This is a genomic window from Pseudomonas sp. rhizo66 (assembly GCF_031931925.1).
In the GTDB taxonomy this organism is placed as follows: domain Bacteria; phylum Pseudomonadota; class Gammaproteobacteria; order Pseudomonadales; family Pseudomonadaceae; genus Aquipseudomonas.
In genome coordinates, this window is sequence record NZ_JAUJWZ010000002.1 from 340,331 (window position 1) to 395,978 (window position 55,648).

Consider the following 55,648-nt stretch of genomic DNA (forward strand, 5'->3'; position numbering starts at 1 on the left):
CAAGGGTTACTCGCTGACTGTGCCGATCACCAACCCGGCAATGGCCCCGACCTCGACCATTCTCGACGAGACCTACAAGGTCGCGATCACCCGTTTCGACAACCGCATCCGCGTTGGCGGCATGGCCGAAATCGCCGGTTTTGACCTGTCGTTGAACCCGCGCCGCCGCGAAACCCTGGAGATGATCGTCAACGACCTTTATCCTCAGGGCGGTAATCTGGCCGAGGCGAGTTTCTGGACCGGTCTGCGTCCGACCACCCCGGACGGCACGCCGATCGTGGGTGCCACACCGTTCAAGAACCTGTTTCTCAACACCGGTCACGGCACGCTCGGTTGGACCATGGCGTGCGGTTCCGGTCGTTTGCTGGCCGATCTGATGGCGAAGAAAAAACCGCAGATCAGCGCCGAAGGCCTCGATATTTCCCGTTATGGCAACAAGACCCAGGAGTCCGCAAAACATGGCAATCCAGCGCCAGCTCACCAATGAGCGCATGAGTCAGATCGTCAGCCACAACGGCACCGTGTATCTGGCCGGGCAGGTCGGCGACGACTTCGACGCCGGGATTGAACAGCAGACCCGCGACGTCCTCGCCAATATCGAGCGTTTGCTTGATCTGGCCGGCACTGACAAACAGCATCTGTTGTCGGCAACGATCTACCTGAACGACATCGAAGCGCACTTCGCCGGAATGAACTCGGTGTGGGACCAGTGGTTGCCCAAAGGCGCCGCCCCGGCCCGTGCCACCGTCGAAGCGAAAATGGCCAAGCCGAGCATTCTGGTGGAGATTTCCATCGTCGCCGCGCTGCCATAACAGTTTCAAAGATCCCTCTCCCGGCGCTGTTGGCGGTTCACGTCGTCAGCCGGCGCCGGTTTTTCTTCCCATGACCGCCTAGAAGTCTGCCGCCATGCGTCCTGCCCGTGCCCTGATCGACCTTCAAGCCCTGCGCCACAACTACCGAATTGCCCGCGAAGTCACCGGCGCCAAGGCGCTTGCGGTGATCAAGGCCGATGCCTACGGCCACGGCGCGGTGCGCTGCGCCCAGGCGCTTGAAGCCGAAGCCGACGGTTTTGCCGTCGCCTGCATCGAAGAAGCGCTGGAGTTACGCGCGGCCGGCATCAAGGCGCCGGTACTGTTGCTTGAAGGGATATTCGAGGCTGATGAGCTGGCGCTGATCGTCGAGCATGATTTCTGGACCGTGGTGCACTCGCTGTGGCAGCTCGAAGCGATCGAGCAGGCAACACTGAGCAAGCCGATTACCGTGTGGCTGAAGCTTGATTCGGGCATGCACCGCGTCGGTCTGCATCCCAAGGATTACCCGGCAGCCTACCAACGGCTGCTGGCCAGCGGCAAAGTGGCGAAGATCGTCTTGATGAGCCACTTCGCCCGCGCCGATGAACTGCACGCGCAGAGCAGCACCGAGCAGGTTGCGGTGTTTGAAGCGGCGCGTCAGGGTTTGGCGGCAGAAGTCAGTCTGCGCAATTCGCCGGCCGTACTCGGCTGGCCGCAGATTCACAGCGATTGGGTGCGCCCGGGCATCATGCTTTACGGCGCGACCCCGTTCGAAGAGGCCAACGCCGTGGCTGACCGTCTGCAGCCGGTGATGACCCTGGAGTCGAAAGTCATCTGCGTCCGTGAACTGCCGACCGGCGAGCCGATCGGCTACGGCGCCAAATTCATCACCGACAAGCCGATGCGCGTCGGCGTGGTTGCCATGGGCTACGCCGACGGCTATCCGCGTCAGGCGCCGACCGGCACGCCGGTGCTGGTGGCTGGTAAACGCAGCCGCATTCTCGGTCGCGTGTCGATGGACATGCTTTGCATTGACCTCACCGACGTGCCGGAAGCCGACCTCGGTTCGACTGTCGAGTTGTGGGGCAAAAACATCCTCGCCAGCGAAGTGGCGCAGTGGGCCGACACCATTCCGTACCAGATCTTCTGCAACCTGCGTCGAGTGCCAAGGCTCTATTCCGAGGCTTGACGCCGCTGCGGGGGCCAAGTGTTGTAAATACTGAACGCTGTCGCCATGATAACGCTCAATATTCTTACAACATCTGGAGGCTCCCGCCTTGGACGTCGGTGAACGACTGCAATCGATCCGCAAGCTCAAAGGGCTTTCCCAGCGTGAACTCGCCAAACGCGCGGGCGTCACCAACAGCACCATTTCGATGATCGAAAAGAACAGCGTCAGCCCTTCGATCAGTTCGCTGAGAAAGGTACTGGGCGGCATTCCCATGTCCATGGTCGAGTTCTTTTCCGAAGAAATCCTGCAGGAAGTCCCGACCCAGATCGTCTATAAGGCCAACGAGCTGATCGACATCTCCGACGGCGCCGTGACCATGAAACTGGTCGGCCGCGCGCACCCCAGCCGCGCCATCGCCTTCCTCAACGAAATCTACCCACCGGGCGCCGACACCGGCGAAGAAATGCTCACCCATGAAGGCGAAGAAACCGGGATTCTGGTGGAAGGTCGTCTGGAACTGGTGGTGGGTCTGGAAACTTTTATTCTCGAAGCCGGCGACAGCTACTATTTTGAAAGTACCAAACCGCACCGTTTTCGTAATCCGTTCGACGCGCCTGCGCGACTAATCAGCGCAGCCACGCCGGCGAATTTTTAACAAAGAGGTGCCAAGCCATGATGGCAAAGGCATCCAGACCGTTTATCTACCGTGCGGTATAACCCCTTCGACTATGGGGTTGTTTCAGTGTGGCGGGCTACCCGCTATACTTCCGCCCGCCTGCGAACCGTGGCCGCAGGCGTGAATAGCCACCATTGAGGGTGAACGCGTGAACCTAATTATGAAAATGCTGGCCGCACCAGCAACCGTACTGGCCCTCTGGGCTGTCAGCGCTCAAGCTGCGACGAATGACGACATTGCCAAACGCCTCGAGCCGGTCGGTCAGGTGTGTGTGCAAGGTCAGGAATGCAAGGGGATGGAAGTTGCCGCTTCCGCAGGCGGCGGTGGCGGGGCGAAAACCCCGGACGAAGTGATTGCCAAGCATTGCAATGCTTGCCACGGTACCGGCCTGTTGGGCGCGCCGAAAATTGGTGACACCGCTGCGTGGAAAGAACGTGCCGATCATCAGGGTGGCCTCGACGGCATCCTGGCCAAAGCCATCACCGGCATCAACGCCATGCCGCCAAAAGGCACCTGCGCCGATTGCTCGGATGACGAGTTGAAAGGCGCAATCCAGAAGATGTCCGGCCTGAAGTAAGGCGCGCTTCTGATGAAAAAAACCGTCTTCGGACGGTTTTTTTGTGTCTGCAGCATCACTGCATGCTTTTCGCGATAAAGGCACCGGAAGAATTAAGTACGGCTTTGTACACAGCATAAGCATCAGTATCTGCCGGAGTTATTGGTTCGGAGCGCCCTTCCGATATCTGTCTCAGATCGCATCCCGGGATCGACATAATGAGAGGTGAGTGAGTGGCGATGATGAACTGTGCGCCCTTGCGTGCCAACTCCATCATTCGGTTGATAAACACTAATTGCCTCAATGGGGATAACGACGCTTCCGGTTCATCGAGAACGTACAGTCCCTGGGCTTTGAATCGGTTTTGAAACAGCGCCTCCATTGCTTCACCGTGCGACATGCAATGCATATCCACGCCGCCGTAATAGGTCTTTATTTCGGGATCAAAGCTCCCCTCTGCATCAAGCTTGCGGATCGCAGTGTTCAAGTTATAGAAGGTTTCTGCTCTGTAGAAAAAAACGTCCTTCTCCCTTCGGTAGCCTTTTGAAAGCGTCAGGGTTTCGTGCAGTTTCGAGTGGGTGTTCTCAGTCGAGAAATTGAAGTTTTTCCCACCGCCTTCTGGATTGCATCCCAATTTAATGGCAAGTGCTTCAAGCAGGGTGGATTTTCCAGAACCGTTTTCTCCGATAAATACGGTAATTCTGTTATTGAATTGAAGCGGAAAAAGGCTGCGTAGAAAATGAGCCGCAACTCTGTCTGACTTAAGGCGTATCTGCTGGATGAATAAATCATTCATATTGGTGCCCCCTGAATACTCTACCGACGGATACCTTTACTCCAATCATTGTTATACCAAGTCTTATCGAACTCGTGCTGGCCATGGTAAAAATTCCGACGTAACCGAGATAAGCAATAAGACGCTCGCCGAATAACTCCGGCGTCGCAGTGGCGCTAAAAATGATGACTGATACTGTCCCGGCCGAGATAGCCATTTCCGGCCAGAAGCACAGAATGGCGTTGGCTTTTTGATATTTGTAACGTGCTTGTATTGTGTTGCTCAAACATCCATTACTATTGCTGATAAGTGATTGAAAACTTTGCTCATCAATTGTGGGTGAGCTGAAAGTGCTGATTAACGATTCCTTGTACAGGTCTTCATTGCTCATTTCGTCTTTATACAGACTCTGGATTTGTAATTTTGCAAATTTGAACTGCACACAAGTCAATGTCGTAATAAATATCAAGGGGATGAGAAAGTAAGCGTTTTCACGAAGTAAGATATAGGCTGTGGCAAATGTCAAAATACAAGATCCTGCCAGATGAATTAAGTCATGAAGGACTGAAGCAATTTTCTCGGCATCTTCTTTGATCATCGTCACGCGAGAGCTTAACGGGAGAGGTCTTTCATCATGCACAATGAAATTGATGAGTGAGAAGCGAGATTTCGCTTCCATGAGCGCCGCCATGGAGCTGCCCAGAGTTTGAGTCGCGAGTTTGGATAAAAAAATAGCGGTGAAAAGGAAATACAGATTAGTGCTGACAGCACCACTACCGAGAGCTGTAAGTCCCTCTGCCACGATCGAAGGTATTAGCAACTGACATGCAGCTGCTAAACTCAGGCATACTGTTGAAAACAAAAATAATGCCCCGTTTTTTCGCAAGCACATAAGCATCATTCAACGCCCCCCGTGCTGTAGTTTATAGCTCAGAATTCGATTACGGCGATAAGAGGCCTCTCTGCTTGAGTAGTAAATGGATATAAGTGACATTGTTGGGCTGAGCACACGCTCAAGGTAGATGGCTGAGGCAAAGATAGCGCCTGTTGTCAGAGCGCTTTCACTTATTAAATGAGCGGATATCAAGAACAAGACAACTATCGCTACCAAGTAACATGTGCCTGAAATTGATTCGAAAAAAGATGCCTTCAGGTTTGAACGAAAAGCGAGGCGCTCAATTTTTTTGATGTCCAGCTTGACTCTGTCGTTGTACGGTTTGGCATCGCATACATGCGCACAGATTGCCCCGATTATAACGGTGTTTTCTTGGACGTATTCTTCAAAGAGGGTGTCGCTCTTTCTCCGGGTTATAAAATATGCAGCTGAGGCATATAGCAGGCCGCTAAGGGGGGCGAGCGCCAGAAGAGGATGATACTGAGCCGTTATAATCAGCGCGAAGATTATGATGCTGAAGTTGAGTGAAGTGTCAAAGAATACCGAATGGTATAGATATATCGAGCCGTCAACATCACCGTCGATAAGTTCGATCTGCTCACCAGGGTTTCCCCTATATGTGGTTGCCTTGCTTCGCAGGTGCGTTAGAATTGTCTTTTTCAGGATATATCTTGTCTTGGCAGCAGTCCTTTGTAGATAAATGTTGGCTGCTAGTTTCAAGGGAGGCGTCGCGATGATAAGAAGCGAAGCGCCTGCGAGTGCATATAAATATAAGCGGTCTTGGGATAGGTAAAAATTAATTGAATTGCCGATTAGATAGGGCGATGCGCTTGTTAGAACTGAGATGCCCAGGCCAAAGCAGCAAAGTATTAGGTTGCTTTTCATGGTTTGATAAATTCCATTTGGTGCGGAAGAAATGGAAACTCGTAGTTACGGTCAATCAAACCAATAGAGCCAAGTAGTGATCCCACGCGTCCGATCCATAATCCTAATGGATCGGCAGTTTTTGTTCTCAAGGTTCTCGAATTTTGTTCACTTAAGTTAACGATATTCGACCATAGAAAAACTTGTGGGTCGAGCAACGATTCCGGTGAGATCTTTTTCATGATATTCAGAATCCCATAAGCGCCATGACATAAAGAGTCATTGACGGGTCTCTTTCGTTTTTCGAGATTTGAATATGAGAATGCGGCTTTTGGTGGGTGCTTTTCCAAGAAATCTAGCGCAGGCTGTACTCCATTGTTTGCGAAATAACTGATCGCCAAATAATTACCAGGTAAACCGTGGCTCCACGCAAACTCACCGGCGCTTGATTCCGAGCGTTTTCTGTAGTCGCGCCAATTTTCAATTGACTCATCATATTCGTTAAGCTCCCAAGACAAAAAGCCTAGGAATAATTCGTGGATTGAATCTTTTTTTGCGATAAGTTTATTAAAATAAAATAATGAGTATGCGCACCCCATTATTCCGTGAGACAGGCCACTCAATAAAGCGTCGCTTCTCGTTGTGATTGCATTGTCGAATGTGGGTAGTTTGCTTCCAGATACAAAGGTGAGTTCGGTCTCTATTTTTTTGTATAAGGAGTTGGCTAAATCGGAAAACGATAAATCTTTAGTAAGATCGAATAACAGCGTGAGTACATTTAGAGTGCCGAACATTCCAGAAAGAAAGTCAGAGCCCCAAAAATATTTTTGCCACCATGGTTCTCCCAGTACGTCTTCAACATATTTTTTATACAGCTGTAGTAGTTGGCTTTGCCTTTCATCGTCGAAATAATTTAAGCCTGTCAGGAGCGGAACGATTGCGGACGATAGACCGAAGTGAAAGCCCCCTAAGTGCGTGCCCTTATTTGTCAGTTTTTTAACTATTCTACTGTGGCAATGATTTAGTAGTTCAGTTACCAGAGCTTTATCTATGGCGCTGCTATGACTGGCCGCCACTACGCAGCCATAAAGAATACCAGACAATCCGTAGTAGAAGTCATCTCCTAACTCCGAGAACTCCATATAGCCACCTGGTGATGAGTGAAATCCTAGCCAGAGCCCATTACTCGAAATTTCGGTGCGTAACAGTTCATTGATCAAGCATGCGTTGATTTCCGATGATGTCCTGATTTTGTTAATGATCTCGTCTGTATTTGAATAACGGGGGTCTCTCAAGTCGTCGTGTTGTTTGAAGGAGTGGTCCGTGAGTTTATTTCCGTGTTCATACATATTTTTCATTGCTAGAAGGGTGTTTGAAGTTAGTTTCTCTTCAAATGCAATTCTGTTTTTGTCCAAGGTTTTGATGTATTGGATACTGTTGTCTATTCCGTTTATATAATCTTTACTATCGAGGTGCCCTGAACCGCTGTAACCGGGTTCGTAGAACTCAAGAGCACCGGCTTGTCCTCGAGCAAAAGGTATGTCCAGATCCAAGCAAGCTGAGACCTCCGCGTTGAGAAAGCCTATCGCGGGAGCTGTGTCGTTATTAAGGATATTTTCCAGGAAGGCCGTTCGTTTGTCAGTGCAACGCATTAAGGTTGCATGCAGGGAACATTGAATGGCGTAGTGATATGTCGCGGTCGGTCTGGGGATATACCTGTTTTGTCGGCCTCTAAAAGATTTAATTGTTTCGATAATTGACGGTTGCGCATTGTTCAATATAGAAAATAGAGTGGTTAGGCCATCAATGATTTGATTTTCGTAGTCCCACGGCTGCGCCGGTTTCCCGTTAAGATATAAAACATTCTGATTTGGAAATATTTTAACTCCGTCCATGCCAAATTGACTGTGACCAGTTTCGTCTTCTAAGTGTTGATACAGGTTTAGACTGACATATTGCTCTGATAATCCACCCAGCGCACTCAAGTCTACACCGATACCATCGGTGCCTTTCCAAGTCCAATTCGGAAGAATACTTGTTTGGGTAACGTTCCACCGAACTTCTTTCGGGATCGTCTCAATATTTAAGGTGCTGTAAAAAATTGTCTCCAGATCAATGGGTATAGGGCTTGATCCATGCGCAATCAGATTGTCAGAGGTAATGTCCGCAGCCATAAAGGCCGTGCAATAACCTAATAAAAATCCTGCTCTTTTAAAGTATTGATGTACCTCTTCTTCAGTTTCTGCGTGCTTTTGAGGTGTATGCTCTGACCATCCATGTTCTTTTTTTACCAAATAAATTGGTATTTTCCATTTGCAAAAGTCAGTGCCTGCGGCACTGCTCAAAGACAGTAGAGAACCGGAGGCTTCCGCTTCAAGTTTAAGATTTCTTGGTTTGTAAACTATTTTTATGGAGTTAAAGGAAAGCGTGCAAACGGTCCTGGATCCATAATGCGTTTCGCTAGCCGAGACATCAATTGCGGAGAGGTTGACGTCAGACCCAATATTGAATACTTCGTTAATCTCCTGTCTGTCTTCTATCAAATGAGTAAAAAACTGTAATGTAAATTCGACAAAATTTTGTGATATTTTGGTGAGGACTCGATCTAGCTCTGGATAAGCTTTAATGATGTCGGTGAGATAGCTTTTATTTTCGCTAACTAACTTGTAGTAAGAGGAGGTTTCCATCTCTCTGCCGATGATGGATTTTTCAAATATTTGTTTTTCGGTGATTAAAACGTTACTAGCTGCGTTGGTAATTCTCGCTGCCAGGTTTGTTGCGAAACCGCTGATAATAACTGGTTGAGTTTTCAGGGCGCTTCCGGATGCTTTTGGAAGTTTATTTTCGATATGGTAAATATAGTAAGACAGGTATGGCCATAGCGGGCAGTCTGTGGTCAGGCTTCGGTGGGAGTTCAGGGGTTCAGTTAAAAACTCAATCGGCGTTTTCAATGTAAAAAATCCTAAAGTAAGTGAAAGGGGCGGCACGTATTGACCGCCCTTGGCTCATAACTACATGTAAGTCGCGTAGCAGCACCCTTGCCAACATTGTGAGCAACAACTAGTGCATGGTCGCGAACCGCTGCTGGCTGCGCTTAAGTTGCTGAATGCTTGAATTGCCAGCGTTGAAATAGGTGCGCTTGAATTTAGAATGTGTGCCCTCGCACTACGGATTACTAAGAAGTCGATTTTCATGATTTTTCCTTATAAGTTTATGTTTGGCCTAAATGTATTGATTGCTAATGAAGTGTTACGTTTTTAATGCTAGCTGTGACTCAAATAACTTCAATTCAGAAGTGTCCTGAAGTTCTGCGTGATTAAATTCGAGCCAATGTAGGAAAGAAGTCACGGGCTTGTGCGATGATTCTTTTGGTGTTGTTAATTCATTGTTATTGTTGAAAGTTCTCTGGGTGTGGTTGCGCCAAGCACTGCACTCGCCTACTTCACGTTTTTTTCGCATTAATTGCCTTCCCTCGGAAGTAAATCCCCGGCAAGCTCGGTCTACCCCTATTCACGGAACGGGCAGGAGGCTTCAGATGGTGCAGTTGTGTTCGATCGAACAAGCAGTGGACGACGTGCTGGCGCGGTTGCCGGCGCATATCCACATGGGCATGCCGCTGGGCCTGGGCAAACCCAATCACTTCGTCAACGCGCTGTACCGGCGGATCAAAGGCCTGCCCGAGCGGCAACTGACGATCTACACTGCCCTGTGCCTTGGCCGTCCGAATCTGGGCGATGGTTTGCAGAAGCGCTTTATCGAACCCTTCGTCGAGCGCGTCTTCGGTGATTACCCGGAATTTGATTTCCTCGCCGACCTGCACCGTGACAGCCTGCCCGCCAACATCCGTATCGAGCAGTTTTTCATGCAGCCCGGCAGCTTGCTCAACAGCGCGCCGGCCCAGCAGGATTACGTCAGCAGCAATTACAGCCATGCCGCCCGTGACATCAACGCCGCCGGGCTGAACCTGGTGGCGCAACTGCTGGCCAGCAGCAGCGAACACCCGGATCGCCTGAGCCTGAGCTGCAACCCGGACATTACCCTCGACCTGTTGCCGATGATCGCCAAGCGCCGCGACGCCGGGGAAACCATTTTGCTGGTCGGCCAGGTGCACACCGATCTGCCGTACATGCCCGGCGACGCTGAAGTCGACATCGACACCTTCGACCTGCTGATCGACGCGAAGGACAGCAGCACGCTGTTTTCCACGCCGAACATGCCGGTGGGGTTCCAAGATCATTTCATTGGCCTGCACGCGAGTACGCTGGTTCGCGACGGCGGTACGTTGCAGATCGGCATCGGCTCGATGGGCGATGCGCTGACCGCCGCACTGCTTGCACGTCAGGCAGATAACGCCGGATACACAGCGTTACTTGATGACATCAACCTCAGTCAGTGGGCGCAGTTGATCGAACGCGAAGGCGGGACCGCGCCGTTTGCCAAAGGCCTGTACGGCTGCAGCGAAATGTTCGTCAACGGTCTGCTTGTGCTGGCGGATGCCGGCATCATCCGGCGCAAGGTCTATCCCGACGTGCAGACGCAGGAACAGGCCAACGCAGGCACTCTCGATGAGGCCGCGCAGACTGACGGTATCTCGGTGCATGGCGGTTTTTTCCTTGGCCCGCGCAGTTTTTACGAGCGCCTGCGCGAGTTACCGCAGAGTAAACGCCTCGAATTCAACATGACCCGCATCAGCTACATCAATGAGCTTTACGGACAGGAAGAATTGAAGCGCTTGCAGCGCCTTGATGCACGGTTCATCAACACCGTGTTCACCATGACGTTGCTGGGTGCGGGCGTCGCGGATCAACTGGAAGACGGGCGGGTGCTCAGTGGCGTCGGTGGGCAGTACAACTTCGTGGCCCAGGGGCATGCGCTGCACGATGCGAGGTCGATTCTGATTCTGCGCAGTTGGCGTGAGTCCGGCGGGGATGTCAGTTCCAACATCGTTTGGGAATACGGCCACTGCACGATCCCACGGCATTTGCGTGACATTGTGGTCACCGAGTACGGCATCGCCGATTTGCGTGGCAAGTCCGATGCGGTGGTGATCGAGTCGCTGCTGAACATTAGTGACTCGCGCTTCCAGCAGGGCCTGATCGAACAAGCGCAAAAAGTCGGCAAACTGCCCAAGGATTTCCGCCTCGACCCACGCTTTGCCGACAACACACCGCAGCGTTTGCAAGCGATCGCCGCCCGGCATCCGAACCTGTTTCCGGAATATCCGCTGGGCTGTGATTTCACCGCGATCGAACGGGATTTGCTGCGCGCGCTGAACTGGCTGAAGAGTAAGTTCAAGCTGACCGAGATTCTGGAACTGGGCAAGGCTGCGCTGGATGCACCGGAGGCATCGCTGTATCCCGAGCATCTGGAGCGGATGCAACTGACCAACCCGGAAGGCCTGAAGGAAGATTTGTTCCAGCGCCTGCTGCTCACTGGCCTGAAGGCCACTGCGCAATAAAAAACGACAAAAAAACCTGTGGGAGCGGGCTTGCCCGCGATGGCGGTGTATCAGTCAACTTGGATGTTGAAGGATAGTGCCCCATCGCTGGCAAGCCAGCTCCCACAGGTATTGCAATGTGCTTGCGGCTTTCAGCTGTTATTCGATGAAGGTAACGACGCCATCCTTCAGCGATTTCACGCGAGCCAGCGACTCAACGCGGTAGCCCTGCGAATCCAGTTCGGCACGGCCGCCCTGGAACGACTTCTCGATGACGATGCCCAGACCGGCAACGGTCGCGCCGGCCTGCTTGATGATCGAGATCAGCGCTTGCGAGGCCTTACCGTTGGCCAGGAAGTCGTCGATGATCAGCACGCGGTCGCTGCTGGTCAGGTGACGCGGGGAGATGGCCACGGTGCTCTCGGTCTTCTTGGTGAACGAGTAAACGGTCGCCGACAGCAGGTTTTCGGTCAGGGTCAGGGACTGTTGCTTGCGGGCGAAGATCACCGGCACGCCGAGGTTCAGACCGGTCATGATCGCCGGGGCGATGCCCGAGGCTTCGATGGTGACGATCTTGGTAATGCCCGAGTCCTTGAACAGCGTGGCGAATTCGTCGCCGATCAGCTTCATCAGGGCCGGGTCGATCTGGTGGTTCAGGAAGGCGTCGACCTTCAGGACCTGGTCGGAAAGCACAATGCCTTGTTCGCGGATTTTCTGCTGCAATGCTTCCATGAAGCTGTCCTCATTTGGCGCTTTGTGCGCCGAAGGTCTAGTAAAAAGGGGTCAATTCTAGCGCTTTAACATCGCGCGTATATCGGCCAATGCGTTGTTGCCGCGCACGGCTTTGACTTCGGTCGGTGTGTCGTCGTTGCCTTCCCAGGCCAGATCGTCCGGCGGCAGCTCATCGAGGAAGCGGCTCGGCGCGCAGTCGATGATCTCGCCGTACTGCTTGCGCTTGGCGGCGAAGGTGAAGGCCAGGGTCTGGCGCGCGCGGGTGATGCCCACGTAGGCCAGGCGGCGTTCTTCTTCGATGGTGTCGGCTTCGATGCTGGAGCGGTGCGGGAGGATTTCCTCTTCCATGCCCATGATGAACACGTAGGGGAATTCCAGACCCTTGGAGGCGTGCAAGGTCATCATCTGCACGCCTTCGGCGCCGTCCTCTTCTTCCTGCTGACGCTCAAGCATGTCGCGCAGGACCAGTTTGCCGATCGCGTCCTCGACGGTCATCTCGCCTTCTTCGTCCTTCTCGAGGGTGTTTTTCAACGCCTCAATGAGGAACCAGACGTTGCCCATCCGGTAGTCGGCAGCCTTGTCGCTGGAGCTGTTGGTGCGCAGCCAGTTCTCGTAGTCGATGTCCATGACCATGCTGCGCAGCGCCGAGATCGGATCCTCGCCGGCGCATTGCTCGCGGACCTTGTCCATGAAGCGCTTGAAGCGCGACAGACGATCGGTGAAGCGGCTGTCCAGGTGTTCGCCGAGACCGATTTCGTCGGTGGCGGCGTACATCGAGATCTTGCGTTCGGTGGCGTAGTTGCCGAGTTTTTCCAGGGTGGTCGAGCCGATTTCCCGGCGCGGCACGTTAATTACCCGCAGGAAAGCGTTGTCGTCATCCGGGTTCACGATCAGGCGGAAGTAGGCCATCAGGTCTTTCACTTCCTGGCGGCCGAAGAAGCTGTTGCCGCCGCTCAGACGGTACGGCACCTGGTGGTGCTGCAGTTTCAACTCGATCAGCTTGGCCTGGTAGTTGCCGCGATAGAGGATCGCGAAATCGCTGTACGGACGGTCGGTGCGCAAGTGCAGGCTGAGGATTTCCATGGCCACGCGCTCGGCTTCGGCGTCCTCGTTGCGGCAGCGGATCACACGGATCTCGTCACCGTGGCCCATCTCACTCCACAGCTGCTTTTCGAATTCGTGCGGGTTGTTCGAGATCAGCACGTTGGCGCAGCGCAGGATGCGGCTGGTGGAGCGGTAGTTTTGCTCGAGCATTACCACTTTCAGGGACGGGTAGTCGTCCTTGAGCAGCATCAGGTTTTCTGGCCGCGCGCCGCGCCAGGCGTAGATCGACTGGTCGTCGTCGCCGACCACGGTGAACTGGTTGCGCTTGCCGATGAGCATTTTCACCAGCAGGTACTGACTGGCGTTGGTGTCCTGGTATTCGTCGACGAGCAGGTAACGCACCTTGTTCTGCCACTTTTCGAGGATGTCGGCGTGCTCTTCGAAGAGTTTTACCGGCAGCAGGATCAGGTCGTCGAAGTCCACCGCGTTGAACGCCTTGAGCGTGCGCTGATAGTGGGTGTAGACGATGGCAGCGGTCTGTTCTTTGGGATTGCGCGCGTTTTCCAGGGCCTGGGCCGGCAGGATCAGGTCGTTTTTCCAGGCGCCGATCATGTTCTTGATCTCGTCGACGCCGTCGTCGCCTGCGTATTCCTTCTGCATGATGTCGGTCATCAGGGCTTTGACGTCGGTCTCGTCGAAGATCGAGAAACCGGGTTTGTAGCCCAACCGCACGTGTTCCTTGCGGATGATGTTCAGACCGAGGTTGTGGAACGTGCAGACGGTCAGGCCGCGACCTTCGCCGGCGCGCAGCAGGGTGCCGACCCGCTCTTTCATCTCGCGCGCGGCCTTGTTGGTAAAGGTCATGGCGACGATGTACTGGGCACGGATGCCGCAGTTCTGGATCAAGTGCGCGATTTTGCGGGTGATCACGCTGGTCTTGCCGGAGCCAGCACCGGCGAGCACCAATAGAGGGCCGCCGACGTAGTTCACGGCTTCTTGCTGCCGGGGATTGAGTCGGGACATACGAAAATTCGGGAGTCGTTGACGAAATGGGCCGGCATTTTAACAGGCTCAGAGATTTGTGCTGCTCTCTCCGACTTGTGACGTACCACGCGATTCAAATTTGCCGCTTTTGTTACTTTCGCGGAGGATGCGCGGTGATTTTGCGGCTAATGTACTCATTCGTGACACAAAATAACGTTTTGATAACCGTTGTCATTTGGTCATTGAACGGCGCAACGGCATAATGCCCCGCCCACATCATTGCAGAGTCTAGGGAGCTAGCTTGTCTACGCCTGTCGAACCCTTGCGTTTGCTGCTACTGGCCGAAGAGCCGGCGTGGACAGCGTTATTGCGCGAGTGTCTGGCTCCGATGGGGAGCGCGGCGGTGCTGATCAGCGCGCCGAGCTGGGAGTCGGTCAGCAGTTTGTTCGAAGACAACCGCCACGCGGTGTTGTTGACCATTCCGGCATTGCAACCGGCACCGGGCCGTTGCAGCCTGCCGACGGTCTTGCTGCTGGAACATGAACCGGACACCGCGCCGGTTGGCGTCAGTGACTGGCTGGTGTTCGACGCCCTCGACGCCGGCATGCTCCGGCGTTGCCTGCGCCATGTGCGCGAACGCGGCGTTCTCGAAAACACCCTGCAACGCCTCGCCGAACAGGATCCGCTGACCGGCATCGCCAATCGCCAGGGTTTTCAGACCTTGCTCGCTGCGCGCCTCGTGGAAAACGACGGTCGCGGCCTGGCCCTCGGGCATCTCGATCTCGACAACTTCCGCCACGCCAACGACGCGCTTGGCCATCAGGCGGGCGATCGCTTGATCCTGCAGGTTGTCGCGCGGCTGAAAAGTCAGCTGGAGGCAGGTGATCAACTGGCGCGGCTGGGCAGCGACGAGTTTGCCCTGCTGATCGACACCCGCCGTGCACCGCAGCGCGCCGAGTGGATGGCCGAACGCATCACCGAAGCACTCGCCGAACCGTATTGGGTCGATGGCGAAAGCCTGCTGATCGGCTCCAGTCTCGGCATCGCCCATGCCCGCGCGCAGGGCGGCGCCGATCCGCTGATGTGGCACGCCCACATCGCCATGCAGCAGGCCAAGAGCACCCAGGGCTGCACCTTCCATATCTTCAACGAACGCATCAATCGCAATGCTCGAAGCATGGCCGACCTCGAAAGCGAGCTGCGTCGGGCGTTGCGTCGCGATGAGCTCGAGCTGCATTACCAGCCACGCCTGAATCTTGCGGACGGCCAGATTGTCGGCCTCGAAGCCTTGGTGCGCTGGCGCCATGGCGAGCGCGGTCTGCTGCCGCCGAGTGAATTTGTGCCTTTGGCCGAGCAGAGCGGTTTGATCGTGCCGCTGGGTTACTGGGTGATTTCCCGAGCCTTGCGCGACATGCAGGCGTTGCGCGAGCGCGGGCTGCCGGCGCTGCACATGGCGATCAACCTCTCGTTCCGCCAGTTTCAGGACAGTCAGTTGTTGCCGACGCTGAGCCGCTTGATCGCCGAACGTGGCGTTGAAGCGCAATGGCTGGAGTTCGAACTGACCGAAACTGCGGTGATGCGCCGCAGCGATCTGGTCAAACAGACCATGGATGCTCTGGGGCGTCTCGGTGTGCGCTTTTCGCTGGATGACTTTGGCACCGGGTTCTCGTCGTTCGTGCACCTCAACAGCCTGCCGATCACCTTGCTGAAGATCGACAAGAGCTTTGTCGGCGGCATGGAGCAGCGCGAAGAGAACCGCAAACTGGTGCACGCGATGATCAATCTTGCGCACAACCTGCATCTGGAAGTGGTAGCGGAAGGGGTGGAAACCCCGGAGCAACTGGAGCTGCTGCGCGGGTTTGGCTGCGATCAGGTGCAGGGCTATCTGATCAGCCGGCCACTGCCGTTGGCGGAGCTGGTTGAATATCTCACCTTCGGCTCAAGCCAACAGCCAGCCCTCGAAATCGTCAGCTGAACACAATCTCCGGGTTAGGCTTAAACCCCTGTGGGAGTGAGCCTGCTCGCGAAAGCGGTGTGTCAGGCAAAGATGATTTGACTGATCGATCTCATTCGTCGGAACGCCGCCCGGAGCAGACTCGCTCCCACAAGGGCAATCTCATTCAGGCTGAGGGATGTTGAAGCCCCGAGATTGCGGCTCCAGCCGAATCATCCGCTTCATCTTCCACTCGAATGCCAGCGTCAAACTCACCGCCGCACACGCCAGGCCCAGCGCCAATCCCCACCAGACGCCTGTCGGCCCCCAGTTCAAATGGAACGCCATCCACCATGCCGCCGGCGCGCCGATCAGCCAGTAACAGCCGAGCCCGACCAGAAACGTGGTTTTCGCATCCTTGAGCCCACGAATGCAGCCCATGGCAATCGTCTGCGTGCCGTCGAACAGCTCGAACCAGGCCGCCACCGCCAGCAGGCTCACCGCCAGACGAATCACCTCGGCAAACGCCGGATCATTGTGATCGAGGAACAACCCGACCAACTGATTCGGCAGCAACCAGAACACCATGGCGAAACCCAGCATCACCACCGCGCCAAAGACGATCCCGACCCGCCCGGACATCCGCGCATCGCTCAATTGCCCGGCGCCGTAATGCTGGCCGACGCGCATGGTGATCGCGTATGACATCCCCGCCGGCACCATGAACGCCACCGAGACGATTTGCAGAGCAATCTGGTGCGCGCCCAACTGCGTGCTGCCCATGGTGCCCATGCACAGCGCCGCAAAGGCGAACAAACCGACTTCTACCGCGTAGGTGCCACCGATCGGCAGGCCGAGCCGCCACAACTCTTTCAGATATTGCCGATTCGGCCGCGATAAACCTGCGCGCAATGGATAAGCGTCATAAGCCGGATGCCGACGGATGTGCCAGGCCAGCGCCAACGCCATACAGTTGGCGACAATCGCCGTGACCAGGCCGATGCCCGTCAGGCCCATTTTCGGCAGACCGAACATGCCAGTGATCAGCGCGTAATTGAGCAGGAAATTGGCCACCGTGCCGGCGAGGCTGATGACCATCACCGGCGTCGCCCGGCCGATTGCACTGGTGAAACCGCGCAGGGCCATGAAACTGAGGTAGCCGGGTAGGGCGAAGGGCAGGGCAATCAGGAATTGCCCGGCCGCGTTGACGTTGGTTTCGGTCTGACCGAACAGGAGCAACACCGGTTTCAGGTTCCACAACAGCAACCCGGCGCCCAGCGCCATCAGCCACGCCAGCCACAACCCGGCCTGGGTCAGGCGCGCAGCACCGATGATGTCGCCGGCGCCCTTGCGAATCGCCACCAGCGTGCCGACCGCCGCAATCACGCCGATGCAGAAAATCGATACGAACGAATAGGTTGCTGCTCCCAGTCCGCCACCTGCGAGCGCTTCGGGACTCAGGCGCGCCATCATCAGGGTGTCGGTCAGCACCATCAACATGTGCGCCAACTGTGAAGCAATCAACGGCCCTGCCAGCCGCAGGATGGCCCAGAGTTCGGTACGCACAGGATGCTGCATGGTCATCACCACTCAATTTAAGAGGGAACAGAAGAGCGTCGATTCTCGGCGCTTGGCAGGCTTTGCACAAAGGGATAAAAAGGATGGGTGGCATGACTAAAACTCATCTTGAGTAAAATCTTTGGGGCCGGCTGCATCCCGCTACAGGAGCTTTCTGCATGTCTCGTCGTCTTCCTCCCTTGTATGCCCTGCGCGCATTTGAAGCGGCGGCGCGACACAGTTCGTTCACCCGTGCTGCCGAGGAACTGTCGATCACTCAGAGTGCGGTGAGTCGGCATATTCGTACCCTCGAAGATCACTTCGCCTGTCGGCTGTTTCATCGCAGCGGGCGCAATCTGCAACTGACTGAGGCCGCGCGGTTACTGCTGCCCGGCATCCGCGAAGGTTTCAGTGCGCTGGAGCGGGCCTGCAATACCTTGCGTGCCGAGGACGACATCTTGCGCATGAAGGCCCCATCGACCTTGACCATGCGCTGGCTGTTGGCGCGGCTTAGCCGCTTCCGTCATTTGCAGCCGGGCAACGAAGTGCAACTGACCAGCGCCTGGATGGACGTCGATTCGGTGGACTTCAACGATGAGCCGTTCGACTGCGCGGTGCTGTTGAGTGACGGGCATTTTCCGCCGGACTGGGAGGCCAGCCTGCTCTTTCCTGAAGAGTTGATTCCGGTGGGGGCGCCCAACCTGCTGAATGATCAGCCGTGGGATGTGGCTCGACTGGCCTGCACCGAATTACTCCACCCGACCCCCGATCGTCGCGATTGGCGCAGTTGGCTGGAACACATGGGGTTGTCTGATCAGGTGTCACTCAAGGGTGGGCAGGTGTTCGATACCCTCGAACTGGGCATGATCGCGGCGGCGCGCGGTTACGGTGTGTCGATGGGCGATCTGTTGATGGTCGCCGAAGATGTGGCGCAAGGAAGGCTGAGCCTGCCGTGGCCAACCGCGGTCGCCAGCGGCTTGAATTACTACCTCGTGTGGCCAAAGACCCGGCCGGGAGGCGAACGTTTGCGCCGTCTCAGCGACTTTCTGCAAAGCGAGGTCCGCGCCATGGAACTGCCGGCGGTTGCGCGCTTGAGCTGAAACGTTCGAGCCGCCACAATGCCGGCCTTGTGCCATAACCTTGTTTTCCGCTCAAGTATTTGGATCCACCGCCGAATACGTGCTTGTGGAACCGTCGTGCCGGTACCCACGATTCACCCCCACAACCAGAAAAATTTCCGAGTCGAGATCAAGGAGGATCCCGTGGCTCGGCCAGGAGCTGTCCATGTCTCAACCTCGCGCTCGGATCGCCTCGCAGCTGGGCCTCGCGCTCGCTGTAATACTGGCGATAGTTATCAGTGGCAGTACGGTGTTCGCCTTGCGTTCGCTGGACTCCGCCAACCTCGCCACCCGTGAAGAGCATCTGGCCAGTGAGGCGCGGCTGCTGGCCGACCAACTGAGCACGTTTCACGGCACGTTGCGTGAAAGCACCCAGCGCCTGAGCGGGTTGTTCGAGAAGCGCTTCAGCGCGGGCCTGAGCATTTATCCGGATGAGCCGGTGACAGTCGCCGGCACCCAGACTCCAGGCCTGCACCTGGGCAGCGAAGTGCTGAACAACAACTTTAAGGAAGTCGACGAGTTCAAGCAGATGACTGCGGGCGTCGCCACGTTGTTTGTGCGCAGCGGCGAAGACTTTGTCCGGGTCAGTACCTCGCTGACCAAGCAGGATGGCACGCGCGCCATCGGCACCTTGCTCGATCATGCGCACCCGGCCTACGCGAAGTTGATGGCGGGGCAGGGCTACGTCGGTCGCGCCTTGCTGTTCGATCGCTCCTACATGACCCAATACACCCCGGTGCGCGATGGCAGCGGCAAGGTGATTGCGGTGCTGTTCGTCGGTTTCGATTACACCGACGCGCAGAACATCCAGTTCGACAACCTCAAGCGCTTCCGCATCGGCCAGAGCGGTTCGCTGGCGTTGCTCGACGAGCAAAACAAATGGTTGGTTGCGCCGGCGGGGGTGCAGGCGCTGGATCAAGCCGTTCCGGTGATCAAAGGTTTGGCGGCGAAACCGGGCAAGGGTGAGTTCTGGAGCGACACCTCGGAAGATTTCTACAGCATTGCCGTGCCGTTCGATGGCGGGCCATGGTCGGTGGTGGCGAGCATGCCGAAAGCCGAGATCCGTGCGGTGACCTGGAGCGTCGGTACGCAACTGGCCATTGGCAGTCTGTTGGCGATGCTGCTGGCGGTCGGATCGGTGGTCTGGCTGCTGCGCAGCAAACTGGCGCCTCTGGGCGATCTGGTGCGTCAGGCCGAGGCCTTGGGCGCCGGTGATCTGAGCGTTCGGTTGAATGTGTCGAGCAACGACGAAATCGGTCAGCTGTCCCGTGCGTTCAACCAGATGAGCCAGGCGCTGTCGACCATGGTCGAGCACATCCGCCGCTCCTCGGCAGAGGTCAACAGCCGTGCCCAGGCCCTGTCCGGTTTGTCCGGCGGTGCCTACGAAGGCATGGAGCAACAGTCCGGTGAAATCACCAGCATGGCCGGAGCGGTGGAAGAGTTCAGCGCGACCTCGCTGAACATTGCCGACAACATGGGCGCAACCCAGCGTCTGGCGCAGGAAAATGCCCAGCAAACCCAGATTGGCCGCAGCTCGATGGAAGAAGCGTCGTCCTCGCTGGAGCAAATCGCTGGTGCCTTGAACAGCACCGCCACCGTGATCAACACCCTCGGTCAGCGCTCGCAGGAAATTGGCGGCATCGTCGGTGTGATTACCTCGATTGCCGAGCAGACCAACCTTCTGGCACTTAACGCTGCGATCGAAGCCGCCCGTGCCGGTGAGCAGGGGCGTGGCTTTGCCGTAGTGGCCGATGAGGTGCGCAGCCTGGCCTCGCGTACCCGCCAGGCGACCGACGAAATTTCCAGCATGATCCACAGCATCCAGCAGGAGACCGGCAACGCGATCAGCACCATGGAACAGGGCAATGTGCTGATGCAGGAAGGCTTGTCGCGCAACGCCAATGTCGCTTCGGCACTCGCGCGCATTGATGAGCAGAGCCGTTCGGCGGGGCAGCAGTTTGCTGCGATTACCACGGCGACTCAGGAGCAGAGCAGCACCGCGACGTTGTTGAGCAGCAATTTGCAGAGCATTGCGTTGGCCAACAGTGAGCAGCGTGAGGTTGTGTCGAACCTGGCTGTTACGGCTAAAGAACTGGAGAAGCTGGCGGCGGATCTGCGTTCCGAGGTTGATCGCTTCCGTTGATACAGCCTTGATATAGCTTTCGCGAGCAGGCGCGCTCCTACAGATTCCGGTGCAAATCACAGATTTTGTGAAGACCCGGATTCGCTGTGTGAGCGAGCCTGCTCGCGAATGCATCAATGAAGATCTCCGGCAGGACATGCCATCGATCAATCTAATACACTTGCTGAAACGTTTCCGCAGCGCTATAAAAATGGCACAACTCCAATAAAGGCTGCTGCCATGACCCCGCTCAAACTCGCCGTCGCCCTCGGCGCATTCTCTGCTGCTTCCCACGCCATGGCTTGGGATTACGTGCTGCTCGATGCCAACAAGCCCGCGCAAAACTGGACCATCACCAGTGCGCAGCTCGGTGTGAAAACCGACAAACCCTTCTCTGTGAGCCTGCGTACCTTGCACGGTGGGCGGCAGGAAGGTGTCAGCATCGTGGATATCGATAACGGCACGATGAAACTCTCGGTGGTGCCGACCCGAGGCATGAATGTCTTGCAAGCTTCTGTTGGCAATGTACGCATGGGTTGGGATTCGCCGGTCAAGGAAGTGGTCAACCCGGCGTTCATTGAACTTAACGGACGCGGTGGGCTGGGCTGGCTGGAAGGTTTCAACGAGCTGGTGACCCGCTGCGGTTACGAGTGGGTCGGCCATCCCGGTATGGACAATGGTGAGTTGCTGACCTTGCACGGACGCGCCGCCAACATCCCGGCTAGTACGGTCACGCTGCACATCGACGAAAAGCCGCCCTACGCCATCAGCCTGCGCGGCGAGCTGAAAGAGCAAGCGTTCAAGAAAGTCGACTTCTCGGTCGTCACTGAGCTGGTCACCGAGCCCGGCAGCGTGCGCTTTGCACTCAACGATACGCTGACCAACAACGGCGATTATCCGAAGGAATACCAGGCGCTGTATCACAGCAACTTCAGTACGCCGTTCCTCGAGCAAGGCGCACGATTTGCTGCGCCGGTAAAACAGGTGTCGCCGTTCAACGACAAGGCCAAGGGTGATCTGGCTGACTGGCAGACTTACCGCGCGCCGACCAAGGACTACGACGAAACCGTCTACAACGTCGTGCCCTATGCCGACGCCAAAGGCGAAACCCTGACTGTTTTGCACAATAAGGCCGGCAGCCTCGGTGTTTCTGTTGGCTTCAATACCCAGCAGTTGCCGGTGTTCTCCCTGTGGAAAAATACCGACACTCAAGGCCAGGGCTACGTCACCGGGCTGGAGCCGGGCACCAGTTTTTCCTACAACCGCCGCTATCAGCGCCCGTTGAATCTGGTACCGACCATTGCACCAAAGGCCAGCCAACAGTTCCAGATCAGCTACAGCCTGCTGGCAGACAAAGGCGCTGTGGATAACGCCTTGAAGCGCGTGACCGAGATTCAGGCCGGACGCGAAACTGAAGTGCGGCAGACGCCGCTGGTTGATCTGACCGAACATTAAGGTGTCGCCGGCCGGTATTGCAGCGCTTCGGCCAAATGCTCACGCTTGATTGCATCGACTTGCTCAAGATCTGCCAGCGTCCGGGCGACTTTGAGCAGGCGATGCGCTGAGCGCAGCGACAAGGTCAACCGCTCACACGCCGATTCCAGCCATGCCTCATCGGCTGTGGATAATTTGCAGTGCCGCTTCAACCCCGGCAGATCAAGAAACGCATTGGCGCAGCCTTGGCGCTTTTGCTGGCGCTCGCGTGCCTCGGCCACCAAGGCTGCGGCGCTGGCGCTGTCCTCTCCCGGCTTGACCTGCGGGTTCAACGCTGTCGCTTCTCGCGCCACTGTCAGGTGCAAATCGATCCGATCCAGCAGCGGCCCTGACAACTTGTTGCGATAGCGCTGCACCATGTCCGGCGTGCACGAACACTTGCCGCTCGGTTCGCCAAGATATCCACAGGGGCAGGGGTTCATTGCTGCCACTAACTGGAACCGTGCGGGAAAACGTACGCGATCCTTGGCTCGCGCGATGACGATATGTCCGGACTCCAAAGGCTCGCGTAAAACTTCCAATACCTTGCGATCAAACTCCGGCAGTTCGTCGAGAAACAGCACGCCGTGATGGGCGAGGGTGATCTCTCCGGGTTGCGGTTTCGAGCTGCCGCCGACCAACGCCGGCCCGGATGCGGAGTGGTGCGGTTGACGGAAGGGGCGCTGGGGCCAATGGGTCAGCGGCGCGCCACTGGCAACTGACTGAATCGCCGCCACCTCCAGTGCTTCGCTCTCGGCCAAGGGTGGCAGCAGCCCTGGCAACCGACTGGCCAGCAATGTCTTACCCGTTCCCGGCGGCCCACTGAGCAGCAGGTTATGGGCACCCGCAGCGGCAATCAGCAGCGCGCGTTTCGCCGCCAGTTGTCCTTGCACTTCATTCAAGTCGGGATAAGGCTTGCTGGCATGCATCAAGCCGTCGGAGACATAGGGCTCAACCGGCGTATGCCCATTGAAATGCGCCACAGCCTCAAGCAAATGATCCACCGCAAACACCTTCAACCCCGAAGCCAGACACGCCTCCTCGGCATTCGCTCGCGGCACCACCAACGCACGACCCGCCTTGCGCGCCGCCAATGCTGCCGGCAACACCCCGCGCACCGCTCGTACCGCGCCGGACAACGCCAACTCACCCAGACATTCCACATCATCCAGCGTCAGACACGGCACCTGCACACTCGCCGACAAAATCCCCAAGGCAATCGCCAGATCAAACCGCCCGCCATCCTTGGGCAGATCCGCCGGTGCCAGATTCAAGGTGATCCGCCGCGCCGGAAACTGCAGCCCGGAATTGATGATCGCGCTGCGCACCCGATCCTTGCTCTCCTTCACCGCCGCCTCGGGCAGCCCGACCATGGTCAGCGACGGCAGACCGTTGGCCAGATGAACTTCGACGGTGACAGCGGGGGCTTCCACGCCAATCTGGGCGCGACTGTGGACGATGGAGAGGGACATGGTCGTTCCTTGAGCTAAATCGGGAGCCGCTTCCTGCGGGTTTTTGAAGGGTAGTTGAGCCGGGTTTCAGTGCTGAAATAGAGGTTTACAAGACGTATCAAGACCCGATGGGCTGTCACTGCTTGCCTGAATTGGAGCGTTGACTCTCGCCCGGCATTGACGGATCCTCCCGCTCGAGGACTGCAACTGCGCATTCGTCGGGACTGGGCACCAGTAAAAGCTCCCCCGCATTTTTGGCAGCAGAGAAAGCTGGTTTCTCTGAAGTAGTGACGACGGGCCAGCTCGTCGGATTCTGAACCCATGGTTGCAAAGCCAGGAGCTAAAGAATCGCTGCGACTACTCCTCCAAACACAAAAAAGGCGTCCTACTGGACGCCTTTTTATTTTTGACTCAGGATCTTTTACCGGCCAGCGGGCCGCTTGGCTCAAGCTCTGGCCCACACGTAACAGCAACTTCAATAAATCGCCGTTGGTTGGCTGACATATCCCCAGCCAACCGGAGTGCTTCGAGATGTAGTTCAACAATCTGAAGAAGCTTTGCCTTTCGCTTTTTTGGGCTCATACGCACCTCGTGCGATTGGGTTGTTGATTTCGATGTTATTGGCCGTTCACAGAAATGACAAGCCGGTTGGTGTGGTCGAATTCGAACCCCAGTTTCCGGTAGTAAAAAACAACATTCGGATCAGGATCCTGAATCTCGATTTCTTTGCATCCTAGCGCTCGCGCATAGTGATCTGCGACAAGCAGAGCAATCGGCGCGATCCTGCCGCGAAGCGGGTGCGCCCTGTCCGGATGCCCTTCCAACAGAACAATCTTTAAGCAGATAGAGCTTGCGCGCGGGGTCGCATAGCACATGCCGCAAAGAGTCTGTTTGTACCATATCGCCAAATCCAGACCTTTCGCATCTTTACTTTTCCAGTCTGCAACGTCATCCCAAGGGAAAATTGTTGGCCCCTCCCAGAGAAAGTATTGCTTTATCGCTGCTGGGGTAATTGGCTCAAACTTGACCGCTGCTGCATCAATATTTGGGATTCTCGGGGCAATGTCCTTGAGAAAGAATTTGTAGGCGATCTTTCGCGAGTTTGATCTGAATGTCTGGTTACGAAGATCCGTTGCTTTGCCTTTTCTTCTCATTGTTTTCATCTGTTTGGATCTGGTCGCAGAAGATAGCCAGCAGAGACGGGGCAGCGAAATCAGACGTGGCGGACGCGTTTTGTAGGACGTTACTTCTGTGAGTGGAGGATTTCGGAGTAGGAGGGGTGGAGATAACGAAGACACAAAAAAGGTCATTTCAGTGGTATCGCTGAAATGACCTTTGGTGAGGTTGCAGCGCAAAAATTCAGATCAATTGCAGAGCCTTTCTCCACCATGAGTTCACAACCGTGCGGTTTGCCTGTTCTCGCTCCGTCACCATGTGTGGCACATCTTGCAACCGTATCCACGGCTGGTTATTCCAGTGCAGCAAACTCAATGTCATGTCCGGCCAGTTGAGCAGGCTCAGTTGTGGGCGTTCGCTTGTGGTGGGGTGTTGGGTGTCGCGCAGGGTCGGGATGACTTGGTGAGTAAGCCATTCGCGCAGGGCTCGGTATTCGGGGCAGTAGTGGTAGACCAGGAGGGCGTAGACGCCGGATTCGCTGATTAGCAGGGTGTTTTCGATTTGATTGTGGATCAGGGTTTTGCGGGATTGGTATTGGTCGGGGTCGAGTTTTCGCAGCATGCGTTCGTTGAGGTAGATGTGCAGCAGGCGACTCAGGTCTCGGGCGCAGAACCAGGGTTGGTTCTGGATGAGAAGGGCGTGGAGGGGGAGTTTGTGGCGGGTGAAGATGCTAGGTGTCAGGTAGTTTTCGTCCATGGTTCAGTTCTCGAATTCAAGTGAAGAAAACTGCTTCTGTTCGTCGCCAAACGAAAAGGGTGGCAGCTATGCGCGGGTTGGCGAACCGGTGAATTCGAAACCGGCAGACCCTGAGGTCTCCCACGCAAAGCCGCCATAACTCGTTGAGAGAAAAAACCTCTCTGTGAGTTTAGTTGCATTGCGTCAAATTCGATCCAGGTCGCCAAACCCGGTGCTGAACATTCAGTATCGGGTGAGCTTAGAAACCTGGGCTTTTCGGCGCAATCGGACGGCGGTGGTGCAGGTTGTAGGACGTTGCCGGGATGGTTGAAGGGCTGGAGATCAAAAGATCGCAGCCTTCGGCAGCTCCTACAGGGGGCGCGGATTATTCCGCGGGCGGTGTCAGCTTGGCTTCCATCTCGGCGACTTTGGCTTCGAGGCTTTCGAGGCGAGCGCGAGTGCGGGCCAGCACGACCATCTGACTATCAAATTCTTCGCGGCTGACCAGATCGAGTTTGCTGAAGGCACTCTGTAGCAGCATCTTGAACTGGCTTTCGATTTCGGCTTTCGGCAGCGGGGTGTCGCCGCTGAACAGGCGGGAGGCGGTGCCGCTCAGGGCGTCGAGGAAGTCTTTGGGCGCGAGCATGGTGGATGTCCTGGAAACAATGGCCGGCAGTGTATCACGCAGTGTCTATAGTCAATCTCGTGGTCAGGGATGCACGCTTTTCGCGCAGGCGGACGGACGGCGACGCACCGTTGTTGTGCGTATCCGGATGGCGTTTTGCACGGGATGGCTTGCGGCAGCGGCCAAGGGATTGAAATCAGGGGATTTTGGCGAGATGGCAAGGTTTCTGCTTAGTCACCTTCGACCCATGCACTGATGCAGTCGCTGTGACGAATGCAGTGCGGCAGACGGAGCGGGGAGTTTCGTCAGCAGCGGTTAGCTGGCGTCAGTCGGGCAGGTAAGGCCGACGATGCGTTACAAAGCCAGGCACTGCGCTTAGACTTGAGTCGGGTTTGTTTTCCTGGGGCAAGTCCACCAATTCGGGAGAGAGTTTCATGAAGCTAGTCACTGCCATCATCAAGCCGTTCAAGTTGGACGACGTGCGCGAGTCGCTGTCCGAAATCGGCGTGCAGGGCATTACCGTTACTGAAGTCAAAGGCTTCGGCCGGCAGAAGGGTCACACCGAGCTGTATCGCGGCGCGGAATATGTGGTCGATTTTCTGCCCAAGGTGAAAATCGACGTGGCCATCGACGACAAGGATCTGGATCGGGTGATCGAGGCGATCACCAAGGCGGCCAACACCGGCAAGATCGGTGACGGCAAGATCTTCGTGGTCAATCTGGAACAGGCGATCCGCATCCGTACCGGCGAAACCGATACCGACGCGATTTAAAAGCCGCCACAAACCCCAACGCCCCAGGAGAAAACAATATGACTCTGCGTAAATTCGCAGGGCTAGGAGCCCTGTTGTCCATCGTAATGCCCAGCCTCGCTATGGCGGCAGACGAAGTGGCGGCCCCAGTCCTCAATTCCGGCGATACTGCCTGGATGCTCACCTCGACAGCCCTCGTGCTGTTCATGACCATCCCCGGCCTGGCGCTGTTCTACGGCGGCATGGTTCGCTCCAAAAACATTCTTTCCGTGATGATGCAGTGCTTCGCCATTACCGGTCTGATCAGCATCCTGTGGGTCATTTATGGCTACAGCATTGCGTTCGACACCACCGGCATGGAGCAGGGCGTCGTCAATTTCAACTCGTTCTTCGGCGGCATGGGCAAGGCGTTCCTCGCCGGTGTCACGCCTTCAAGCCTGACCGGCCCTGCGGCGCTGTTCCCTGAAGCGGTGTTCATCACCTTCCAGATGACCTTCGCGATCATCACCCCGGCGCTGATCGTCGGTGCGTTCGCTGAGCGGATGAAGTTCTCCGCGATGCTGATCTTCATGGGCATCTGGTTCACCCTGGTTTATGCACCGATCGCGCACATGGTCTGGTCCGGCAACGGCGGCCTGATGTGGGACTGGGGCGTGCTCGACTTCGCGGGCGGCACCGTGGTGCACATCAATGCCGGTGTGGCCGGTCTGATTGCCTGCCTGGTACTGGGCAAGCGCAAAGGCTTCCCGACCACCCCGATGGCCCCGCACAATCTCGGTTACACCCTGATGGGCGCGGCCATGCTGTGGGTCGGCTGGTTCGGCTTCAACGCCGGTTCCGCTGCTGCGGCCAACGGCACCGCTGGCATGGCGATGCTGGTCACTCAGATCGCTACCGCTGCCGCCGCACTGGGCTGGATGTTTGCCGAGTGGATCACCCACGGCAAGCCAAGTGCACTGGGCATCGCCTCGGGTGTGGTTGCCGGTCTGGTGGCAATTACTCCGGCTGCTGGCACCGTGGGCCCGATGGGCGCCCTGGTGATCGGTCTGGCGGCGGGCGTGGTGTGCTTCTTCTGCGCCACCACCCTGAAACGCAAACTCGGTTATGACGATTCCCTGGACGCGTTCGGCGTACACGGTATCGGCGGTATCCTCGGCGCGATCCTTACCGGCGTATTCGCTGCGCCGGCTCTGGGTGGCTTCGGCACCGTCACCGACATCGGCGCGCAGGTCTGGATTCAGGTCAAAGGCGTTGGTTTCACGGTGATCTACACCGCGATCGTCACCTTCATCATCCTCAAGGTCCTGGACGCTGTGATGGGTCTGCGTGTGACCGAGGAAGAAGAATCGGTAGGCCTCGATCTGGCACAACACAACGAACGCGGCTACAACCTGTAAGTACGCGCAGCAAAAAACTTGCCCGGTTCGCCGGGCATTTTTTTGTCTGGAGTTTGTCGCAGAGAGAGCAGCTGAAAGGATTTTTCGTACGTCTTTGGTCGTGTTTACGACGGGCGTTTTTCTGCGGGCAATGGCTTACATCATTGCAGGATTATTAGGGCCTTTGTTTTTTCCCAGAGCGCGCTAGAATGCGCCCCGAACGTGCGGAGAACTGTATGTGGCAACAGACTCTGATAACCCTGCGGGCACGGCCCCGGGGCTTTCATCTGGTAACGGACGAGTTGCTCGCCGGGCTGCCTGAACTCAAGGCATGCCGGGTCGGTCTGTTGCATTTGTGGCTGCAGCATACCTCGGCGTCGTTGACCATCAACGAGAACGCCGATCCGGCGGTACGTCGCGACTTCGAACGATTTTTCAATCGTCTGATCCCACAAGGAACAGACGGCTATGAGCATAACGACGAAGGCCTGGACGACCTCCCGGCGCACTTCAAGGCCAGCGTGCTTGGCTGCCAGATCAGTCTGCCGGTTTCGGCAGGCCGCCTGGCACTGGGGACCTGGCAAGGCGTTTATCTGGGCGAGCACCGTGATCATGGCGGTGCCCGAAAAGTCCTCGCCACCTTGCACGGTGACGGGGCATAAACCGTTGGTCACCAATGGTTACTGATTTTTTAACGGCGACTTTCGACAGTCGCCAAAGCTGGTCTATAACTAATCTGCTTTTCGCAAGTCATGAGGTAGAACATGAGCGACGATGATCTGGAAAACGACGACCTCGAAGTAGGCGACGAAGACGAGGCCGAGGAAGGCCTGGAAGCAGCAGCGGAAGACGTTGCTGACGACGATGGCGGTGACGATACGCCGGCCCCGGCTGCCAAAGGCAAAGCCAAGGCTGCGGTGTCGGTAGACGAATTGCCGAGCATCGAAGCCAAGAACAAGGAGCGCGACGCCCTGGCCAAGGCCATGGAAGAGTTCCTGTCGCGTGGCGGAAAAGTGCAGGAAGTGGAGGCCAATGTGGTCGCCGATCCGCCGAAGAAGCCGGACAACAAGTACGGCAGCCGCCCTATCTGAGGCGTGCCGCTGGCTTGCTGAAAAAGCCCGCCGTCGCTGCGGGCTTTTTCATGGGTGAAATAAAATACCTGAAGTGAAACATAAACCCTGTGGGAGCGGGCTTGCCCGCGATGGGGTCGGATCAGTCACATTGACGTTGAATGTGCCGGCCTCATCGCTGGCAAGCCAGCTCCCACAGGTTTTCAGGTGTCAGGTGGAAGTGGCATTCCAGCGGGCAAGCACCGCTGGCAAATCGCTCAGGCTACGAATCTCGGCATCCGGCAGGCGATCCGCTTCCCAGGCTTTCCCCGTCGGGTTGAACCAGATCGCCCGCAACCCGGCCTGCTGTGCGCCGGCAATGTCATCGCCCGGATGATCACCGATATGTACGGCGCTTTCGGCGGTGGCACCACCACGCTGCAACGCCTCATGAAACAGTCGCGCATCCGGTTTGGCGATGCCGATGTCTTCCGCGCACAAGGCAAACTTGAAGTAGTCCGCCAAGCCCAATCGTCGCACATCGGCATTGCCATTGGTGACCACGCCAAGCGCATAGTGATTGGCGAGGATCTCCAGCACCGGCTCGACTTCAGGAAAAACTTCGATCTGATGCCGCGCATGCAGAAATACTTCAAAACCCTTGTCTGCCAGGTCGGTTGCTTCGCCATGGGCATAGCCGGCGTCCTCCATCGCATGGAACAACACCCGCCGACGTAGTGCGCTGATGCGGTGTTTCAGCCCCGGCTCATTAGCCAGCACGCGCTCACGAATCGCCCACAAATGCTCCACCGGCACCGCGCCCAGATTCGGCGCGTGTTCGCTCAGCCATTCGCGCAATACCGCTTCGGCGCTGACGATCACCGGCGCGGTGTCCCACAAGGTGTCGTCGAGGTCGAAGGTGATCAACTGGATGCTCATGAATCGTCGCCTTTCATGCGTTTGGCCCGTGGGTGGGCGCTGTCGTAGACCGCCGCCAGGTGCTGGAAGTCCAGATGGGTATAGATCTGCGTGGTCTTGATGTCGGAGTGACCGAGCAATTCCTGCACCGCGCGCAGATCCTGCGAGGATTCCAGCAAGTGGCTGGCAAAGGAGTGCCGCAGCATGTGCGGGTGCAGGTTCTGCCCCAGTTCGCGTTCGCCGGCCAGTTTCACTCGTACCTGAATCGCTCGTGGGCCGAGGCGCCGGCCTTGCTGGCTGACGAACACGGCGTCATCCGCCGGATTGGTCATCGCCCGTAACGGCAGCCACTGTTCCAGTGCTTCGCGGGCCTTTTTACCCACCGGTAGCAGGCGGGTTTTACTGCCCTTGCCGAGCACTTGGACCATGCCGTCGGCGAGGTCGAGTTGATCAAGATTGAGCCCGGTCAGCTCGGAAAGGCGCAGGCCGGAGGAGTAGAACAACTCCAGAATCGCCTGATCGCGCCGCGCAAGAAAATCATCCTCGACTGCCCCTTCAAGCAGCTGCAGTGCGCGGTCGGTATCGAGGGTTTTCGGCAGGCGCCGTTCGCCCTTCGGCGGTGCCAGACCGGTCGCCGGATCGTGGTCGCAAAGGCCTTCGCGATTGAGATAGTGGTAAAGCCCGCGTACTGCCGAGAGTAGGCGGGCGAGGCTGCGCGAGGATTGGCCTTGCGCATGCAGGCGGGCGATCAGGCTGCGCAGGCGCTGAATGTCCAGCGCCGCCCAACTGCCGATGTTCTGCTTCACACACCAGCCAAGGACTTTATCGAGGTCGCGGCGGTAAGCCGACAGCGTGTGCGGCGACACCTGTCGCTCACTGCGCAGGTGTTCGCAGTAAGCGTCCAGTTGCCGTTCCATGTTCAGCGTACCGAGCGCAGGGAGCTGTTGACCCGTGGCAGCACGCGGCCCATGACTTCGGCGATGTAGCTGAGGAACAGCGTGCCGACCGAACTTTTGTAGTGCTGCGGATCACGGCTGGCGATCGCCAGAATGCCGTGAATGCCTTGATGGCTGACCGCAACCACGGCGGTGGAACCGATCTGCTTGCGCTGCTCTTCACCGAAAAGGAAGTCCAGCTCATGCTCGCGCAGGCTGCCGCTGACGCTTTTGCCTTCGGTGAGCAAGCCGCCGATGGCGACTTGTGCGTCGGCGTGGCTGACCCAGCGACCGACCGGCGCCGGGTTGTCACCGAGCAGGATCAGGCTGACGAAGGGCACCTGAAAATCCTGACGCAGACTGTCTTCGACGCTGATCACCACGTCCTCGAGGCTGGCGGCGTCCATCAGGGACAGAATGAGCCGGCGAGTCTTGTCGAACAGGCGATCGTTGTCGCGGGCGACATCCATCAACTGCGAGAGGCGATGGCGCATCTCGATGTTGCGGTCGCGCAGGATGGTCATTTGCCGCTCGACCAAGGACACGGTGTCACCGCGTCGGTGGGGAATACGCAGGGCGGGCAGCAGTTCTTCGTGCTCGACGAAGAAGTCCGGATGAGCCTCCAGGTACGCGGCAACCGCTGCCGCCTCCAGGCTCTCGGACGCTGATTCGTCGGACTGTCGGGCGGGTACCTGAGGCTTATCGGTCATGGTTTCTGCTCACTCAAAGACGTACTTGTCCTTCGTATACACGCACTGCCGGACCGGTCATCAGCACCGGTTGGCCAGGGCCAGCCCATTCAATGGACAGACGCCCGCCGGGCAGGTCGATCAATAGCGGCGAATCCATCCACCCCTGGCTGATTGCAGCGACAGCCGCTGCACACGCGCCGGTGCCGCAGGCCTGGGTTTCCCCGGCGCCGCGCTCCCACACGCGCAGCTGCGCGCGGTTGCGGTCGATGACCTGGAGAAAACCGACATTGACCCGCGCCGGGAAGCGCGGATGGTGTTCGATTTTCGGCCCCAGCTCATGCACCGGTGCACTGTTGATGTCCTGTACGCGCAACACCGCGTGGGGGTTGCCCATCGACACGGCGGCGAGTTCGACCGTGGTGCCGTCGACTTCCAGCTGATAGCTGCTGGCCTGCGCCGGCGCTTCGAACGGAATGTCCGCCGGCACCAGACGCGGGGCGCCCATGTTCACGCCGATCTGGCCGTCGTTACGCACGTCCAGCTCGATGATGCCGCCCTTGGTTTCGACGCGGATCTGCCGTTTGGCGGTCAGACGCTTGTCGAGCACGAAGCGCGCGAAGCAGCGTGCACCGTTGCCGCACTGCTCGACTTCCGAACCATCGGAATTGAAGATCCGGTAACGGAAGTCCACGTCCGGATTGCTCGGCGCTTCAACAATCAGCAACTGGTCGAAACCGATGCCGGTGTGCCGGTCGCCCCATTGCTTGGCGTGCTTGGGCTGAATATGCGCGTGCTGGCTGACCAGGTCGAGAACCATGAAGTCATTGCCCAGGCCGTGCATTTTGGTAAAACGCAGCAGCATGGGTTACTCCGGCAGCAGGCTTTCGCCGGCAAACAGCTCGGCCACGGTTTCGCGGCGGCGCACTTCAAAAACCTGATCACCGTCTACCAGCACCTCGGCAGCACGGCCGCGGGTGTTGTAGTTGGAACTCATCACAAAACCGTAGGCCCCGGCCGAGTGCACGGCCAGCAAGTCGCCTTCTTCCAGCGCCAGTTCACGGTCCTTGGCGAGGAAATCACCGGTTTCGCAGATCGGCCCGACGATGTCGTATTTGCGCGCAGCGGTGCCACGCGGTTTGACCGCCGTGACGTCCATCCATGCCTGATACAGCGCCGGGCGGATCAGGTCGTTCATCGCCGCATCGACGATGGCGAAGTCTTTGTGTTCGGTGTGCTTGAGGTATTCGACCTGGGTCAGCAGTACGCCGCCGTTGGCGACGATGAAGCGGCCCGGCTCGAACACCAGCGCCAGATCACGCCCGTTCAAGCGCTCGCGCACAGCCTTGATGTAATCGGCAGCCAATGGCGGCTCTTCATCGCGATAACGCACGCCCAAGCCACCACCGAGATCGATGTGGCGCAGGTGAATGCCGCAATCGCCGAGGCGATCGACCAGATCGAGCAGGCGATCCAGCGCGTCAATGAACGGCGGCAGGGTGGTGAGTTGCGAACCGATGTGGCAGTCAACGCCGACCACTTCCAGGTTCGGCAGATGCGCGGCGCGCACATACACGTCTTCGGCGTCGGCAATGGCGATGCCGAACTTGTTCTCTTTGAGACCGGTGGAAATGTACGGGTGGGTGCCGGCATCGACGTCCGGGTTCACGCGCAGCGAAACCGGGGCGCGGACACCCAGCTCGGCGGCAACTACTTGCAGGCGTTCGAGCTCGTCGGTGGATTCGACGTTGAAGCAGTGCACGCCGACTTCGAGGGCGCGACGCATGTCGTCACGGGTCTTGCCGACACCGGAGAAGACGATCTTGTCAGCGCTGCCGCCAGCGGCCAGCACACGCTCCAGTTCACCACGGGAGACGATGTCGAAACCGGCGCCGAGACGGGCCAGGACATTCAGTACGCCGAGGTTGGAGTTTGCTTTGACGGCAAAGCAGACCAAGTGCGGCATGCCGGCCAGCGCATCGGCGTAGGCCAGATATTGGGCTTCGATATGCGCGCGGGAGTAAACATAGGTGGGCGTGCCGAAACGGTCGGCGATGGCGGACAGCGCCACACCTTCCGCGAACAGCTCCCCGCCACGGTAGTTAAAAGCGTCCATGGCGATCCCTTATTGGTAAACGTCGTGCTTGTGTGCTTTGGACGGCTGCTTCTGCGAAGACTGGGCTTGCTCGGCCGGGTCCTGATCGTCATCCGGCAGGTACAGCGGGCCTTTTTGACCACAGGCCGAAACGAGGCAGGCAACCGCGACGAGCGCAGCAAGGGAAGAGATCAGGCGCTTCATGGCGAAATCCTTGAAAATGCGTTAATTGCGCCGGAGTATACCGGCCACCCGGCAGCTTGCCTATGCGAGGGGGTTCCCGTCCGGCGGGGCTTGCCTAAAGCTGCCCGAATCGCCGCTATCTCGAGCAGGCTCACTCCTACAAGGGTTCGGTGTCAGGAGTGGGGCAGGGTGCTTGGTCGTTAATCTTTGCAATCGGCCGGAAGCGTCCGTATCTTTCGGCGCTTGAGCCTGATCAGACATTTTTTGAGGTTGCCGCAATGAGTTTGTCCGAAGCCCGTTTCCACGATCTGGTCGATGCTACCCAGCAGACGCTGGAAGATATCTTTGATGACAGCGACCTGGATATCGACCTGGAGAGCTCGGCAGGTGTCTTGACCGTCAAGTTCGAAAACGGCTCGCAACTGATCTTCAGCCGCCAGGAGCCGCTGCGTCAGTTGTGGCTGGCGGCGGTGTCCGGTGGTTTCCACTTCGATTACGACGAAGAGAGCGAGCGCTGGATGTGCGACAAGAGCGAAGAGCAACTGGGCGAAATGCTCGAGCGCATCGTCAAGCAACAGGCTGGCGCTGAATTCGACTTCGAAGGTCTGTGATTCCGTGACTGACACCGCTCCTGTTCGTCCGCCCAAACCGCTCTACAGCAACATCAGTCCGGCCGTGCCTTCGCCGTGCAGCGGCGTGTGCCGGCTTGATGAACAGAAGGTTTGTCTCGGCTGCTTCCGCCATGTCGAGGACATTCGCGAATGGCGTTCGGCGGACGACGAGCGGCGGCGCGTGATTTGCGCGCAGGCGTCGCAGCGCAAACAGTGCACCGGGGCGTGACTTGTATATTTTTTGAGCTGTGATAGTGTCCGAACACGCCTCAACCCATCGAGGCTTGGTGAAAACCCCGTCTTTTTTGGCGGGGTTTTGCTTTTTTTGTGTGCAGAAGAAAGGAGTCTGCCCGGATCATGACCGCACCTTCCATCACCCTTACCCGTCTGGACGTGCAACGTCTGGAGCGCCTGATCGACAGCCTGGATGACACGCTGCCGGGCGTGATTGCGCTGCAAACCGAGCTGGATCGCGCCGACACCGTGGTTGGCCACGATGAAGTGCCCGCCGATGTCGTGACGATGAATTCCCGTGTGCATTGCCGCGAAGAAGGCAGTGGCAAGGACTATCACCTGACGCTGGTCTATCCCAAGGATGCCAATGCCGACGAAGGCAAGATTTCCATTCTGGCGCCAGTCGGCAGTGCGTTGCTGGGCCTGAAAGTCGGTCAGCATATCGACTGGCCGGCCCCGGGTGGCAAGACCCTGAAACTGACTTTGCTGGAAGTTGAATCGCAGCCGGCCAACGGCGGTGATTTCCGCGAGTAAACCCGTCTCAGACCTGTTCGAGCGCCTCGTTCAGGGCGCGCTCCAGGTCAGCCTTGTAGCGCAGATACAGATTGCTTGAACTCTGCCCGTCACCGAGCAGGCCCGAGAGGTCGAGGTCGGTGATGTAGCAGCGATAGCGTTCGCTCTCGCGGCGTTGCTCAACGATCTCCCGGGCGACCACGCTGAACAGCTGGTCGCCATGTTCCAGCTCGCTGAATTCCCGTTGATTGCAATACAGGGTGACCTGCACTTCGCCTGGTGCGGCTTTGCCGACGATCGCCTGCACGTCGTAGAACGGCTTGTTCACTGGCGTCTGCGGTGCCGGCCGCGCTTCGACCCGTCGTGCGCGCCCCGGGCCCGACGGCAATAACTGGTAATACAAAGTTTCGAGGCGGGCATCCGGGCCGGCGTCCATCGGCAGCACGGCTTCGCGGCGGAACAGTATCGATTGCAGGAAACGCTGCAATGGCACCAACAGACTTTGCTCATCGTGATAGGGCAAATGTTGCTGCCACAGCGCGTTGAACTCATCCAGCACGTACAGCTCTGCCTGCTGCTCGGTGATCCGGTAGAAGACCTGAATGCACTCCGGCTGGCCCATCGGCAGGATCAGCGCGAGGTCGTGATCTTCCAACGCCATCGGGTCCAGGTGCAGCGGGCTGTAGCGCGGCTGTTCCTCACCGAGATAATCGAGCAGGGCCGGAAGGGTGGCGAGGGCGACGTGGTTGACTTGGCCCGGCACCAATTCCAGCACGTGATAGTGCTGCTGCACCTGAATCAGGTAGCGATGGTTCAGTTCGCTGAGCAACAGATTCTGCGCGGTGTCGACGATTTCCTCGACGCGGCGGGCAATGAACTGCGCGCGGTTGTGGCAGAAGCAACGCACCTTCAGCGACGGCTGCAATGGCCCGCGCGGCAGGTTGTTGAGGTAATCGCGCAGGCAATCGAGCAGGGCATGCGGGCCGTCGAAGCGGTTGACCAGCACTTCGTTCCAGCTATTGAGCGTGACCTGATCCAGGGTCAGCACGAGGTTTTCACGCACCCCGGCGTAACTCAGCGAGTCGGTGCGCTCGGTGGTCATCAGGATGTTCAGGTCGCGGTGATGCTTGAGTGGATCAATGCCGACGTTGACCAGCATCAGCACTTCGCTCGGCACGGCGGCGCGCAGCAGCGGCTCTTCGGCCACCGTAGGCAAGGGCAGGGCGATGCACTGTTGCAGGCTGCCAAGCAGGTTGAACAGCTCGAACTCGCTCAAGTCGCTGGTGCCGGGATGCAGGGCGAGACGAGTACTGCTGTCGATCACGCCGTTGCGGTGGCACCAGGTCAGCAATTCAAGCAATTCGCGGCTGCGCTTGATCGGCGCGAAGTGCTCCCATTCCAGTGCTGTGAGGCTGCCGTTATACAGGCCCCACTGGGTTTGGCCCGGTTCCTTTTTGTTGCGCGACTGCACCAGTGTCAGGGTGTCCTCGGCCAGATCCGGGGCGATGCCGGGGTTGATGAACTCGACCTTGTCGGCCTTGCGTTCGAAGGCGGCATAGAGCCGGCGCCCCAGCACATTGAGGTCGCGCTTGTTGATCAGGCTGACGGTCTGCTCGGTGCGGGCGAACTGGGTCAGGAAGCGATAGCTGTAGTTCAGCTCATTGACCAGCGCGCGGCGTTCGGCGCTGACCTGGCGGACTTTCCACTGGCTGCGGCTGTCGAGCAGCGTCAGTTGCCGCTGATCCCAATGCCATTCACTGGCCAGCCGTTCCAGCAACGAGCGTTGCCAGCTCTGGGTGCGGCTGTTGCCGGTGAGCTTGCGGTTGACCTTCAGGTACAGCGCACGACGCACCAGCTCCAGCCGTTCCGGCTCGTTGCGCGCGGTGAGGTATTCCTCGATGCGCCGGTACACGACCATGTACGGATCCAGTTCATCCAGATCCAGCTGGTTGGCGAACACGGCTTTTTTGAAGCGCAGGCTCAGACACTGCACTTGCGGGTGTTCGCTGGCGTAGACCTCGGTCAGCAGCAGTTTGAGCACCGATTTGTAGGGTGACTCGATGCCCTTGAACAACTGCCACAATCCGGCGCCGATGAACTCGCCCGGCGGAATCCGCGCCAGATGACCAAGGTCGAGGGTTTCGTCGGCGCGGATGAAGCGCTTGGACAGCAGGGTATGGGTGTAAAGGTCGTAGGCGGTTTCTTCGTAAACCGGCACCAGCCACCAGATCGGCGTGCGGCCGGCCAGCCAGATTGCGGTGCGATAAAACTCGTCGAGCAGCAGATAGTGCTGGGTGGTGCCGCAGTTTTCCGAACTGAGCTGGGAGTCGCGTTCGCCTTTGACGAAGCGCTCCGGGTCGATCAGGAAGAAGTGCGCTTCAGCGCCCTGGCTCGCCGCCCAGGCTTCCAGTAACTGGCACTTTTTGCTCAGCTCGGCGAGTTCGCTTTCGCTCAGATCCGGCGCGTGGCAGACCCACACGTCCATGTCGCTCTGGTCGGCCTGCGCCAGGGTGCCGAGGCTGCCCATCAGGAACAGGCCGTGAATCGGTCGTGGCGGATTGCTGCCGTGGCGCGGCTTGTACGAGAACGAACGCGTCAGGCGTTGCGCCTCGGCGAGGGTGTTGGCGTCTGGCTCGTAATTCGACAGGCCGGCCGGCGTACTGCCCGAGACATAGCCCGGCAGCAGTGGATGATTGACGTGGAAGAACAGTGGCAACAGCGTCAACACGCTCTGCTGGCGGGTCGACAGGCCTTCGAGGGCGCGGCCGAGGCGGCCTTCATTGAGTTTGAGAAAACGCGCGCGCAGCTGGCTGAGTACCTTGCGGTCGATGCCTTCGTCCAGGTCGGGGCGGATTTCGTGGGTGCGCGTCATGTCAGCTCAAACCGGCTCGCAGGCTCGGACGTAGAGGGTCTCGGAATGGGAGGCAGTTTAGCCTTAGCGCAGCGGGACTTTTAGCTGAATTTGTTTTTTGACGTCAGATTTATATCGCGGGCGACCAGGCAGGCCCGCGGAAATCCCGTGGCAGGAGTTCCCGTGGGCAAAGTCAGGGGGGATCAGGCGGTTTCTTGCTCTCTCAGAATCGTCAGCACGGTTTGCACATTTTGTGCAGCGTCGCGACCGAGGCTGGTCAGATACCCGCCATCGGGCTGGTCGGTCAGCTCTTTTTCAAAGAGGCGTTGGGCAGCGGCAATGTGTTTCGGGGCAGCGGTCTGATGAATTTTCAGACCTTCCTGGGAACTGTCCAGGTTGAAGAGTGCGAGGACTTCCAGTTCGGCAACCAACTCAGGGGTAAGCGACATAAGGACTCCAGACTTTCTAGGAATTGGACGACAGCGTCCCTAAGGTGAACCCGCTTTTGCGGCATGTCCAGTGCTCAGATCAGGGATTTTGTCTTGAGGCGGATTCCAGTGTAGTCGGGGCCCGGGAGTTGGCTGGATGGATGGGTGACAAATTGTGTGGGAGCGAGCCTGCTCGCGAAAGCGGTGTGTCATTTAGCGTTGTTTTTGCTGATACACGGCATTCGCGAACAGGCTCGCTCCCACAGGGGATTGTGTTTGGCCTACTGCTTTTCTGGCGGTAATTCCGGCAGTGCGCGCAGCGCCGCTTCGTACCATTCGGTATTGAACGCGCGGTCTTCATCAAGCATCGCGTCAATCTCGTAGGCCAGCACGTGCGCCATCAGATTGAGGATCTCTTCGCGCTCAACGCCCACCAAGGTCAGCTTGTTGAAGGTCGCTTTGGCCGCTGGCGGGTTGTCGCTTTCGATCTGGTTCTCGATGGCTTCGATCAACGTAGCCTCGGTGAACTCTTCTTCGTCGTTGTCGATGTCTGTCGGCTCGCTCATGGCAGGCTCCTCAAGGAAAGGCGCCAGTTTACCCGCATTCAGCGGGGTGATGCTGCTGGCGTGATTCGCCTTGGCGATCTATAAACAGGCACTGCCCACCCCGCACGGCCTGGAGGCTATGTGATGCTCAAGCTCTACGGATTCTCAGTCAGCAACTACTACAACATGGTCAAACTGGCGCTGCTGGAAAAAGGCCTGCCGTTCGAAGAGGTCACGTTCTATCCGGCGCAAACCGCGGAATCGCTGGCCATCAGCCCGCGCGGCAAAGTGCCGGTGCTCGGTGTTGACGCCGGTTTTATCAACGAAACCGCGATCATTCTCGAATACCTGGAACAGATCCAGAAGGGCACGCCACTGCTGCCGAGCGATCCGTTCGAGCGCGCGCAGGTGCTGGCGATTGCCAAGGAAATCGAGCTGTACATCGAACTGCCGGGGCGTGCCTGTTACGGTGAAGCGTTTTTCGGCATGACCCTGCCGGAGGCGATCAAGGAAAAAACCAGGACTGAGTTGCTGCTGGGTTTTGCGGCGCTGGGTCGGCACGGCAAATTTGCCCCGTATGTGGCGGGCGACCGTCTGAGCATTGCCGATTTGTATTTCCTCTACAGCGTGCCGCTGGCCTGTGCGGTCGGGCAGAAACTGTTCGGGATCGATTTGCTGGCTGAGATGTCGCAGGCCAAGGCGCTGCTGGAGCGATTTGAGCAGAATCCGCATGTGCAGAAGATTGCGGCGGACAAGGAGGCGGCGATGCCGGCGTTTTTGGCGATGATCGCTGCCAAGAAATAGGGTTTTGCAGCGTTTTGAAGTCAGTCATCGCTGGCAAGCCAGCTCCCACAAGGTTTTGTTGTGACACAAACATGTGTGTTCGACGCAGAACCTGTGGGAGCTGGCTTGCCAGCGATGCTTTTAGCGGTTGGCGATCAGGGCCTGACCGCGAACGACGGCAGCCTTGACCTGCGCCGGCGCAGTGCCGCCGATATGGTCACGGGCGTTCACCGAGCCTTCCAGGGTCAGCACGGCAAACACGTCCTGCTCGATCTGATCGCTGAACTGACGCAGTTCTTCCAGGCTCATCTCGGCAAGATCCTTGCCGGTGTCGACGCCGTACTTCACGGCGTGGCCAACGATTTCGTGGCAGTCACGGAACGGCAGGCCACGGCGTACCAGGTAGTCGGCCAGGTCGGTCGCGGTGGAGAAACCGCGCAGCGCCGCTTCACGCATGATCGCGTGCTTGGGCTTGATCGCCGGGATCATGTCGGCAAACGCACGCAGCGAATCGCGCAGGGTGTCGGCGGCGTCGAACAGCGGCTCTTTGTCTTCCTGGTTGTCCTTGTTGTAGGCCAGCGGCTGGCCCTTCATCAGGGTCAGCAGGCCCATCAGCGCACCGAACACACGGCCGGTCTTGCCGCGTACCAGCTCCGGCACGTCGGGGTTTTTCTTTTGCGGCATGATCGAACTGCCGGTGCAGAAGCGGTCTGGCAGATCGATGAACTGGAACTGTGCGCTGGTCCACAGCACCAGTTCTTCGGAGAAGCGCGACAGGTGCATCATCGCGATGCTCGCGGCCGAGCAGAATTCGATGGCGAAGTCGCGATCGGACACGTTGTCCAGCGAGTTGCCGCCCACGGCGTCGAAGCCCAGCAGTTGCGCGGTGTATTCGCGGTCGATCGGGTAGGTGGTGCCGGCCAGCGCGGCGCTGCCCAGCGGCATGCGGTTGGTGCGCTTGCGGCAGTCGACCAGACGCTCGTAGTCGCGGCTGAGCATTTCGAACCAGGCCAGCATGTGGTGCCCGAAGGTCACTGGCTGCGCGGTCTGCAGGTGGGTGAAGCCCGGCATGATGCTCCCGGCTTCGCGCTCGGCTTGCTCCAGCAAACCTTTTTGCAGGCGGGTGATCTCGGCGAGGATCAGGTCGATTTCGTCACGCAGCCACAGGCGGATGTCGGTCGCGACCTGGTCGTTACGGCTACGGCCGGTGTGCAGCTTTTTACCGGTGACGCCGATGCGGTCGGTCAGGCGTGCTTCGATGTTCATGTGCACGTCTTCGAGGTCAACGCGCCAGTCGAACTGGCCGGCCTCGATTTCGCCCTGAATGGTCTTCAGGCCGTCGATGATGCTGTCGCGCTCGGCATCGGTCAGCACGCCGACCTTGGCCAGCATGGTGGCGTGGGCGATCGAGCCCATGATGTCGTGGCGATACAGGCGCTGGTCGAAAGTGACGGAGGCGGTGAAGCGGGCGACGAAGGCGTCGACGGGTTCACTGAAGCGGCCGCCCCAGGACTGATTGGTCTTGTCAGTGCTCATGAATTCGCTCGTATCGGCTTGAAGAAAGAAGGCGTGAAACGCTGGCGCGGATAATAACAGGGTTGCCAATCCTGTCGCTGACACTGGTCGATACGTTTTTTTCTCATTGTGTACGCCATAGTCAGCATTGGCCCCGGGCGTTTTACGCAAGGATATTTTTCGATTGAGCAATATCGGCCCGACGAGCGTCTACAGTTGGACATAAGGGCCGGCACAAGTCAGATCGCACAAAGGTCTGGCCGCCGACTATAAGAAGAGGGGGTGGGTGTTTTGTCCTTCGGCAAACCCCGTGAGAAACGCAGGAAACAGCGGGCTTCGAGCAGTACGACCCGGACACTGGCAAATATTGCTGGCCGACGTACGGCACTTTTTGGCGCTCGGGCTAGTCTTAGCGTGGATCGCGGTGACGGACGTCACTTCACCTGTCTACGCTATCCTTGTGCGAGACTCACGCAGGAATCCAGCGCAATATGAATGTCCTGATCGTTGATGACGAACCACTGGCTCGCGAGCGCCTCAGCCGAATGGTGAGCGAGCTCGAGGGTTATACAGTTCTGGAGCCCGGCGCCACGAATGGCGAAGAGGCGTTGGCACTGATCGACAGCCACAAGCCGGATATCGTGCTGCTCGATATCCGCATGCCGGGCCTCGATGGCCTGCAGGTTGCTGCCCGTCTGTGCGAACGCGAAACGCCGCCGGCCGTGGTGTTTTGCACCAGCCCCGATGAATTTGCCGTGGAAGCCCTTCAGGCCAGCGCCGTGGGCTATGTGGTGAAACCCGTGCGAACCGAACATCTGCATGACGCCCTGAAACGGGCTGAACGTCCCAATCGGGCGCAACTCTCGGCCCTGACCCGTCCTGCTGCTGAAAGCGGCAGCGGACCACGCAGCCATATCAGCGCCCGCACCCGCAAAGGCATTGAACTGATCCCGCTGGATCAGGTGGTCTACTTTATCGCCGATCACAAATACGTGACCCTGCGCCACGAGGCCGGTGAAGTGTTGCTGGACGAGCCGCTCAAGGCCCTCGAAGACGAATTCGGCGAGCGCTTCGTGCGTATCCACCGCAATGCGCTGGTCGCCCGTGATCGCATCGAACGTCTGCAACGTACGCCGCTGGGGCATTTTCAGCTGTTTCTCAAAGGTCTCAATGGTGATGCGTTGATCGTCAGCCGCCGGCATGTGGCCGGTGTACGCAAGATGATGCAGGGCCTGTAATCCGGTCACTCCGGACGGCTCCAGTTTCCTGTTTACCGGGCATTGCGGGCCAGGGAGGCCGCGCCGACTCTGATTCAAGTCAAAGTGGATTTGGCTGAGCTGTTATTATCCGCCGTATCTATTCAGTACGGATTGATCCATGTCCTCTCGCGAAATCCGCATCGCCACCCGTAAAAGTGCGCTGGCCCTCTGGCAGGCCGAATACGTCAAAGCCCGTCTGGAAGCGGCCCATCCGGGGCTGCTGGTGACGCTGGTGCCCATGGTCAGTCGCGGCGACAAGCTGCTCGATTCGCCACTGTCGAAGATCGGCGGCAAGGGTCTGTTCGTCAAAGAGCTGGAAACTGCGCTGCTGGAAAACGAAGCCGACATCGCCGTCCACTCGATGAAAGACGTGCCGATGGACTTCCCGGAAGGCCTTGGTCTGTTCTGCATCTGCGAGCGTGAAGACCCGCGCGACGCCTTCGTTTCCAATACCTATGCAAGTCTGGAGGCATTGCCTGCGGGCAGCATTGTCGGCACGTCGAGTCTGCGTCGTCAGGCACAGTTGCTGACCCGTCGTCCGGACCTGCAGATCCGTTTTCTGCGTGGCAACGTCAACACTCGTCTGGCCAAGCTCGATGCCGGTGAGTATGACGCGATCATCCTTGCCGCGGCCGGTCTGATCCGTCTCGGTTTTGAAGAGCGCATCACCTCGGCGATCAGCGTTGATGACAGCCTGCCGGCCGGTGGCCAGGGCGCGGTGGGAATCGAATGCCGTAGCGCTGACACCGAAATCCACGCCTTGCTCGCACCGCTGCATCACGCCGACACCTCGTCGCGCGTCACCGCCGAACGTGCCCTCAACAAACATTTGAATGGCGGCTGCCAAGTGCCGATCGCCTGTTACGCCGTGCTCGAAGGCGAGCAGTTGTGGCTGCGGGGTCTGGTTGGGGAGCCGAGCGGTGGCAAGCTGCTCAGCGCCGAGGCACGTGCGCCACGCGCGGACGCCGAAGCACTGGGCGTGAAGGTTGCCGAAGACCTGCTCAGCCAGGGCGCCGACGACATTCTCAAAGCGGTTTACGGCGAGGCAGGTCACGAGTGACGGACTGGCGCCTGCTGCTGACGCGTCCTGCGGATGACTGTGCGGCGCTGGCCGAAACGTTGGCCGCGCAGGGGATTTTCAGCAGTTGCCTGCCGCTTTTGGAAATTGCCCCGCTGCCGGTCTCTGCCAAAATACGTCGAGCTATTGCGCAGTTGCCAAGTTGCAGCGCGGTGATTGTCGTCAGTAAGCCGGCGGCGCGTATTGCGCTGGATCTGCTCGACGGCACGTCATCGCTGACGATGCCGTGGTTCAGTGTCGGTGCGGCGACTGCGCAGATTTTGCTGGATGGCGGTCTGGATGCGAGCTTCCCGGCCGTCGGCGATGACAGCGAAGCGTTGCTGCAATTGCCGCGCCTGCGTACGGCGGTCAGCCAGCCCGGTGCGCAGGTGTTGATCCTGCGCGGGGAGGGTGGGCGTGAACTGCTCGCCGAGCGTCTGCGCGAGCTAGGTGCTAGTGTCGAGTATCTGGAATTGTATCGACGCGACCTGCCGGCCTATGCCCCGGATGAACTGCTACGGCGGATCAAAGCGGAACGCTTGAACGGGCTGGTGGTCAGCAGTGGACAGGGTTTCGAGCACCTGCGCCAAATGGCCGGCGATGCCTGGCCGACCATTGCGCCGATGCCGTTGTTTGTACCAAGCCCGAGGGTCGCCGAGCTGGCACGTGCCGCCGGGGCTCAAACAGTTGTGGATTGCCGTGGCGCGAGTGCCGCGGCTTTGCTGACGGCGTTGCGGGAGCATCCCGAACCCGTTTCCTAATGCAAAGGATGGATACGTGAGCGAAACAGCCTTGCCAAAAGATGACGTCCAGCCTGTGATTGAACCTCAGGTTGAAACTCCACCGCCGGCCACAGAGCCGCGCCGAGGCAATGGACTGGCCATCGTCGCCCTGTTGCTCGGTGCCGCCGGTGTCGCGGTCGGCGGCTGGGGTGTCTGGCAGGTTCGTCACCTGCAGACCAATACGCAACAACAGTCGGGTCAGGTGCAGGCATTGAACGATCAGGCGCAGAGCCTGAAGCTCAATGAACAGCGTCTGACCGAGCGCCTCGCGCAGTTGCCGGGTGCCGACGAACTCGCCGAGCGCCAGCGTCTGGTGACGCAGCTTCAGGGCGATCAACAGCGCCTCAACCAACGTCTGGAAACAGTGCTGGGTGCCAGCCGCAAGGACTGGCGTCTGGCCGAGGCCGAGCATCTGCTGCGTCTGGCCAGCCTGCGGCTGTCGGCGTTGCAAGACATCAGCAGCGCTCAGGCGCTGGTGCAGGGTGCCGACGAAATCCTTCGTGAGCAAAACGATCCGGGCTCATTCGCTGCCCGTGAGCAAGTGGCAAAAACCCTCGTCGCGTTGCGCAGTACGGCGCAGCCGGATCGCACCGGTCTGTTCCTGCGTCTCGGCGCACTGCGTGACCAGGTCATCGACCTCACCGAGCTGGCGCCGGAGTACAAGGATCGCGGCGAATCACTGCTGGGCCTGACCGCCGACGGCGACGGCGCCAGTCGTTGGGCACAGTGGTGGGATCAGGTCTCGCGCTATATCCGTATCGACTTCAATGCCGACAAGAACGTGCGGCCGCTGCTGGCCGGGCAGAGCCTGAGTCAAGTGCGTCTGGCCCTGAGCCTTGCCCTGGAGCAGGCGCAGTGGGCCGCGCTCAACGGTCAGGCGGCGGTCTACACCCAGGCGCTGGCCGAGGCGCGCGATGTGCTCAAGGGCAATTTCAACCCGGACAATCCGCAAAGCAAAGTGATGCTCGAACAGGTCGGTGAGTTGAGCAAGGAACCCGTCACGGTCACCACGCCGGATCTGGCCGGCACGCTGAGTGCGGTGCAAGCCTATCTTGAGCGGCGCAACGTCAATGCCGAAGAGTCGGTGAAACCTTTCGCCAAACCTGCTGCGAACACTGCGCAGGGGGCTACGCCATGAAGCGCCTGTATGTGATCGTGTTTCTGGTGATCGCTGCAACAGCGGCGCTGGGTCTGGCGATTGCCGAGCACTCCGGTTACGTGCTGGTGGCCTACAAAAACTTCCGCTACGAGTCCAGCCTGTGGGCGACGCTGGCGGTCATCGCGGTGTTGTGGCTGCTGATCTGGGGCATCAAGGCGTTGGTTGAACTGGTCATGACCTCGAGTGGCGTGGTCAACCCTTGGTCGCGCCGCAACCGCAGTCGGCGCGTGCAGGTGGCGATCGAACACGGTCAACTGGATCTGGCCGAAGGTCGCTGGGCCAGCGCTCAGCGTCACCTGTCGCGAGCGGCTGAAGCCGAGCGCCAGCCTTTGCTGTACTACCTCGGCGCTGCCCGCGCAGCCAATGAGCAAGGTCATTACGAAGAGTGCGATCGTTTGCTGGAGCGCGCGCTTGAGCGTCAGCCCCAGGCGGAGCTGGCGATAGCTTTAAGCCATGCGCAGTTGCAGACTGACCGTGGCGACACCGACGGTGCCTTGGTGACCCTGCAAGCGATGCACGATCGCCACCCACACAATGCGCAGACGTTGCGCCAGTTGCAGCGCTTGTATCAGCAGCGCGGCGAATGGTCGGCGGTGATTCGTTTGCTGCCGGAGTTGCGCAAGGACAAAGTCCTGCCGCGCGCCGAACTGGCGGAACTCGAGCGCCGCGCCTGGGGTGAAAACCTGTCCCTGGCGGCGCAGCGTGAAAAAGATGGCAGCGTTGGTTTGCAGTCGCTCACGCGCGCCTGGGAGCAACTCACCTCGGCGCAACGTCAAGAGCCACCGCTGGTGCTGGCATACGCCGAACAGCTGCGTCAGCTGGGCGCTCAGGTCGAGGCGGAAGAAGTGCTGCGCACTGCCCTCAAACGCAAGTACGACAGCCATCTGGCCCGCCTCTACGGTCTGGTGCGCGGCAGCGATCCGGCCCGCCAGTTGCAAACCGCCGAAGGCTGGCTGAAAGATCATCCAAATGATCCGAGCTTGCTGTTGACCCTCGGCCGACTGTGTCTGCAAACCAGTCTGTGGGGCAAGGCGCGGGATTATCTGGAAAGCAGCCTGCGCGTGCAGCGCAATCCCGAGGCCTGTGCGGAACTCGCGCGTCTGCTCGCCCAGTTGGGCGATACCGAGCGCAGCAATCAGTTGTTCCAGGAAGGCCTGGGACTGCTGGATGAACGCCTGCTGGCCGCGCCGTTGCCGGTGCCGGCTCACGCCTGAAGTGGCGAGGGAGTTCGCTCCCTCGCTTACCTTTTGTGGCTGAAATTTCAACTTCAGTGTGCGTCCGAGGCAAAGTCCTACAGCGGACTACACCAATTCCTCTCGAACCTGTCGGGTTTTCCCTACACCTCTGGTGAACTGTCGGCAGGGCCTCGCCTTGAAAGGCTGACACGCTTTCCTCTACCGTAACCGTCTGTCTCTACTGTTACGGAAAAGCCATGTCGTTGGCCTGCTCACGCTCCTTGTTTTTCATGGCTTTCACTGCGGGGGCCTTTGCTCTGGGAGCTTCCTATTATCTTGAATATGCAGTCGGTCTGACGCCGTGCAGCCTGTGCCTGGTGCAGCGTCTGTTCCTCACGCTGCTGTGCGGGGTCAGTGGTCTTGCGGCGGTGCACGGCCCCAAACGCGTCGGTTTGTGGTTCTACTGGCTGTTGACCCTGGGCGCGAGCCTGGGTGGCACCACGGCGGCCTGGCGGCAGGTATTGATACAGAGCGATCCGATACTGCACCTGCTCAATTGCTCACCGGCTCCCGAAGCCTTGTTCAGTGGTCTGCCATGGATCTGTGCCTTGCAAGCGATGTTTAGCGGCGGTGCCGATTGTGCGGAAATTTCCTGGACGCTGTTCGACCTGAGCATCCCGGAGTGGAGCCTGCTGTTCTTTGTCGCGGTATCGATTCTGGCGGTGTATCAATTGTTGCGGCTGGTTTGGGGGGCTCTGCAACGCCCGCTCAGCGGCGAAGCGTCGCACCCGGTGCCGCTGAGGGATTAAACACTTGTATGAACTTTATCTCCTGCGTACCTTGAAGCCATAGGCGTGCGGGCATAATCTGGCCCGCACGTGTCATTGGATTTATGTTGCTCGATGACGCTCTGCCCGGCCGTCCCCCAAGCCAAAATCAAAAGAGGGGCGCGGGTGTAGAGCAGCATGACCCACAAGGGAAGAGAGATCGCCATGCTCGAAAGTTGTCAGAATGCTCAGGAACGTTGGGGTGGGGTTCATCTGCTGATCGACCGCTGGTTGCAAGAGCGTGAAGAGCTGATCGGCGCCTACGACAAGCTCGGTGCGCAGCCTGAATCGTTGTCCGAGAGCCGTAAGCCTTTGCAGGAATTCTGCGGCGTGCTGGTCGATTACGTTTCGGCCGGGCACTTCGAAATCTACGAACAGCTGACGGGCGAAGCCAAAGCGTTCAACGACAAGCGTGGACTGGAACTCGCCGAGACGATTTATCCGCGCATCGATGTCATCACCGAGAAGCTGCTGGCCTTCAACGACTTGTGCGATGAAGGCAAATGCGTTGCAGAGAAGTTCAAAGAGCTAGGTGGCCTGCTCCACGAGCGCTTCGAACTTGAAGACTGCCTGATTGAAGTGCTGCACACAGCACACAAGAAAGAAGATCCGGTCCAGGCCTGATCCCTAACCCTGATCAAAAAAAACGGTGCGCCCGAAAGCGCACCGTTTTTTATTGCCCGATCAACTCGTCGCACCACGCAATTCCACTTCAAACACCAGCGGTGTGAACGGGGCGATCAGGTCGCCGGCACCGTCGGCGCCATAGGCCTGATCCGATGGAATCACCAGTCGCCATTTTGCGCCCACCGGCATGTTCTGCAACGCGGTGCGCCAACCGGCAATCACGCTGTCGAGATTGAACCATTGCGGCACCGTGTTCTGATCGAACACGGTGCCGTCCGGCAACCGTCCGACATACAGCACCTGCACTTTTCCATCGGGGCCGGCCTTGGCGCCAGTGCCCGGTGTCAGCTCGGTGAGCAGGATGCCGTCAGCCAGTTCCTTTACACCCGGCCTGGCTTTTTCTGTGGTGAGAAAACGTTGCTCGCTTTCCATTGCCGCGTCGCTCGAAGGCAGCGCGGAGTGTTCTGCATTTTGCGCTTCATGATCGGCCAGAATCTGCTCGATACGGGCCTCGCTCAGCGCCAGTGGCTTGCCTTGATAGGCTTGCTGCAGGCCATCGACCAGCGCCTGAATCTGCAGTTGCGGAACCTCTTGGCGCAGCCGTTCACCGAGGCTGGCGCCGAGGCTGTAGGCCAGATCGTGAGCATCGTTCGCGGTGGATTTTCCGTCAGCGTGAGCGGCAGAGAAAACCATGCAGAGGAATAAAAAAAAGTAGCGCGACATGAGCACTCTCCGTCCTGAGATGCGGTGGATTATGCCAGCGCGCACGACTGTTACGGTGAACTGCTTTTGACTTCGCGCAGAACATTTTCGATTCGGTGCAACGCAACGCAATCGATACTGTCAAGATGCCCTAGCGGCGGTAACTGCAGAGGTCTAGTATGAGCCGCACTCACGTCAGCCAGGAGGTAAACCATGTCGGCCACCAAGAAGCCTGTAAACACTCCGTTGCATTTACTCCAACAACTCTCGGGCAGCCTGCTCGAGCATCTGGAAAACGCTTGCTCCCAAGCCTTGGCTGATGCTGAAAAACTGCTCGCCAAACTGGAAAAGCAACGCGGCAAGGCACAAGAAAAACTGCACAAATCCCGCACCAAATTGCAGGACGCGGCCACTGCCGGTAAAGCCAAGGCGCAGAACAAGGCCAAGGCCGCAGTGAAAGAACTGGAAGACCTGCTCGACGCCTTGAAGGATCGTCAGTCCGACACTCGCAGCTACATTCTGCAACTCAAGCGCGATGCCCAGGAAAGCCTGAAACTGGCCCAGGGTGTGGGTCGCGTTCAAGAAGCCGTGGGTAAAGTGTTGTCCTCGCGCGCAGCCAAACCGGCAGCCGCACCGGCGAAGAAAGCAGCCGCCAAACCTGCTGCTGCAAAAGCTCCAGCGAAAACTGCAGCGGCCAAGCCTGCTGCAAAAGCTGCTGCTAAAACCGCTGCCAAGCCAGTAGCAAAAGCACCGGTGAAAGCCGCTGCAAAACCAGCTGCCAAAGCAACCGCAAAACCTGCAGCGAAGAAACCTGCTGCGGCGAGCGCTGCAAAACCAGCGGCTAAAACCACGGCGGCAAAACCTTCTGCACGTACTGCCGCTGCCAAGCCAGCTCCCCGTGCCGCCGCTGCTAAACCAGCCGTCAAACCTGCTGCTGCAAAAGCTGCTCCAGTGAAAACCGCCGCAGCCAAACCGGCCGCTAAACCAGCTGCTGCAAAACCAGCTGCCAAGACTGCCGCTAAACCAGCTGCTGCAAAACCAGCTGCCAAGACTGCCGCTAAACCTGCTGCAAAAGCACCAGCAAAAGCTGCTGCCAAACCAGCCGCTAAACCGGCCGCTGCTGCCAAACCAGCGACTGCTGCTGCCAAGCCTGTTGCTGCAAAACCAGCCGCCAAGCCAGCTGCAAAACCTGCCGCAAAACCAGCCGTTAAAAAGCCTGCTGCTGCAAAACCAGCTGCCGCTAAACCGGCTACCGCGCCTGCCGCTAAGCCTGCCGCACCGGCAGCGTCGACTGCGCCATCGGCAGTTGCTCCAGCCGCGACTACCTCGACGCCATCGACTGCGCCGTCTCCAGCCGCTGTGTCGAGCACCAGCAACAACCCGACCAGCGCTTCCTAAGTGCCGGTTGCCGCGACGCGCAGCACTTGCAGCGCGTCGCGGTTCGGGCTGGCCGCCGAGCCGGCCAATCCCTCAAGCCAGGTCTTCGCGCCTGCGCCGTTTTGCCCCCACTCCTGCGCAACCCCCTCCAGTCGTGACAACAACGCTCGCTCAGCTTCGAGCTCAAGTGATTTGATCTGCTCGCGCATGCCTTTCAACACCGCATCATCGGTCGCCGGTGCTTTCCATTGCATACGCAGTGCGCGCAGTGGCTGCACCACGTCGATATCCCACGGTTCGGTCAGCGTCTGAAGCTGGCTCAAGCGTTGCTCATCACACGTCACCCCGCGTTGTTCCAGCCATAAACCACACAGCAGCAGGCAGACACTGGCGCCCGCCGTTTGCAGCTGCAGGCAGGCATCTTCCACGCCCGGGCGGGCGTAGGTGGCAAGGGAAAAGCTCCACAGGTCAGAGGACATCGTGCTACTCGCGCCAGTTGTGAGCGAAGCTGGTAGACTCCGCCGCCATTATGATCCGACTTCAGAACCTGACTTTACAGCGTGGCCCGCAACGTCTGCTAGAAGACGCCGAGCTGACCCTGCACGCCGGCCACAAAGCCGGCCTCATCGGTGCCAACGGCGCCGGCAAATCCAGCCTGTTTGCCTTGCTGCGCGGCGAGTTGCACCCGGATTCGGGCGACTGCCTACTGCCGGCCGACTGGCGTATTGCGCACATGCGCCAGGAGGTCGACACCCTCGAACGCCTGGCGGTCGACTATGTGCTCGATGGCGACCTGCGTCTACGCGAGGTGCAACGTGACCTCGCCGTGGCCGAAGCGGCTCACGACGGCGTCGCCCTGGCCCGTCTGCATTCCGAGCTCGACAGCGCTGACGGCTACACCGCCGATGCACGAGCGCGCAAATTGCTGGCCGGTCTCGGTTTCACCAATGAACAGATGGATCGCCAGGTAGGAGATTTCTCCGGTGGCTGGCGGATGCGTCTGAATCTGGCGCAGGCATTGATGTGCCCGTCGGACCTGTTGTTGCTCGACGAACCGACCAACCACTTGGATCTCGACGCGATCATCTGGCTCGAAGAGTGGCTGAAAAGCTACCCGGGCACCTTGCTGCTGATTTCCCACGACCGTGATTTCCTCGATGAAGTCGTCGATCACGTGGCCCACGTCGATCAACGCAAAATCACTTTGTATCGCGGCGGCTACACCGCGTTCGAACGCGCCCGCGCCGAGCGTCTGGCCCAGCAGCAACAGGCTTACGAGAAGCAACAGGCGCAACGTGCGCACATGGAAAGCTACATCGCCCGCTTCAAGGCGCAAGCGACCAAGGCTCGTCAGGCGCAGAGCCGGATCAAGGCGCTGGAGCGGATGGAAGAGCTGTCGGCGGCCCATGTTGATTCGCCGTTCGATTTCGTCTTTCGCGAGTCGACCAAGATCTCCAGTCCGCTGATCGACCTGTCGGATGCGCGCCTGGGTTACGGCGACAAAACCATCCTGGAGAAGGTCAAGCTGCAACTGACCCCAGGTGCGCGGATCGGCCTGCTCGGCCCGAATGGCGCGGGTAAGTCGACGCTGATCAAGAACCTCGCCGGCGAGCTGTCACCGATCGCCGGGCGCCTGACCCGTGGCGAAAACACCGTGGTCGGTTACTTCGCTCAGCATCAGCTCGATTCCCTGGACGCCAAGGCCAGCCCGTTGCTGCATTTGCAGCGTCTGGCGCCGACCGAGCGTGAGCAGACCCTGCGTGATTTCCTTGGCGGTTTCGACTTCCGTGGTGCGCGCATCGATGAGCCGGTGCTGAATTTCTCCGGTGGTGAAAAGGCTCGTCTGGCCCTGGCGTTGATTGCCTGGGAGCGGCCGAACCTGTTGTTGCTCGACGAACCGACCAACCACCTCGATCTGGAAATGCGCCTGGCGCTGACCATGGCACTGCAGGAATTCAGCGGCGCGGTGCTGGTGGTGTCTCACGATCGGCATTTGCTCAAGAGCACCACCGACAACTTCTACCTGGTCGCTGACGGCAAGGTCGAAGAGTTCGATGGCGACCTCGAAGACTATGCGCGGTGGCTGGTGGAATACCGTCAGCGCAACGCCCCGGTCAGCAACACTCCGGTCAACCCGGACAAGACCGATAAGAAGGCCCAGCGTCAGGCGGCTGCTGCGTTGCGTCAGCAACTGGCCCCGCACAAGCGTGAAGCCGACAAGCTCGAAGCCGAACTGGGCAAGCTCCACGAGAAACTGGCCAAGGTCGACGCCAGCCTCGGCGACAGCGATATCTACGAGCCGGCCCGCAAGAACGAGTTGCGTGATCTGCTCGCTGAACAGGCCAAGTTGAAGGTTCGCGAAGGCGAGCTGGAAGAAGCGTGGATGGAAGCCCTCGAGGTGCTGGAAAGCATGCAGGCGGAGCTGGAGGCGCTGTCCTGATGGAAGCGTTCAAGCTGCCGCTGCCAGCGGAGTGGGTCGAGCCGGTCTGGTTTGGCGTGCAGATTCTGCTGATCCTGCTGGCCGGTTACCTGACCCAGCGCTTCGTTGCCAAAGGCCTGACCCGGTTGGGCGAGCGCTATCCGTTCCCGCCGCAGTTGCTGATGCCGCTGCGTGGCGTGTTGCGCTGGTTGATCATGGGCAGCGCGCTGATCTTTGTTCTGGAGCGTCTCGGTGTTTCGGCCACGGTGTTGTGGACGGCGCTGTCGGGCTTCGTTGCGGTGGCAGCGGTCGCGTTCTTCGCGATGTGGAGTGTGCTGTCGAATTTGCTCTGCGCGATTCTGATCTTCACGGTCGGGCCGTTTCGGCTGGGCGATATCGTTGAGCTGGTGGACACCACGGACAAGCCTGGCGTGAAGGGGCGAGTGGTGGCGATCAATCTGCTCTACACCACGTTGATCGAGGCTGAAGAACTCGGAACGGGCAGCGCCATGGTGCAGGTGCCGAACAGCTTGTTCTTCCAGCGTTCGGTGCGGCGTTGGCGCGGGACGGATGTGTTTCCTGCCAGTGGCTTTGAGAAGTAAGTCTTAAAGCCAGATCAAAAGATCGCAGCCTGCGGCAGCTCCTACAGGGATCGCATTCCAATGTAGGAGCTGCCGCAGGCCGCGATCTTTTGCTTTTAGCCTCAAACCGCATTAGCTTTGACAACTTGTTACGGCATGAGTCGAGGTGTGCGATGGAGCTTCAAACATGGCTGGCGTTTTTTGCCGCCTGCTGGGTGATCAGTCTGTCCCCGGGTGCTGGCGCCATTGCGTCGATGTCCAGCGGTCTGCAATACGGTTTCTGGCGCGGTTACTGGAACGCCCTCGGCCTGCAAATCGGCCTGGCGGCCCAGATTGCGATCGTCGGCGCCGGTGTTGGCGCGATCCTGACGGCTTCGGCCACGGCTTTCCACGCGATCAAATGGTTCGGCGTGGCTTACCTCGTGTACCTGGCCATCAAACAATGGCGCGCGCTGCCCATGGACATGAGCGATGACGCAGCGGTACGGCCGATCGGCAAGCCGCTGGCGCTGGTGTTCCGCGGGTTTCTGGTGAACATCAGCAACCCCAAGGCCTTGGTGTTCATGCTCGCGGTGCTGCCGCAGTTCATCAACCCGCATGCGCCCCTGCTGATTCAGTATGTGGTGATCGGTGTGACGATGATCGTTGTCGACCTTATTGTGATGGCGGGCTACACCGGCCTGGCGTCGAAGGTGCTGCGTCTGTTGCGCACCCCGCAGCAGCAGAAGCGCATGAACCGCACGTTTGCCGGGCTGTTCATTGGCGCGGCGGCGTTTATGGCGACGTTGCGTAAAGCCGCGGCATAAACATCACGGGCACAAAAAAGGCGACCTCGGGAGGTCGCCTTTTTTATTGCCTGTCAGGCTGTGGCGAGGCCAAGAGTCAGCGCAAGATCACTGGCGCAGTATCGCGCGGCAGGTTGTTGCGTTGCGCCGGCTCACGCGGCTGCTCGTAACCGCCGCCACCGAGCTGCATGCTCAGTTGCCCGGCCACGTCTTCACCCAGCGCTTTCGACACGTCACGCACCACCCGAGGACGGTTCAGCGAGATCTTGATGTCGCGGCCGTTCACCAGTTTGGTGTCCTGCGCTTCGCCCATCGCTGTGAAGGCCGAGGTGATCTCGAAGGTCTTGGTGTTGATCAGGCTGAAATCCGCCACCAGCGTCAGGCCCAGTACCGCCGAATAGCTGTCGGTGTGCGCCAGCTCGTTCATGTCCTGGGTGAAGTCGATGTCTGACACGGTGCCGAACAGCACATAGTCGGCGCCCTTGAAGTTGCCGGCCTTGATGCGCTTGATCACGTCGTAGACGTCACCCTTGGACGACGCAGTGTACGGCGTGCCTTGCACCAGTTGGAACATGCCGGTACGCAGGATTTCACCCTTGATGTCGCCGGTGAATTTGCGCAACTCGCCTTGCTCGATGTAACTGGTGCTCGCTTCGATCTCGTTGTAGCTCGAAGAGCCGCTGGAGCTGTAGTAACCCTCGCGGTGATTGCTCTGGGCCGAAACGATGTGGATGTATTGCTCCACACGTTCCTGATACGCCAGGTCCGTCACCGCGACTTTCGGGGCCGCCTGCGCGCTGAACGCGCAAGCCAGGGCCATCATGCCAATCCATGCGCGCATTGCTTAACGCTCCGTGGTTTTGCGGATCTCTTTTTCGTCCATCCACTCGGCCAGACCGCTTTCAACGTCGATCAGTTGCAGGCTGAATTTGTAGAAGACGTCCTTGTAATCGCTGCTGCGCTTGACGATCGAGCTGATCGAGCCTTCGATGCGGTACTTGGCGGCAACCATGTTGCCAGTCTTGGCCACAGTGCTCTTCTTGTACAGGCCGCTCTGGTTTTGCAGCTTGAGCTGGTCAACCTGGCTCTGCATGGCGTTGTTGTCGCTGGCGAAGCGAGCAACACCGGTCTTCATCAGCTGAGTCTTGATGCTGGTGGTGATTTCGCGGGTGTCGATGTATTCGCTTGTCTTGTTCTTCACGTCGTAGACCTGAACCACCGGACGGCCCTGCAGGATGCCGGACTGGGCCAGCGAGCGGGTCATCGACTCGGCGATCATCTGCAGGTCGGTGGAACCGAATTCATTGGTCACGGTTTCAACCGCTTTGGTGTCGCCGTAGCTGATGTTCTTGCTGCCCAGGGTCGG

54 protein-coding genes (2 of these 54 cut by a window edge) are annotated in these 55,648 nt (G+C 58.5%); 29 read left to right on the forward strand and 25 right to left on the reverse strand.

What is annotated here, in order from left to right; translation table 11 throughout:
- From dadA to QZR14_RS03580, 5 genes are all read left to right on the forward strand, one after another.
- Positions 1-487, forward strand: the final stretch of a protein-coding gene (gene dadA, locus QZR14_RS03560) for a D-amino acid dehydrogenase (protein ID WP_250605683.1). The gene continues 818 nt to the left of window position 1, outside the view; the window shows 487 of its 1,305 coding nt (coding positions 819-1,305); its start codon lies off the left edge, out of view; it ends in the stop codon at positions 485-487.
- Entirely contained in the window at positions 459-812 is a 354-nt protein-coding gene (locus QZR14_RS03565) for a RidA family protein (protein WP_038359209.1), read from the forward strand. The genes dadA and QZR14_RS03565 overlap by 29 nt, the downstream gene beginning before the upstream one ends.
- A 94-nt stretch (positions 813-906) precedes the next feature.
- On the forward strand, positions 907-1,980 hold the full coding sequence (gene alr / locus QZR14_RS03570) for an alanine racemase (RefSeq protein WP_311995899.1): 1,074 nt from the start codon (positions 907-909) through the stop codon (positions 1,978-1,980).
- An 88-nt stretch (positions 1,981-2,068) separates the two neighbouring features.
- Positions 2,069-2,617 carry a cupin domain-containing protein gene (locus tag QZR14_RS03575; RefSeq protein ID WP_007920393.1) on the forward strand — a complete coding sequence of 183 codons (549 nt, stop codon included), beginning with the start codon at positions 2,069-2,071 and terminating at the stop codon, positions 2,615-2,617.
- Positions 2,618-2,798: 181 nt separating this feature from the next.
- Positions 2,799-3,215, forward strand: coding sequence for a c-type cytochrome (locus QZR14_RS03580; protein WP_095049336.1), 417 nt, complete (start codon positions 2,799-2,801; stop codon positions 3,213-3,215).
- Positions 3,216-3,270: 55 nt separating this feature from the next.
- Here QZR14_RS03580 and QZR14_RS03585 read toward each other — a convergent pair whose 3' ends face one another.
- The 4 genes from QZR14_RS03585 to lanM are packed head-to-tail and all read right to left on the reverse strand — an operon-like array spanning position 3,271 to position 8,679.
- Complete coding sequence (locus tag QZR14_RS03585) at positions 3,271-3,990, reverse strand: AAA family ATPase (RefSeq protein WP_311995900.1); 720 nt, start codon at positions 3,988-3,990, stop codon at positions 3,271-3,273.
- Positions 3,983-4,870 carry a hypothetical protein gene (locus tag QZR14_RS03590; RefSeq protein ID WP_311995901.1) on the reverse strand — a complete coding sequence of 296 codons (888 nt, stop codon included), beginning with the start codon at positions 4,868-4,870 and terminating at the stop codon, positions 3,983-3,985. Before QZR14_RS03590 ends, QZR14_RS03585 begins: the two co-directional genes overlap by 8 nt.
- Complete coding sequence (locus QZR14_RS03595) at positions 4,871-5,749, reverse strand: hypothetical protein (RefSeq protein ID WP_311995902.1); 879 nt, start codon at positions 5,747-5,749, stop codon at positions 4,871-4,873. It abuts the gene before it with no gap.
- Positions 5,746-8,679: a type 2 lanthipeptide synthetase LanM gene (gene lanM / locus QZR14_RS03600; RefSeq protein ID WP_311995903.1), complete on the reverse strand. Its 2,934-nt coding sequence runs from the start codon at positions 8,677-8,679 to the stop codon at positions 5,746-5,748. The genes QZR14_RS03595 and lanM overlap by 4 nt, the downstream gene beginning before the upstream one ends.
- Positions 8,680-9,263: 584 nt before the next feature.
- Here lanM and QZR14_RS03605 point away from each other — a divergent pair.
- A complete protein-coding gene (locus tag QZR14_RS03605; RefSeq protein WP_311995904.1) occupies positions 9,264-11,186 on the forward strand; it encodes an acetyl-CoA hydrolase/transferase C-terminal domain-containing protein in 1,923 nt (640 codons plus the stop codon).
- Between the two features lie 138 nt (positions 11,187-11,324).
- Here QZR14_RS03605 and QZR14_RS03610 read toward each other — a convergent pair whose 3' ends face one another.
- Entirely contained in the window at positions 11,325-11,897 is a 573-nt protein-coding gene (locus QZR14_RS03610) for a xanthine phosphoribosyltransferase (RefSeq protein ID WP_007962388.1), read from the reverse strand.
- 57 nt (positions 11,898-11,954) lie between these two features.
- On the reverse strand, positions 11,955-13,964 hold the full coding sequence (gene rep, locus QZR14_RS03615) for a DNA helicase Rep (RefSeq protein WP_123454601.1): 2,010 nt from the start codon (positions 13,962-13,964) through the stop codon (positions 11,955-11,957).
- A gap of 262 nt (positions 13,965-14,226) precedes the next feature.
- On the opposite strand from rep, the gene QZR14_RS03620 reads away from it, so the two are divergent.
- Positions 14,227-15,900 carry a putative bifunctional diguanylate cyclase/phosphodiesterase gene (locus QZR14_RS03620; protein ID WP_311995905.1) on the forward strand — a complete coding sequence of 558 codons (1,674 nt, stop codon included), beginning with the start codon at positions 14,227-14,229 and terminating at the stop codon, positions 15,898-15,900.
- Between the two features lie 141 nt (positions 15,901-16,041).
- On the opposite strand, the gene QZR14_RS03625 is transcribed toward QZR14_RS03620, so the two are convergent.
- Complete coding sequence (locus QZR14_RS03625; protein WP_250605691.1) at positions 16,042-17,436, reverse strand: NorM family multidrug efflux MATE transporter; 1,395 nt, start codon at positions 17,434-17,436, stop codon at positions 16,042-16,044.
- Positions 17,437-17,594: 158 nt separating this feature from the next.
- Here QZR14_RS03625 and QZR14_RS03630 point away from each other — a divergent pair, with 158 nt between their 5' ends.
- The 3 genes from QZR14_RS03630 (at position 17,595) to QZR14_RS03640 (ending at position 22,110) form a co-directional block, all read left to right on the forward strand.
- On the forward strand, positions 17,595-18,515 hold the full coding sequence (locus tag QZR14_RS03630; RefSeq protein WP_250605692.1) for a LysR substrate-binding domain-containing protein: 921 nt from the start codon (positions 17,595-17,597) through the stop codon (positions 18,513-18,515).
- Positions 18,516-18,699: 184 nt separating this feature from the next.
- The gene (locus QZR14_RS03635) at positions 18,700-20,676 is read left to right on the forward strand and encodes a methyl-accepting chemotaxis protein (RefSeq protein ID WP_250605693.1); all 1,977 of its coding nucleotides are present in this window, start codon (positions 18,700-18,702) and stop codon (positions 20,674-20,676) included.
- Between the two features lie 219 nt (positions 20,677-20,895).
- Complete coding sequence (locus QZR14_RS03640; protein WP_311995906.1) at positions 20,896-22,110, forward strand: aldose 1-epimerase family protein; 1,215 nt, start codon at positions 20,896-20,898, stop codon at positions 22,108-22,110.
- On the opposite strand, the gene QZR14_RS03645 is transcribed toward QZR14_RS03640, so the two are convergent.
- The 4 genes from QZR14_RS03645 to QZR14_RS03660 form a co-directional block, all read right to left on the reverse strand.
- Positions 22,107-23,600: a YifB family Mg chelatase-like AAA ATPase gene (locus QZR14_RS03645; protein WP_311995907.1), complete on the reverse strand. Its 1,494-nt coding sequence runs from the start codon at positions 23,598-23,600 to the stop codon at positions 22,107-22,109. The two genes, QZR14_RS03640 and QZR14_RS03645, sit on opposite strands and share 4 nt — an antisense overlap.
- A 596-nt stretch (positions 23,601-24,196) precedes the next feature.
- On the reverse strand, positions 24,197-24,742 hold the full coding sequence (locus tag QZR14_RS03650) for an N-acetyltransferase (protein ID WP_311995908.1): 546 nt from the start codon (positions 24,740-24,742) through the stop codon (positions 24,197-24,199).
- Between the two features lie 196 nt (positions 24,743-24,938).
- Entirely contained in the window at positions 24,939-25,451 is a 513-nt protein-coding gene (locus tag QZR14_RS03655; protein WP_311995909.1) for a BRO-N domain-containing protein, read from the reverse strand.
- A gap of 364 nt (positions 25,452-25,815) precedes the next feature.
- On the reverse strand, positions 25,816-26,076 hold the full coding sequence (locus QZR14_RS03660) for an accessory factor UbiK family protein (protein WP_007920416.1): 261 nt from the start codon (positions 26,074-26,076) through the stop codon (positions 25,816-25,818).
- A 413-nt stretch (positions 26,077-26,489) separates the two neighbouring features.
- On the opposite strand from QZR14_RS03660, the gene glnK reads away from it, so the two are divergent.
- The 4 genes from glnK (at position 26,490) to sutA (ending at position 29,274) form a co-directional block, all read left to right on the forward strand.
- Positions 26,490-26,828, forward strand: a complete 339-nt coding sequence (gene glnK, locus QZR14_RS03665) for a P-II family nitrogen regulator (RefSeq protein ID WP_002555808.1) — start codon at positions 26,490-26,492, stop codon at positions 26,826-26,828.
- Between the two features lie 38 nt (positions 26,829-26,866).
- Positions 26,867-28,204 carry an ammonium transporter gene (locus QZR14_RS03670; RefSeq protein ID WP_311995910.1) on the forward strand — a complete coding sequence of 446 codons (1,338 nt, stop codon included), beginning with the start codon at positions 26,867-26,869 and terminating at the stop codon, positions 28,202-28,204.
- Between the two features lie 215 nt (positions 28,205-28,419).
- Entirely contained in the window at positions 28,420-28,845 is a 426-nt protein-coding gene (locus QZR14_RS03675) for a secondary thiamine-phosphate synthase enzyme YjbQ (protein ID WP_086792400.1), read from the forward strand.
- 102 nt (positions 28,846-28,947) lie between these two features.
- A complete protein-coding gene (sutA, locus tag QZR14_RS03680) occupies positions 28,948-29,274 on the forward strand; it encodes a transcriptional regulator SutA (protein ID WP_007920420.1) in 327 nt (108 codons plus the stop codon).
- Between the two features lie 189 nt (positions 29,275-29,463).
- Here sutA and QZR14_RS03685 read toward each other — a convergent pair whose 3' ends face one another.
- The 6 genes from QZR14_RS03685 to lptM are packed head-to-tail and all read right to left on the reverse strand — an operon-like array spanning position 29,464 to position 34,073.
- Complete coding sequence (locus QZR14_RS03685; protein ID WP_311995911.1) at positions 29,464-30,171, reverse strand: HAD family hydrolase; 708 nt, start codon at positions 30,169-30,171, stop codon at positions 29,464-29,466.
- Entirely contained in the window at positions 30,168-31,067 is a 900-nt protein-coding gene (gene xerC, locus QZR14_RS03690) for a tyrosine recombinase XerC (protein WP_007950060.1), read from the reverse strand. The genes QZR14_RS03685 and xerC overlap by 4 nt, the downstream gene beginning before the upstream one ends.
- A 2-nt stretch (positions 31,068-31,069) precedes the next feature.
- Positions 31,070-31,795 carry a DUF484 family protein gene (locus QZR14_RS03695; RefSeq protein ID WP_311995912.1) on the reverse strand — a complete coding sequence of 242 codons (726 nt, stop codon included), beginning with the start codon at positions 31,793-31,795 and terminating at the stop codon, positions 31,070-31,072.
- A 13-nt stretch (positions 31,796-31,808) separates the two neighbouring features.
- A complete protein-coding gene (dapF, locus tag QZR14_RS03700; protein WP_095119833.1) occupies positions 31,809-32,639 on the reverse strand; it encodes a diaminopimelate epimerase in 831 nt (276 codons plus the stop codon).
- Between the two features lie 3 nt (positions 32,640-32,642).
- Complete coding sequence (gene lysA, locus QZR14_RS03705) at positions 32,643-33,890, reverse strand: diaminopimelate decarboxylase (protein ID WP_311995913.1); 1,248 nt, start codon at positions 33,888-33,890, stop codon at positions 32,643-32,645.
- Positions 33,891-33,899: 9 nt separating this feature from the next.
- On the reverse strand, positions 33,900-34,073 hold the full coding sequence (gene lptM / locus QZR14_RS03710) for an LPS translocon maturation chaperone LptM (RefSeq protein ID WP_007911098.1): 174 nt from the start codon (positions 34,071-34,073) through the stop codon (positions 33,900-33,902).
- A gap of 257 nt (positions 34,074-34,330) precedes the next feature.
- Here lptM and cyaY point away from each other — a divergent pair, with 257 nt between their 5' ends.
- The 3 genes from cyaY (at position 34,331) to rnk (ending at position 35,431) form a co-directional block, all read left to right on the forward strand.
- On the forward strand, positions 34,331-34,663 hold the full coding sequence (cyaY, locus tag QZR14_RS03715) for an iron donor protein CyaY (RefSeq protein WP_123454569.1): 333 nt from the start codon (positions 34,331-34,333) through the stop codon (positions 34,661-34,663).
- Positions 34,664-34,667: 4 nt separating this feature from the next.
- Entirely contained in the window at positions 34,668-34,892 is a 225-nt protein-coding gene (locus QZR14_RS03720; RefSeq protein WP_250605701.1) for a DUF1289 domain-containing protein, read from the forward strand.
- Positions 34,893-35,020: 128 nt separating this feature from the next.
- Positions 35,021-35,431: a nucleoside diphosphate kinase regulator gene (gene rnk / locus QZR14_RS03725; protein WP_034152030.1), complete on the forward strand. Its 411-nt coding sequence runs from the start codon at positions 35,021-35,023 to the stop codon at positions 35,429-35,431.
- 7 nt (positions 35,432-35,438) lie between these two features.
- On the opposite strand, the gene QZR14_RS03730 is transcribed toward rnk, so the two are convergent.
- The 3 genes from QZR14_RS03730 to QZR14_RS03740 all read right to left on the reverse strand — a co-directional run bounded on the left by QZR14_RS03730 (position 35,439) and on the right by QZR14_RS03740 (position 39,255).
- Positions 35,439-38,282 carry a class I adenylate cyclase gene (locus QZR14_RS03730; RefSeq protein WP_311995914.1) on the reverse strand — a complete coding sequence of 948 codons (2,844 nt, stop codon included), beginning with the start codon at positions 38,280-38,282 and terminating at the stop codon, positions 35,439-35,441.
- A 182-nt stretch (positions 38,283-38,464) separates the two neighbouring features.
- Positions 38,465-38,710, reverse strand: a complete 246-nt coding sequence (locus tag QZR14_RS03735) for a TIGR02647 family protein (protein ID WP_039757399.1) — start codon at positions 38,708-38,710, stop codon at positions 38,465-38,467.
- A gap of 260 nt (positions 38,711-38,970) precedes the next feature.
- Positions 38,971-39,255 (reverse strand): hypothetical protein, encoded by a 285-nt coding sequence (locus QZR14_RS03740; protein ID WP_007911108.1) that lies wholly within the window; start codon positions 39,253-39,255, stop codon positions 38,971-38,973.
- A 123-nt stretch (positions 39,256-39,378) separates the two neighbouring features.
- On the opposite strand from QZR14_RS03740, the gene QZR14_RS03745 reads away from it, so the two are divergent.
- Positions 39,379-40,038, forward strand: coding sequence for a glutathione S-transferase family protein (locus QZR14_RS03745; protein ID WP_311995915.1), 660 nt, complete (start codon positions 39,379-39,381; stop codon positions 40,036-40,038).
- Positions 40,039-40,158: 120 nt separating this feature from the next.
- On the opposite strand, the gene argH is transcribed toward QZR14_RS03745, so the two are convergent.
- Complete coding sequence (argH, locus tag QZR14_RS03750; RefSeq protein ID WP_311995916.1) at positions 40,159-41,553, reverse strand: argininosuccinate lyase; 1,395 nt, start codon at positions 41,551-41,553, stop codon at positions 40,159-40,161.
- Between the two features lie 470 nt (positions 41,554-42,023).
- Here argH and QZR14_RS03755 point away from each other — a divergent pair, with 470 nt between their 5' ends.
- The 7 genes from QZR14_RS03755 (at position 42,024) to rsd (ending at position 48,415) form a co-directional block, all read left to right on the forward strand.
- Positions 42,024-42,770 carry a LytR/AlgR family response regulator transcription factor gene (locus tag QZR14_RS03755; protein ID WP_194936451.1) on the forward strand — a complete coding sequence of 249 codons (747 nt, stop codon included), beginning with the start codon at positions 42,024-42,026 and terminating at the stop codon, positions 42,768-42,770.
- Positions 42,771-42,909: 139 nt separating this feature from the next.
- Positions 42,910-43,851 carry a hydroxymethylbilane synthase gene (gene hemC / locus QZR14_RS03760; protein WP_250605706.1) on the forward strand — a complete coding sequence of 314 codons (942 nt, stop codon included), beginning with the start codon at positions 42,910-42,912 and terminating at the stop codon, positions 43,849-43,851.
- A complete protein-coding gene (locus QZR14_RS03765; RefSeq protein ID WP_311995917.1) occupies positions 43,848-44,609 on the forward strand; it encodes a uroporphyrinogen-III synthase in 762 nt (253 codons plus the stop codon). Before hemC ends, QZR14_RS03765 begins: the two co-directional genes overlap by 4 nt.
- 16 nt (positions 44,610-44,625) lie before the next feature.
- Positions 44,626-45,768, forward strand: a complete 1,143-nt coding sequence (locus QZR14_RS03770) for a uroporphyrinogen-III C-methyltransferase (RefSeq protein ID WP_250605708.1) — start codon at positions 44,626-44,628, stop codon at positions 45,766-45,768.
- Positions 45,765-47,003 (forward strand): heme biosynthesis protein HemY, encoded by a 1,239-nt coding sequence (locus QZR14_RS03775; protein WP_311995918.1) that lies wholly within the window; start codon positions 45,765-45,767, stop codon positions 47,001-47,003. The genes QZR14_RS03770 and QZR14_RS03775 overlap by 4 nt, the downstream gene beginning before the upstream one ends.
- A gap of 218 nt (positions 47,004-47,221) precedes the next feature.
- A complete protein-coding gene (locus QZR14_RS03780; protein WP_311995919.1) occupies positions 47,222-47,773 on the forward strand; it encodes a disulfide bond formation protein B in 552 nt (183 codons plus the stop codon).
- A gap of 183 nt (positions 47,774-47,956) precedes the next feature.
- Positions 47,957-48,415: a sigma D regulator gene (gene rsd / locus QZR14_RS03785; RefSeq protein ID WP_311995920.1), complete on the forward strand. Its 459-nt coding sequence runs from the start codon at positions 47,957-47,959 to the stop codon at positions 48,413-48,415.
- 60 nt (positions 48,416-48,475) lie between these two features.
- Here the strand turns inward: rsd and QZR14_RS03790 are convergent, their stop codons facing one another.
- Positions 48,476-49,141 carry an FKBP-type peptidyl-prolyl cis-trans isomerase gene (locus QZR14_RS03790; protein ID WP_311995921.1) on the reverse strand — a complete coding sequence of 222 codons (666 nt, stop codon included), beginning with the start codon at positions 49,139-49,141 and terminating at the stop codon, positions 48,476-48,478.
- A gap of 192 nt (positions 49,142-49,333) precedes the next feature.
- Between QZR14_RS03790 and QZR14_RS03795 the strand changes: the two genes are divergently transcribed.
- Positions 49,334-50,518: an AlgP family protein gene (locus QZR14_RS03795; protein WP_311995922.1), complete on the forward strand. Its 1,185-nt coding sequence runs from the start codon at positions 49,334-49,336 to the stop codon at positions 50,516-50,518.
- Here the strand turns inward: QZR14_RS03795 and QZR14_RS03800 are convergent.
- Positions 50,515-50,976 (reverse strand): TIGR02444 family protein, encoded by a 462-nt coding sequence (locus QZR14_RS03800; protein WP_250605713.1) that lies wholly within the window; start codon positions 50,974-50,976, stop codon positions 50,515-50,517. The genes QZR14_RS03795 and QZR14_RS03800 overlap by 4 nt on opposite strands.
- A 50-nt stretch (positions 50,977-51,026) precedes the next feature.
- Here QZR14_RS03800 and QZR14_RS03805 point away from each other — a divergent pair, with 50 nt between their 5' ends.
- The 3 genes from QZR14_RS03805 to QZR14_RS03815 all read left to right on the forward strand — a co-directional run bounded on the left by QZR14_RS03805 (position 51,027) and on the right by QZR14_RS03815 (position 54,303).
- Entirely contained in the window at positions 51,027-52,937 is a 1,911-nt protein-coding gene (locus QZR14_RS03805; RefSeq protein ID WP_250605714.1) for an ATP-binding cassette domain-containing protein, read from the forward strand.
- Entirely contained in the window at positions 52,937-53,518 is a 582-nt protein-coding gene (locus QZR14_RS03810) for a mechanosensitive ion channel family protein (protein WP_250605715.1), read from the forward strand. Before QZR14_RS03805 ends, QZR14_RS03810 begins: the two co-directional genes overlap by 1 nt.
- Before the next feature lie 152 nt (positions 53,519-53,670).
- Positions 53,671-54,303, forward strand: a complete 633-nt coding sequence (locus QZR14_RS03815) for a LysE family transporter (protein WP_250605716.1) — start codon at positions 53,671-53,673, stop codon at positions 54,301-54,303.
- A 76-nt stretch (positions 54,304-54,379) separates the two neighbouring features.
- On the opposite strand, the gene QZR14_RS03820 is transcribed toward QZR14_RS03815, so the two are convergent.
- Positions 54,380-55,123 carry a penicillin-binding protein activator LpoB gene (locus QZR14_RS03820; RefSeq protein ID WP_311995923.1) on the reverse strand — a complete coding sequence of 248 codons (744 nt, stop codon included), beginning with the start codon at positions 55,121-55,123 and terminating at the stop codon, positions 54,380-54,382.
- A 3-nt stretch (positions 55,124-55,126) separates the two neighbouring features.
- A protein-coding gene (gene lpoB / locus QZR14_RS03825; protein ID WP_016772610.1) for a penicillin-binding protein activator LpoB crosses the window boundary here: on the reverse strand, positions 55,127-55,648 show its 3' portion. 66 nt of this gene lie beyond the right edge of the window; only the last 522 of its 588 coding nucleotides appear in the window; its start codon lies beyond the right edge, outside the window; the stop codon is at positions 55,127-55,129.

What these genes read in the sequence shown, in the direction of transcription:
- QZR14_RS03565 (WP_038359209.1), top strand. Translation starts at nt 459, where the DNA reads ATGGCAATCCAGCGCCAGCTCACCAATGAGCGCATGAGTCAGATCGTC.
- alr (WP_311995899.1), top strand. Translation starts at nt 907, where the DNA reads ATGCGTCCTGCCCGTGCCCTGATCGACCTTCAAGCCCTGCGCCACAAC.
- QZR14_RS03580 (WP_095049336.1), top strand. Translation starts at nt 2,799, where the DNA reads ATGAAAATGCTGGCCGCACCAGCAACCGTACTGGCCCTCTGGGCTGTC.
- QZR14_RS03585 (WP_311995900.1), bottom strand. Translation starts at nt 3,990, where the DNA reads ATGAATGATTTATTCATCCAGCAGATACGCCTTAAGTCAGACAGAGTT.
- QZR14_RS03590 (WP_311995901.1), bottom strand. Translation starts at nt 4,870, where the DNA reads ATGATGCTTATGTGCTTGCGAAAAAACGGGGCATTATTTTTGTTTTCA.
- QZR14_RS03595 (WP_311995902.1), bottom strand. Translation starts at nt 5,749, where the DNA reads ATGAAAAGCAACCTAATACTTTGCTGCTTTGGCCTGGGCATCTCAGTT.
- QZR14_RS03605 (WP_311995904.1), top strand. Translation starts at nt 9,264, where the DNA reads ATGGTGCAGTTGTGTTCGATCGAACAAGCAGTGGACGACGTGCTGGCG.
- QZR14_RS03610 (WP_007962388.1), bottom strand. Translation starts at nt 11,897, where the DNA reads ATGGAAGCATTGCAGCAGAAAATCCGCGAACAAGGCATTGTGCTTTCC.
- rep (WP_123454601.1), bottom strand. Translation starts at nt 13,964, where the DNA reads ATGTCCCGACTCAATCCCCGGCAGCAAGAAGCCGTGAACTACGTCGGC.
- QZR14_RS03625 (WP_250605691.1), bottom strand. Translation starts at nt 17,436, where the DNA reads ATGCAGCATCCTGTGCGTACCGAACTCTGGGCCATCCTGCGGCTGGCA.
- QZR14_RS03630 (WP_250605692.1), top strand. Translation starts at nt 17,595, where the DNA reads ATGTCTCGTCGTCTTCCTCCCTTGTATGCCCTGCGCGCATTTGAAGCG.
- QZR14_RS03635 (WP_250605693.1), top strand. Translation starts at nt 18,700, where the DNA reads ATGTCTCAACCTCGCGCTCGGATCGCCTCGCAGCTGGGCCTCGCGCTC.
- QZR14_RS03640 (WP_311995906.1), top strand. Translation starts at nt 20,896, where the DNA reads ATGACCCCGCTCAAACTCGCCGTCGCCCTCGGCGCATTCTCTGCTGCT.
- QZR14_RS03645 (WP_311995907.1), bottom strand. Translation starts at nt 23,600, where the DNA reads ATGTCCCTCTCCATCGTCCACAGTCGCGCCCAGATTGGCGTGGAAGCC.
- QZR14_RS03650 (WP_311995908.1), bottom strand. Translation starts at nt 24,742, where the DNA reads ATGAAAACAATGAGAAGAAAAGGCAAAGCAACGGATCTTCGTAACCAG.
- QZR14_RS03655 (WP_311995909.1), bottom strand. Translation starts at nt 25,451, where the DNA reads ATGGACGAAAACTACCTGACACCTAGCATCTTCACCCGCCACAAACTC.
- QZR14_RS03660 (WP_007920416.1), bottom strand. Translation starts at nt 26,076, where the DNA reads ATGCTCGCGCCCAAAGACTTCCTCGACGCCCTGAGCGGCACCGCCTCC.
- glnK (WP_002555808.1), top strand. Translation starts at nt 26,490, where the DNA reads ATGAAGCTAGTCACTGCCATCATCAAGCCGTTCAAGTTGGACGACGTG.
- QZR14_RS03670 (WP_311995910.1), top strand. Translation starts at nt 26,867, where the DNA reads ATGACTCTGCGTAAATTCGCAGGGCTAGGAGCCCTGTTGTCCATCGTA.
- QZR14_RS03675 (WP_086792400.1), top strand. Translation starts at nt 28,420, where the DNA reads ATGTGGCAACAGACTCTGATAACCCTGCGGGCACGGCCCCGGGGCTTT.
- sutA (WP_007920420.1), top strand. Translation starts at nt 28,948, where the DNA reads ATGAGCGACGATGATCTGGAAAACGACGACCTCGAAGTAGGCGACGAA.
- QZR14_RS03685 (WP_311995911.1), bottom strand. Translation starts at nt 30,171, where the DNA reads ATGAGCATCCAGTTGATCACCTTCGACCTCGACGACACCTTGTGGGAC.
- xerC (WP_007950060.1), bottom strand. Translation starts at nt 31,067, where the DNA reads ATGGAACGGCAACTGGACGCTTACTGCGAACACCTGCGCAGTGAGCGA.
- QZR14_RS03695 (WP_311995912.1), bottom strand. Translation starts at nt 31,795, where the DNA reads ATGACCGATAAGCCTCAGGTACCCGCCCGACAGTCCGACGAATCAGCG.
- dapF (WP_095119833.1), bottom strand. Translation starts at nt 32,639, where the DNA reads ATGCTGCTGCGTTTTACCAAAATGCACGGCCTGGGCAATGACTTCATG.
- lysA (WP_311995913.1), bottom strand. Translation starts at nt 33,890, where the DNA reads ATGGACGCTTTTAACTACCGTGGCGGGGAGCTGTTCGCGGAAGGTGTG.
- lptM (WP_007911098.1), bottom strand. Translation starts at nt 34,073, where the DNA reads ATGAAGCGCCTGATCTCTTCCCTTGCTGCGCTCGTCGCGGTTGCCTGC.
- cyaY (WP_123454569.1), top strand. Translation starts at nt 34,331, where the DNA reads ATGAGTTTGTCCGAAGCCCGTTTCCACGATCTGGTCGATGCTACCCAG.
- rnk (WP_034152030.1), top strand. Translation starts at nt 35,021, where the DNA reads ATGACCGCACCTTCCATCACCCTTACCCGTCTGGACGTGCAACGTCTG.
- QZR14_RS03730 (WP_311995914.1), bottom strand. Translation starts at nt 38,282, where the DNA reads ATGACGCGCACCCACGAAATCCGCCCCGACCTGGACGAAGGCATCGAC.
- QZR14_RS03735 (WP_039757399.1), bottom strand. Translation starts at nt 38,710, where the DNA reads ATGTCGCTTACCCCTGAGTTGGTTGCCGAACTGGAAGTCCTCGCACTC.
- QZR14_RS03740 (WP_007911108.1), bottom strand. Translation starts at nt 39,255, where the DNA reads ATGAGCGAGCCGACAGACATCGACAACGACGAAGAAGAGTTCACCGAG.
- QZR14_RS03745 (WP_311995915.1), top strand. Translation starts at nt 39,379, where the DNA reads ATGCTCAAGCTCTACGGATTCTCAGTCAGCAACTACTACAACATGGTC.
- argH (WP_311995916.1), bottom strand. Translation starts at nt 41,553, where the DNA reads ATGAGCACTGACAAGACCAATCAGTCCTGGGGCGGCCGCTTCAGTGAA.
- QZR14_RS03755 (WP_194936451.1), top strand. Translation starts at nt 42,024, where the DNA reads ATGAATGTCCTGATCGTTGATGACGAACCACTGGCTCGCGAGCGCCTC.
- hemC (WP_250605706.1), top strand. Translation starts at nt 42,910, where the DNA reads ATGTCCTCTCGCGAAATCCGCATCGCCACCCGTAAAAGTGCGCTGGCC.
- QZR14_RS03775 (WP_311995918.1), top strand. Translation starts at nt 45,765, where the DNA reads ATGAAGCGCCTGTATGTGATCGTGTTTCTGGTGATCGCTGCAACAGCG.
- QZR14_RS03780 (WP_311995919.1), top strand. Translation starts at nt 47,222, where the DNA reads ATGTCGTTGGCCTGCTCACGCTCCTTGTTTTTCATGGCTTTCACTGCG.
- rsd (WP_311995920.1), top strand. Translation starts at nt 47,957, where the DNA reads ATGCTCGAAAGTTGTCAGAATGCTCAGGAACGTTGGGGTGGGGTTCAT.
- QZR14_RS03790 (WP_311995921.1), bottom strand. Translation starts at nt 49,141, where the DNA reads ATGTCGCGCTACTTTTTTTTATTCCTCTGCATGGTTTTCTCTGCCGCT.
- QZR14_RS03795 (WP_311995922.1), top strand. Translation starts at nt 49,334, where the DNA reads ATGTCGGCCACCAAGAAGCCTGTAAACACTCCGTTGCATTTACTCCAA.
- QZR14_RS03800 (WP_250605713.1), bottom strand. Translation starts at nt 50,976, where the DNA reads ATGTCCTCTGACCTGTGGAGCTTTTCCCTTGCCACCTACGCCCGCCCG.
- QZR14_RS03805 (WP_250605714.1), top strand. Translation starts at nt 51,027, where the DNA reads ATGATCCGACTTCAGAACCTGACTTTACAGCGTGGCCCGCAACGTCTG.
- QZR14_RS03810 (WP_250605715.1), top strand. Translation starts at nt 52,937, where the DNA reads ATGGAAGCGTTCAAGCTGCCGCTGCCAGCGGAGTGGGTCGAGCCGGTC.
- QZR14_RS03815 (WP_250605716.1), top strand. Translation starts at nt 53,671, where the DNA reads ATGGAGCTTCAAACATGGCTGGCGTTTTTTGCCGCCTGCTGGGTGATC.
- QZR14_RS03820 (WP_311995923.1), bottom strand. Translation starts at nt 55,123, where the DNA reads ATGCGCGCATGGATTGGCATGATGGCCCTGGCTTGCGCGTTCAGCGCG.